The sequence below is a fragment of the Saccharothrix ecbatanensis genome, from assembly GCF_014205015.1.
Classification (GTDB): Bacteria; Actinomycetota; Actinomycetes; order Mycobacteriales; family Pseudonocardiaceae; genus Actinosynnema; species Actinosynnema ecbatanense.
Window position 1 is genome coordinate 5630595 of sequence record NZ_JACHMO010000001.1, and the last position, 57671, is coordinate 5688265.

Here is a 57671-nt window from a genome sequence, read left to right on the forward strand (position 1 = left end):
GCCGCGCCGCAACGCGTCACCCAACGACGTGCAGTGCACGGCGAGCAGGCACATGGTCGGGAACGTCCCGCGCTTGCTCGGCTGCGGCCCCAGGCCCATGAACTCGTCGTCCAGCACTTCCCACAGCGTCTGGATGAGCTTCGTGTACTGGGTGGGGGTGACGCGGGCCCGTTCGTCCGCGAGCAGCGCCTCGCCGATACCGGCCGACGCGAGAAGCCCGGCGATGTCGTGACCACGCCGTGCGGCACCGCGCAGTGCGGCGGTGACGTAGTGGATGGCGATGGTCCTGGTGAGCATCACTCACAGTGTCGCATCAGAGCCGTGAACGGCGGCGCGGTGTGGGGAGAGAACGTACCGCGCCGCCGCCACGGTGGCCCACCCCAGTGAGCCGGCGCCTCGACGGTGGGGCATCCGCCCGCCCATCGTCGAGGGACGTCGTGGTGCCCATAACCTTATGTGGTCTAGACCAGATACGTCAATACGGCGATAACCCCACGCCAATTGAGATTTGTTTCCGCTATGTGTCAGGCCTGTTCCAGGGGAGCTACTCCGAAACCCTCGGAAAACCTTACGCACCAGATCACGACGCTGCGAACGGTCGTCAGGTCGATGTCCGCGGGCACCTCGTAGACCTGGTTTCCGCGATTCGCCTTCAGTTTTCCCAGGTTCGTGAAACCGGAGTCGAACGCCGCCTCGGGCGAGTCCGCGGCCTTGTCCGAGAGGTACACGTGCAGGTCTGGGCCGTCGGTCGTGTCCAGTCCCTCGAACTGGACGGCGAGCTTTCCGTCGGGCGTCCGGACCAGCGTCGCACTACCGCTCGTGGTGTAGTCGAGCGAGCGGAACGGCCCGGTGGCCAACGCGACCGGACCGGTGGGCGCGGCCGACGTCGTGGTGACCGGGGCCGCCGCGCTCGAACCCACCGTCGCGGGCGTCGTGGTCGTCGTGGTGACCGGCACCAGCAACGCCTCGTCCGCAGTCCGGTCGGTGATCAACCGCCACGGCTGGAACAGGTACAGCCCCACCGCCAGGGCGACCACCAGCACACCGGCCACACCGACCACTACAACCCGCTTGGACATCGCACGCCTTCCGAAGTCGTCTTGTACCGACAACTCTGACGAATCGGACGCCGCGCGTGGGGCCAAACCGGGTTACGAAGTTCTGACGCCTCCCCGCCGGCGTTGTTAGGGTCGCCGGGTGGGTGAACGGGCCGGGTTGGCGATCGTGTGCGCGCTCATGGTGGGCTGCGCCGCGTTCGGGCCGTTCCCGCACCCGGTGCCGCTGCTGTTCGCGATCGCCGCCGTCGGCGCGGCCAACGCCGTGTTCCCGTTGATGCGCACGTTCGGGTCCGCCCTGCTCGGAGGGGTCGCCGCGGCGAGCATCGGACTGGCCTCGGTGCCATTCGTGACCTGCTCCTCGGAGAAGTTCACGGAAGTGTTCACCTGCACAGGTGACGCACCTACTTGGCATATGACCGGGGCGGTGTTGGTGGCCGGGCTGTCCGGAGCCGGTTTGGTGCTGGCCCGGGTGCTCGGCACGGCGTTATTGGAACGTCGACTGGCGGCGGTGGAGAGCCGCGGCGAACGCGACTGAGGGACGCCTGTCGGGGTGTACAGATCTCGGGAATGGCCTTTCCTTGTACTCACCGTGCGTGTGATGCTGCCGTGTCCGGTCGCGGCGAGGCTCGGGTCGGCCGGTGACCCGTCACCGTCGAGCCGTTCCGTTCGTTGTCCTCGTGGGCGGTAGTGTTCGGCTCACCGTCGCGCCACGAGTACGTTCTGTTAGGAGGATCGCTGTGCGGGTGCTGTGGGCCACGTGCGGCTTGGCCGTCGCGGCGTCGGCGCTGACCGGTGTCCTCATCGGGGTGGTCCTCGACGGGATGAACGACGGACCGCAGGCCGACACCCCGGCCTCGACCTGGATCACCGGTAGACCGTCGACCAGCGGCAGCGGCAGCCCGATCCCGACGACGACCGTCCCGACCACGGAAGCCGGACCGCCGGCGGCCAGCCCGACCGCCGAGGTCAAGACCACCACCACGACGACGACTCCCCCGCCGCCACCGCCACCGCCGGTGACCACCGAGGCTCCGCCCGTGACGACCACGACGACGGAGACCCGGAACAGCGAGTGGCCGTGCAGCCCGCTCAACCTGTTCCCGCCGCCGCACTGCAACGACTGAGACGCACTGCGACGCGCTGCAACGGCTGAGCTGCGACGACTGAGCTGCGACGGCTTAAACGCACAGGCCCGGACCCCGGTCGGACCGGCCCCCTCAACGGAGCCGAAACCTCAGCGCCCCCGCGCGGCAACGTCGGACGAGCAGCCTGGGCGCATGGACACCACACCGAACACCTGGCGGCTGCGCGTCGAGCTGGACGACAGTCCCGGCGCTCTGGCGCGGGTGACCATCCGGCTGGCGGACCAGGACTGCAACGTGCTGTCGCTGTCCGTGATCCCGGTGCCCGGCGGCGTCATCGACGAACTCGTGGTGCGGGCCGGGCCGGGGCTGCTGCCGGCGGACCTGGTGGCGGCGGTGCGCGCCGAGGGCGGCCGGTGCGTCGGCATCACAGCCGCGGACATGCGTGACCTGGTCGATGCTCCGACGGCGGCGTTGCGCGCGGCCGGGCACGCGATGCGTGATCCCGGCGCGGTGTGCGACGCGTTGCGCGCCGTGCTGGCCGCGGACTCCGTCGTAGTCCTGCCCGACGACGCGCCAGACCACGAGACCTCCGCGCAATCAAACACAGCTCGGCTGGTTACGAAGGGTGGGTTGGTAGTGCTCGCGCGGCGGGGGTGGTCGCCGTTCACCCAGGTCGAGCTGGCCCGCGGGCAGGCGTTGATCGACCTGTTGTCGGACGAGGGCGTGGCGATGCCGCAGTCGACGGCGCTGCTGACCGACGACGGCATGGCGGTCGTGCTGCGGCCGGGCCGTGCGGGCGACGAGGAAGCCGTGGCCGAGCTGCACTCCCGGTGCTCGATGGGCACCCTGTTCAACCGCTACCACTCGGGCATGCGCACGGTGCCGCGGCGGTGGCTGCACCGGCTGCTCAGCCCGCCGCGCGGCACGACGGTGGTGGCCCAGTGCGCGGACCGCGTGGTGGCGATGGGGCAGCTCATCCCGATGTCCGACCCGCACAGCGCCGAGGTGTCGTTGCTGGTGGAGGACGGGTGGCAGGGTCGCGGCGTCGGCACCGGGCTGCTCGCCGCGCTGGCCGGCGCGGCACGGGCGGACGGGCGGCTCGAACTGGTCGGCTGGTGCCTGCCGGTCGAGACCGGTCTGCTCCGCACGGCGGCCAGGGCCGGGCTGCCGACAGCGGTCCGCCGGGAGGACGGGTTGCTCCGGGTGTCGATCACCACGGGCCGCCAGGAGATCGCCGGTCCGGGTCGACGTGAGAGCGCTTCCCGACAGATCGCCTCCAGCTAAGCTGGTTACGTATGGCGATCGTCGAGGAGTGGTGCTCGTGTCCGTTTCATCGCACTCAAGCGCCCGGCCCACGCTGGAGGACGTAGCGGCGAAGGCTGGCGTTTCCCGTGCGACGGCGTCGCGGGTGCTCAACGCGTCCCCCAGGGTGAGCCCGGAGGCACACGAAGCGGTGACGGCGGCGGTGATGGAGCTGGGCTACCAGCCGAACCAGGCGGCGCGGGCGCTGGTGACCCGGCGTTCCGGCGCGGTGGCGGTGGTGTTCTCCGAGCCCGAGCCGAAGATCTTCGACGACCCGCACTTCGCGTGGCTGATCCGTTCCGCGGCACGCTCGCTCGCCGACGCGGACGTGCAGATGGTGCTGATGCTGGTGCACTCGCCGCAGGACCAGGCGCGGGCCGAGCGGTTCATGGCCGGCGGGCACGTGGACGGCGCGCTGATGTTCGCGCCGCACAAGGGCGATCAACTGCCGACGGTGGCCCGCAAGCTGCCGCTGCCCGTCGTGTACGCGGGGCGGCCGTGGGGCTCGCTGCGCGGCCTGCACACCGTGGACCACGACAACGAGGGCGGCGGGCTGCTGGCCACCGAGCACCTGATGTCGTTGGGGCGCAAGAAGATCGTCTCGGTGACGGGCCCGCTGGACGAGCACTCGGCGATGGACCGGCTGGCCGGGTGGCGGTCGGCGGTCGGCGCGGACGACGAGACGACCGCGTTCCTGACCGAGGACGGCGGCTTCTCCCGTGAGGGCGGCCGGCGGGCGATGGAGAAGCTGCTCGCCCGCGTGCCGGACCTGGACGCGGCGTTCGTGGCGTCCGACCACATGGCGGCGGGCGCGCTGGACGCGTTGCGCGAAGCCGGCAAGCGGGTGCCGGAGGACGTCGCCGTGGTCGGTTTCGACGACCACCCGATGATCGCGCCGCACACCACGCCGACGTTGACGAGCGTGCAGCAGGACACGAGCGCGCAGGTCCGCCACATGGTGACCCACCTGCTCCGACTCCTGCGCGGCGAGAACATCCGGGCCCGGCGCGAGGTGCTGCCGACGGTCCTGATCCGCCGCGAGTCCGCCTGACGCGGTAGTCCCGTCACGCCGGAATACGCGGCGGGCGGTCGGGGGTTGTCCGTGGCATGACAGACGTGTCTTTCGATCCGCACGACCTGCTGGAGCGGAGCCGGCTCGGCGTGCTGGCGACGATCAAGTCCGACGGACGCCCGCAGCTCTCCCCCGTGCAGCCGTCGTACGACCGGGCGGCCGGGGTGGTCCGGGTGTCGACGACCGACCGGACCGCCAAGGTGGCCAACCTGCGCCGTGACCCGCGGGCCGCGTTGGAGGTGACCAGCGAGGACGGCTGGAAGTGGGCGACCGCCGAGGGCGGCGTCACGCTGATCGGGCCGGGGACGGACCCGCACGGTCCCGAGGTCGAGGCGCTGGTGGAGTACTACCGCGCCGCGGCCGGCGAGCACCCCGACTGGGACGAATACCGGTCCGTCATGGTGTCCGACCGCCGGGTCCTGATCACGCTGGCGGTCGAGCACGTGTACGGCAGCAAGGTCGGGTGAAGGTCGGGGGCTGCCCCAGCGGCACCAGGCAGCCCCCGAGTTCGGGTCAGGTCACGTCGTAGCCGGTCGCGGGGACGGCGTTGACGCCGATCACCCCGGCCAGCGTGTGACCGCTCCGCTTCACCGTGCGCACCTGCGTGTCGTAGTCGACGTGCACGATGCCGAACCGCTGGCTGTAGCCCGCCGCCCACTCGAAGTTGTCCAGCAGCGACCACGCGAAGTACCCGCGCACGTCAACCCCGGCCGCGATGGCCCGGTGCACCGCGCGCAGGTGGTCGACCAGGTACCTGGTCCGCGCCTCGTCCACCACCTCCCCGCCCTCGACCACGTCGGGGAACGCGGAGCCGTTCTCGGTGATCACCAGCGGCAGGTCGACCTCGCGCCCGAGCCGTTCCAGCAGCTCGGTCAGGCCCCGTGCGTCGATCTCCCAGCCGAACCCGGTCACGTCACCGCGCGCGGGCAGGAACTCGACACCGCGCAAGCCGGGGAACGGCCCGCCGGTCACCACCTCGGGATCGGCGGCGACCGCGACGCGCGTCGGGCTGTAGTAGTTCACGCCCATCCAGTCGATCGGCGTCGCGATCACGTCCAGGTCGCCGTCCCGCACGACCTCCGTCCAGTCACCCAGCCACGCGGTGTCGTCGATGACGTCCTGCGGGTAGCCGCGACCGGCCAACGGGTCGAGGAAGAGCCGGTTCTGGAGGCCGTCGACCTTGCGCACCGCCTCCCCTTCGGACGCGTAGTCCTCCGCCAACATCGCGCAGAAGTTCAGCACGATGGAGAACCGGTGGTCGGCCGGCGCCTGCACGCTCATCGCCCGCACCGCCAGGCCGTGCCCGAGCAGCAGGTGGTGGGCCGCCTCCAGCGACCCCTTCGGATCGACGATCCCCGGCGCGTGGATGCCGTTCGCGTACCCGAGGAACGCCGAGCACCACGGCTCGTTCAACGTGGTCCACAGCTGCACGCGGTCGCCCAGGTGCTCGTGCGTCAACGCCGCGTACTCGGCGAACCGGTACGCCGTGTCGCGGTTGCGCCACCCGCCTTCGTCCTCCAGCGCCTGGGGCAGGTCCCAGTGGTACAGCGTGGCCACCGGCTGGATCCCCCGCCCCAGCAGCTCGTCCACCAGCCGGTCGTAGAACGCCAGTCCCCTGGGCTCCACCCGGCCCGAGCCGAGCGGCTGGATCCGCGGCCACGCCAGCGAGAACCGGTACGCGCCCAGCCCCAGCTCGGCCATCAGGCCGACGTCCGAGGCGTAACGGCGGTAGTGGTCGCACGCCGGGTCGCCGGTGTCGTCACCCGCGATCGCGCCCGGCTTCGCCGCGAATGTGTCCCAAATGGACGGTCCACGGCCGTCGACCGTGGTAGAACCCTCGATCTGGAAGGACGCTGTCGCGGCTCCCCACAGGAAATCCGGTGGGAAGCGCAGCAGGTCCCGCCCGACCTCGGTGTCCGGGTCGGTTGTCGTCATCCGAAAGTTCACCCCTTCACAGCGCCCTGCATGATCCCACCGACGATCTGTCGTGCCAGCAGGATGAAGATCCCCACCACCGGCAGCACCGCGAGCGACGCGCCGGAGAGCATGAGCGAGTAGTCCGTGTAGTAACCGCTGGCCAGCGTCGACAATGCCACCTGGACCGTGGGGCTGTCGTTTGGATCCAGCACGATCAGCGGCCAGAAGAAGTCGTTCCACGCCGTCATGAACGTGAACATGCCCATCACCGCCGCCTGTGGCCGCACGGCCGGGAACGCCACGTGCCAGAACGTCTTGAGCACCGAGCAGCCGTCCACCCGAGCCGCCTCGATCAGCTCGTACGGCACGGACTCCTCGCACGCCTGCCGCATCCAGAACACCGAGAACGCGCCGATCAGCGCGGGCACGATCACCGCCTGGAGCGTGCCGTACCAGTCGAGGTCCGACATCAGCATGTAGAGCGGGATGACGCCGAGCTGCGTGGGCACCATGGACGTGCCGACCACGATCAGGAACAACGAGTTGCCGCCGCGGAACCGCAGCCGGGCGAACGCGAACCCGGCCAGCGTGCCGAGCACGACGTTGCTGAACGCCACCGTGCCCGCGACCACCAGCGAGTTCTGCATGGCGAGCCAGAAGTCGACGGTGTCGAACACCCTGGTCAGGTTGTCGATGAGGTTCCCGCCGGGGATCAGCGACGGCACCGCCTCGCCCAGCGCCGAGTTGTCCTTGCTCGCGATCAGGAACGAGTAGTACAGCGGGAACACCGACGCGAGCAGGATCACCACCAGCAGCGCGTAGGCGACCGGTCCGGAGCGCGTGAGACGTTTCGCGGTCATCGGCTCACCCCTTCGACGCGATGCGCCGCGCCACCGTGAAGTTCACGACCGCGACCACCAGGATCAGCAGGAACAGCACCCACGCGATGGCCGACGAGTAGCCCGCGTCGAACAGCCGGAAGCCCTTCTCGTACAGGTACATCACCAGGGTCTGGAACTGCCGGTCGTCACCGCCCGTGCCGGTGGCCGTGCCGCCCGGGTCGAACAGCTGCGGCTCGACGAACAGCTGCATGCCGCCGATGGTCGACACGATGACGGTGAACAGGATCGTCGGCCGGATGCTCGGCACGGTGATCGACCAGAAGACGCGCCACCGGGACGCGCCGTCGAGCATCGCCGACTCGTACATGTCCTTGGGCACCGACTGCATCGCGGCCAGGTAGATCAGCGCGTTGTAGCCGGTCCACCGCCACATCACCATCGAGCTGATGGCCAGGTGCGAGGCCCACGTCTCGGCGTGCCAGTCGACCGGGTCGACGCCGATGAAACCGAGCAGGGCGTTGACGATGCCGAAGTCGCGGCCGAACAGCTGCGCGAACACGAGCGCCACGGCGGCCACCGAGATCACGTTCGGGAGCAGCACGCCCGCCCGCCAGAACGCCCGGCCGCGCAGGCCGCGGTCCAGCAGGGCGGCCAGGCCGAGCGCGGCGAACAGCTGCGGCACGGTGGACAGCAGGAACAGGCTGACGGTGTTGCCCAGCGCGTTCCAGAAGTTCTTGTCGGACAGCAGTTCGGCGTAGTTGTCGAGGCCGGTGAAGCCCTGGTCGCCGTCGATGAGCTGCCACTCGTGCAGCGACACCCAGGCGGTGAACAGCAGCGGGTAGAGGCCGAAGATCCCGAACACCACGAAGAACGGCGCGATGATCAGGTACGGCGTGTACCTGGTGTCCAGCCGACCGAGCTTGTCCCGCCACGACAGGCGCTGCGCCGGCGGCGGGACGGGCGTGGTGCCCCGTCCCGCCGCGGCCCGTTCGGGTGCGACCGTCACTTGACGGCGTCCCGCGCTTCCTGGAGGGCCTGGGCGAAGGCCTCCGCGGTGGACTGCTTGCCGGTCTCCACGCGGGACAGGGCGTTGCCGAAGACCGGCGCGACCTTGGAGTCCTTGGTGCCGCGGTAGGTGGGCTTCAGGCTCTCCGCCGAGGTGCCGAAGATCTGGCCGACCGGCGCCTTGTTGAAGTACTCGTTGGTCGTCGCGGTGACCTCGGGGTCCTTGTACGCGGCAGGCTCGCTGGGCAGGTTGCCGGTCTCCTTGAAGATCCGCTTCTGCTGCTCGGGCGCGGTCAGCCACTTGGCCAGCTCGTAGGCTTCCTTGGGGTGCTTGCCCTGCTTGGGCACGGCCAGGAACGAGCCGCCCCAGTTGCCGCCGCCACCGGGCGCCGCGGCCACGTCCCACTTGCCCGCGGCCTCGTCACCCGCACCGGCCTTGATCAGCGCGAGCGCCCATGCCGGGCAGGTGGTGGTGGCGAACGACGCCTGCTTGAGCGCCACGTTCCAGTCCTGGCTGAACGGGGCCAGCGCGCCGGTCTGCTTCCGCTCGCCCAGCGTCGCCGCGAGCGTGAAGGCCTGCTTCACCTTGTCGTTCTTGTCGCCGATGAACGAGTCGTCCGCCTTGGCGAAGTAGCCCTCCTCGGTCTGGTCGAGGATCGCCTTGTAGACGTTCTGGGCGGTGTCGACGAACTTCTTGCCCGGCGTCTTCTGGCTGAAGGTGTCGGCCACCTCCAGGTACTTCTCCCAGGTCGGCCAGAGCTTGCCGACGGACTCGCGGTCAGCGGGCAGGCCGGCGGCCTCGAACAGGTCGCGGCGGTAGCAGAGGGCGAGGCTGCCCATGTCGGTGCCGAGGCCCAGCACGAAGTTCCCGCCGTCGGTGGCGCCCTGGTTCCACTTCCAGGCGGCCCACTGGCTTTCGAGGTCCTTGGCGCCGTAGTCCGCCAGGTTCACGAACTTGTCCTTGGACTGGCGGAACTGCGTGATGTTGCCTTCCTCGATCGCGACGATGTCCGCCGCGCCGCGACCGCCCGCGAGCTGCGTGGCGAGCTGCGTGTGGTGCTGCTCCATCTTGACCGTGCGCTGCTCGATCTCGATGTCCGGGTGGGACGCCTGGTACTCCTTGATCAGGTTGGCGTACCCGAAGTCGGAGAACACACCGATCGACAGCTTCACCTTGCCGTCGCCCGCGTCACTTCCACCGCCGCACGCGGCCACCAGGGTCGCGGCCAGGGCGACCGCGGTGATCGCCGTCGTCCGGCCGACCAGAGTCCTGCTCATCCGTCCTCCTCGACGCACTCGCCGGTTTCCGACCCGGCTTCATGAGAGCGCTCTCACAGTCGTGAGTGACGGTGTGCGCTGTCAACCCGGGAAGTACCGGTCGACACCGTTCCGCAACATTCTGAAGCGCTCTTGTGCGCCGAACGTGACCGCTGCGCTTACAACGCGTGAGCGGTCGTGGTTGCCCGGAAAAGGGCTGGAGGAGGCCGGATGGCCCGGCCCTCGCCCGGGCCATCCCGCACCCTGTTAGAGGGGGTTCAGGCCCGGACGTGACGCGTGCTCGCAAGAAATTCTGTGACCCGCGTCGCACTGGGCAGACCCCGGTGGCCCGTTCCTACCCCAAGTGGAACAGGCCACCGAAGAAGAACGGGCCACCGGCGTCCTTCACGCCTCGGCCATCCCCGCGACGACCGAGGTCCGGGCGGCACGCCGGGCGGGCAGCGCCGCCGCCACGACGGCCGCGACGACGGCGCCGGCGAGCATCACGCCGATCTGCCCGAACGGCACGACCAGGTCGACCGCGATGGTGTCCGTGGTCAACGCCTGCGTGAGCACCCAGCCGAAGCCGATGCCGAGCAGCAGGCCGATCGACGCGCCCATCAACGCCATCAGCACCGACTCGATCACCAGCATCAGTCGCAGCTGACCGCGGGTCAGACCGAGCGCCCGCAGCAACGCGGACTCGCGCGTCCGCTCCAGCACCGACAGCGTCAGCGTGTTGGCGATGCCGAACAACGCGATCAGCACGGCCAGCCCGATCAGCGCCCAGATGAACGCCAGCACCTGGTTGAGCTGCTGGTTCAGCTGCTCCTTCGTCTCCGCGGCGCTGTCCAGCAGGGCCAGCGGCGACGGGTCGGTGACCCGTTCCACCGCCGCGCGCCCGTTCGTGACACCGTCCTTGAGCTTCACCAGGATGCTCTCGTAGCCCTCGGCGGCCTCCGGGAAGCGCCGCGACGTCTCCATCGTCATGATGCCGTCGGACAGCCGCTGCCCTTCGATCACCGCGACGACCTTCAGCTGCTGCGCGTCGCCCTTGCCCGTCTGGATCGTCAAGACGGAGCCGACCGACACGTTGCCGCGCTCGACGTAGTCGGCGTTCACCGCCACCGTGCCGTCGACCAGGTCGGCGAGCGACCCGCTGGTGACCTTCGGCCGGAACAGGTCGCCGATCGCGTCACGCGGGATGCCGGTGAAGTACTCGCGCTCGCCGAAGACCCTGGTGGTCGGCGCGACCTTCGCCACCTCCGGCACGGCGGCCAGCTGCGTGGCCAGCTCCTCGGGCAGCGACCGGTCGTAGACCGAGGACGTCACCGTGTAGTCGGCGGGCATCCGCTCGTCGATCTGGGCGTTGGCGGTCTCCTTGGCGCTGTTCGCGACCACGGTCACCAGCGCCACGATCGTCACGCCGATCATCAGCGCGGCCGTCGTCGCGGCGGTGCGCTTGGGGTTGCGGCCGGCGTTGGCCGAGGCGAGCTTGGCGGGCACGCCGAACAACGCCCGGGGCAGCGCGCCGAGCACCCGGTTGACCGGGCCGACCAGCAGCGGGCCGAGCACCAGCACCGCGGCCAGCAGCGCCATCGTGCCGGAGCCGCTGACCAGCATGGCCGTTTCCTCGTCGTCCGCGCTCATGCCGAACACGATCGCGCCGATGCCGATCACCGCGAACAGCACGGCGGTCAGCACGCGGACGACGCCGGTGCGGGCGACCTCCTCGCCGCTGTCGGGCTGGCTGCGCAGCGCGGCCACCGGCGCGACCCTCGTCGCCTTGCGGGCCGGCAGCACCGCGGCGAGCACGGTCACCAGCGTGCCGACGGCGAACGCGGCGACCACCGTCGTCGCCGACACCGGCAGGTAGACCTCACCCTCGCCCGCGCCACCGAACGAGAAGATCACCCGTTGCAGCAACGCGGACACGCCGATCCCGCCGAACAAACCGATCACCGACGCGGTCAGGCCCATCACCAGCGCCTCGGCGAGCACGCCGCGGAACACCTGGGCGCGGCTCGCGCCGACGCAGCGCATCAGGGCCAGCTCGCGGGTGCGCTGGGCGACCAGGATGGTGAACGTGTTGTAGATGACCATGGCCGCGACGACGAGCGCGATCAGCGCGAACGCCAGCAGCAGCGTGGTGAACTCGCCGGCCTGGGACTCGACCCGGGCCAGCGCCTCCTTCGTCAGCTCCTCGCCGCTCTGGATCGTGAAACCCTTGTCGCCGATGGCTTTGCGGACGTTGTCCACGACCTGCTGCTGGGTGAACCCGGCCGCGGCGGTGGCGACCACCTGGTACGGCGGGCGTTCCGGCTGCAACGCCTGGAACGCCTCAGGCGTGAGTCCGACGTGGTCGTAGCCGGACAGCGACATCGTGTTCGTGCCCTGCTGGTACGTGCCGACGAGCGTGTACGTGTGCCGCGTGTCGTCCTTGCCGAGCAACACGACCGGCTGGCCGATGGTGAGCTTGGCGGTGGCGGCGGTGCGCTTGTCGACCGCGATCTCGTCGGCCGACGTCGGGTAACGCCCGTCCTTCAGGTCGAACTCGCGCAGCTTTTCGTTGGAGGCGAGGGAAACGGCCCACGCGGGCTTGGCCTTGCCGTTGGACGTGAGCACCGGGACGGGCTGGGCGTCACGCGCGTCGGCGCCCGCCACTCCCGGCGCCTGCCGGATCGCCGCCAGCGTTTCGGGGCCGATACCGTCCACACCGGACGATTCGCCGGACGCGGTGACCGCGACGTCGACGTTCCTCGTGCCCTTGGCGAGTTCGTCCTGCAGGCTCGCGTTCATGGCGTCGCCCAGGACGAGCGTGCCGGTCACGAAGGCGACGCCGAGGGCGATCGCCACCGAGGACAGCACGAGCCGCGCGGTGCGGGCACGGAGACCCGCGATGATCGTGCGCAGCATCAGGTCACGCCCCCAGGTGCTTGAGCGCGGACAGCACGGAGTCGGTGGTCGGGCTGTCGATCTCGCCGGCCGGGCGGCCGTCGGCGAGCAGCACCACGCGGTCGGCGTAGGAGGCGGCCACGGGGTCGTGCGTCACCATGATCACCGTCTGGCCGAGCTTGCGCACCGACATGCGCAGGAAGTCCAGCACCTCGGCGCCGGAGCGTGAGTCGAGGTTGCCGGTGGGCTCGTCGGCGAACACCACGTCCGGGCGTGCGACGAGGGCGCGGGCGCAGGCCACGCGCTGCTGCTGGCCGCCGGAGAGCTCGCTGGGCTTGTGCTTGAGGCGGTCGCGCAGGCCGAGCACGTCCACGATCGTGTCGAACCACTCGCGGTCGGGCTTGCGGCCGGCGAGTTCGAGGCCGAGCAGGATGTTCGCCTCGGCGGAGAGGGTGGGCAGGAGGTTGAACGCCTGGAAGACGAACCCGACCCGGTCGCGGCGGAGCTTGGTCAGCTCCTTGTCGCCGAGGGTGGTGATCTCGGTGCCGCCGACGTGCACCTTGCCGCCGTCGACGTTGTCCAGCCCGGCGAGGCAGTGCATCAGCGTGGACTTGCCGGACCCGGACGGGCCCATGATGGCCGTGAACCGGCCCGCCGAGAAGGCGACGCTGACCCCGTCCAGCGCCCGGACGGCGGTGTCGCCCTTGCCGTACACCTTCACCAGGTTCTCGGCGGCTACAGCGGTGCGGGTCCCGACGTCGGACACCAGTGCGGACATGCTCCCTCATTCCCTAGCTTCCCTGACTTGGGGAAAGCTAAGCCCCGTCCGCGTCCCCGGTCGTCACGCCAACGGCGGAACCGCGCGTCAACCGCCGGTATGACACCCCTAGTCCCCCGGTCTGACCTTGCACGCGAGTCGAACCCCCAGCGCCCGCGTGTCGAACCCCCAGACCCCGTGAGTCCTACGTTCGCGTCGCGTGAGTCCTACGTTCAGGACCCCTGAATTCAACGCTCAGAACACGGGTCGGCCGGCCCGAGCCGTCCTGAGCGTTGAATTCGGGGTACGCGAACGTAGGACTCACGGGTCCTGAACGTAGGACTCACGGGATCTGGAAGTTCGACACGCGGGACCTGGGGGTTCGACTCGCGCGGAAGGTGGGGTTAGTCGGGGTGGTCCAGGAGGCCGCGGTCGAAGGCGTTGGCGACGGCTTCGGCGCGGCGGCTGGCGCCCAGTTTGGACATGATCCGGCTCAAGTGGACGCTGACGGTCTTCTCCGAGATGTACAGCTCCTCGCCCACCTGACGGTTGGTGCGGCCTTGGGCGACCAACTCCAGCACCGAACGTTCACGCGGCGTGAACGGGTCGACGCGGTCACGTGGCCCCACGTCACGCAAAGCGACCCGCGCCCGCCGCGCCACCAGGTCCAACGCCTCACGCAACGGCGCCGCGCCCAGCTCGTCCGCCACCGCACTGGCCGGCCGCAACTGCGCCGCCGCCTCGTCCCGCCGGTCCGCCGCCAGCAACGCCTCCGCCAACCGCCACCGGCACACGGCCTGCTCGAACACCGACCCGTAGCCGAACCCGTCCACCGCACGCCGCCACAGCTCCACGTCACCGGCGCCGGTCAACCGCGACTCCTCAGCCGCCGCCCGCGCCAGCCACGCAACCCCCTCCGGCCCCAACACCCCCGTGCGCGGCACACCCATCTCCGCCGTCGTACACGCGTAAGCGGCCATCTCCCGACCGGCCCGCACGGCTTCCGCCTCACCCGCCGTATCCCGCCGACGACGTGCCCGCGCGGCCAGCTCCACGTACCCCGCCACGCCCAACGCCGCCAGCCGGATACCGGCGAGCATCCACTCGCCCTCCCGACGCGACCAGCTGATCGCGTCCGCGACCCGGTCCACCGCCAGCTCCGGCTGCCCCCGCCACAACGCCAGCTCCGCGCCCGTGCCACCGGTGATCAACGCGATCTGCAAGTCACGGTGCCAGTCCGCGCGCAGCTCCCGGATCATCCGCTCGGCCTGCTCGAACTCGCCCCGGCTCACCGCCACGTGCGTCCCCGCCGCCGCCAACCGCGCCGACACCGTGCTCGACACCCGCAGGCCGGGCGGCTCGGCAGCCGTCGCCGCGCCCTCCCACTCACCCCGGTAATACCTGGTCAGCACCTGGAGGATGCGCAGCTCCAAGCCGAACGAACTCCACGTCAGCCCGGTCGCCTTCGCCCGCACCACGCCCTCGTCGAACACCCGACCGGCCTCGTCCAGCTCACCGAGGTCGTAGTGGTGCACGCCGAGGAAGTACCGGGCGCGCAACTCGGTGCTGACCGCCTTCGCCTCCATCGCGCACGCCACCGAAGCCAGCAGGTGCTCACGCGCCCGCGGCACCTCGCCCTCGGGCTCGTCCAGCAGCCCCAACGTGGTCAACGCGTCCGCCACCGCCGACTCCGCACCCGACACACGCCCGTCCGCCACGGCCATCTCGGCGCGTTCACGGGCCTCGACGTACTTGCGGTCGTGCCGCAACGCCGCCGCCCACACCGCCAGCACCCACGCGCGGGCCGGGCTCGCGGACCGGTCCCGGACCAGCCGCCACGCCTCCTCCACCGCGTGGTACTTCTCGTCGTCCGTGCCGTCGAGCACCTGCAACGCCTGCGCGAAACGCCGCCACATCACGGCCGCGCCCTCGGGATCCGACTCGTCCACCACGGTCGTGCCGGTCCGGGCGAACGCGATGGCCCGCTCCGGCTGACCGGCCGTCCCCGCCGCCCACGACGCGCTCCGCAGCAGCTCCAGCTCGGTCAGCCCGGACGGCCGGTCACCGACGGGCACCGCTGGCCACAGCTTCAACGCCTGCTCCAGGTGCCGCAGCGACTCGGCGGGCGCGCCGGCGGCCTGAGCCTCGTTCGACGCGTCCACCGACGCACGCAGCGCACGGGCCAGGTCGTGCGATTCCAGGCTGTGGTGGGCCAGCGCGGCGGCGGCGCCCCTGCCACCCGACGAGGCGAGCCGGTCGGCGTACGCGGAGTGCATCCGCGCGCGTTCTCCGGGCAGCAGGTCGAGGTAGACGGTCTCGCGCAGCAACGCGTGCCGGAACGTGTACACCTCGTCGTCGTTGATCAGCAGCACGTGGTGTTGCACCGCCTCACGCAGCGCCCCGTCCAGCACCACGTCGTCCATGCCGGCCACGTCACGCAGCAGGTCGTGCCGCACCGAACGGCCGCCGACCGACGCGACCCGCACCACGCGCTGGGCGTCCGGGGACAGGCGTTCGATCCGGGCCAGCAGCACCTCGGCGAGCGTCCACGGCACGCGGCCGTCACTGCAGCTGGCGACCGCGATCAGCTCTTCGGCGAAGAACGGGTTGCCGTCCGAGCGCTCGGCGACCTCCAGCAGCACGTCGTCGGGCAGGTCGTCGGCCAGCGCGGCGACGAACGACCGGGCGTCGATCGCGCTCAACGGGGCCAGGTCGAGCCGTTGCACGGCGGGCAGCCGGACCAGCTCGTTGAGCAGGGGACGCAGCGGGTGGCTCCGGTGCAGGTCGTCGGAGCGGTAGGTGCCGATGATCAGCAGTCGCTGCGAGCGCAGCCGGGAAAGCAGGAAGGAGAGCAGGTAACGGGTGGAGGCGTCGGCCCAGTGCAGGTCCTCCAGCACCAGCAGCACCGGCCGCCGCTCGGCCAGTTCGCACAGCAGCCCGTACACCGCGTCGAACAGCTGGAGCTGGCCGACGTCCTGCTCGGGACGGCGGCCGACCAGGTGCGACGGGAGGCCGGACACGCCGGGGTTGACGTCGTGGCCGGGCGGCAGCGCCAGCTCCGGCAGCAGCAGGCCGAGGGCGGGCCGGGCGGCCACGTCGAGCAGACCGGCGGCCCGCACCTGCCCCAACGCCTCGGTGAAGGGTAGGTACGGGAGGCCGGTCTCGCCGATGTCCAGGCAGCGGCCGGTGAGCACGAGCGCGTCACCCGCCGCCGCGGTCAGTTCGTCCACCACCCGCGTCTTGCCGACGCCCGCGTCACCGGAGAGCAGGATCGCGCCCGCCGTGCCGCTTGCGGCTTCGTCGAGTGCGGCACGCAGCCTGGTCATCTCCCTGCTACGCGCCACCAACGGAATTCCGGAACCCAGGCGTGCCACACCAGGCATGCTGTCACACCTCAGGCGGCGTCGCGGTGGCCGTTGTCGCGGTGGCCGTTCGGCTCCCCCTGCAGATCAGGGCCGGGACGGTGACCCAGCCGCCGCCACCAGGACGGCCTGGCCGGCAGCGACTGCCTGCTGACCCGGTAGTGCGCGGCGTCGCGGCGCAGCGAGGCCTGCCGGTAGTCGATCTCCGCCTGGAGGCCCTCGGTCGTCCAGTCCATGACTTGCTCCTCGTGTCGTCCTGCTTCTCTGATGACACGAAGATTCGTCCTGAGGGACCGGCGCGGGCATCCGTCGTTCACGTGGGTTAGCGCGTTGGTCCCCTTACCCGCCGCCGTAAGGGGCAGCAGACGGCGGGTAAGGGATGCCTCAGGTGTGCGTCAGCGCACTTCAGAGACCCTCAGCAGGCCCCGAGGTCCCGCCAGACGCCCCACTCGCCGGTCGTGCCGGGCTCCTCGCCCTGCGTCCACCACTTGGCCTGCCAGCGCTTGGCGCCGTGGGAGACCTCGTTGCCTCCGTTGTAGACCTTGGCGCGGTCCCACGCGGGCACGGTGCAGCTCGGCTGGCTGGTCGTAGTAGTTGTAGGAGTGGTCGTGGTCGGATCCGTGCCGCCGCCACCGCGCGGGTGGTCGGAGGCGATGGCGTAGGACTGGCCGCCGAAGGTGAGCTTGAAGTTCGACGGTGACGCGATCGGCAGCTGGTAGCTCAGCGCCACGTCCACCGACGCGCCGGGCGCAAGCGCTTGCCACGTCGGCAGCGTGAGCTCGACGTGCTGGAAGTCGCCCTTCAGCCCGCCGACGTTGCCGCCCGAGTGGCCCTTGGCGGTGACCTTGAGCCCGAACCCGGACTGGTCGGACATGCTGCCCGGCGCGCTCGTGCCGTAGTCGAACTCGATCTTCGTGCCGCCCGGCAGGGTGGTGGTCGAGTTGTTGGTGATCTTCAGCTTCGGCGTGATCGGGTAGTTGCTGTCGCCGAGCGCGAACCCGGAGACGGTGGCGCTGACGTCCAGCACCCGGGTCGGCGTCGTCCCGGCGGCCTTGCGCGCACCGTACGGGGCCGCGCCGCGCAGGCCGTCGTTGATCTTGGTGAGCAGGGTGTCGCCGACGGTGTACTGGCCCTTGGCGGCGTCGAAGCGGTAGTCGCCGGCCAGCTCCCAGATCATGATGCCGCCGATGCCCTTGTCCGCCACGTACTTCGCCTTGGCCGCGATGGACTGCTCGTCCTCAGTGGACAGGAACACCTTCTTGTCCGCGTTCCACAGCCACGGCGAGGTGAGCGTGCTGTCGTAGAAGCGGTTGTACGCGCCGGTGACGCGGTCGGTCGGGTCGTTCGCCGGGTCCAGGCCGTGCTGCGCCAGGTAGTCCGGCGTGATCTCGTTCTCCAGGTTCTTGGCGTGCCACATGGGGTTCACGCCGGACGGGACTTCCGCGCCACCGGCGGTGGAGTCGTGCCACAGGTTGTCGATGCCGACCGCGCCGTTGCCGCACGGGGTGGTCGAGCCGACGGTCGAGCCGGTGCCGGCGGGGCACTTCGTCTGGTCGGGCAGCGCGGCCCGGCCCCACAGCCCGTTCGTGCCGCCGGTGACGCCCTGCCAGCCGCGGCTGTAGAACGGCACGCCGATGTTGATCCGGCCGGCCTGCATCGCGCCGCGGTAGTAGTGGTACGCCCAGTCGGTGTTCAGGTACCCCATGCCCTCGTACTGCGGCGCGGTGTAGACGCCGCCGGCGGCCAGTTCGCCGTCCTTGCCGTCGTCGTAGAGCGCGGCGTTCGGGCCGACGAAGTGGTTCCACGAGCCGTGCAGGTCGTAGCTCATCACGTTCAGGTAGTCGAGGTAGCGGGTGACCTGGTAGGCCTCCTGGCCGCGCAGCAACCAGCCCGAGGCGGGCACGGCGGCGGTGAGCAGGTAGTGCTTGCCGTCCTGCTGCGAGGCGCGGTCCAGCTTCTCCCGCAGCGTCTTCATGATCTTCTCGTAGCCGGCCCACAGCGTGCCGCGGTTGGCGTTGGAGATCCAGAAGTCGTCCGGGTTGCCCGCGTGGTTGTTCGACGTGGCGTACTCGTAATCGATGTCCACGCCGTTGAAGCCGTAGGTGCGGATGAACTGCACCGCGGAGTCGGCGAACGCGTCCACAGTGGACTGCGGCTGCGCGCCGAGCTTGTAGAACCCGCCGGACGCGTTGCGCGAGCCGTCCGCGTTGAGGAAGCCGCCGGTCTCCGCCCAGCCGCCGACCGAGATCAGCGTCTTAACGTCCGGGTACTGCTTCTTGTACTTGTTGAGCAGGTTGAAGTGGCCCTTGTACGGCAGGGACGGGTCGAGCTCGACGCCCGGCCACGTCATGCCGGTGGACGCGTTGTCCGGGCCGTCGGGGCCGACCGAGACCCGGTTCTGCGCGTCGAGGTGCGCGAACGCGTAGTTGAGGTGGGTGACCTTGGTCCACGGGATGTCGGACGCCAGGTAGGCGGGCGAGCCGTTGCGGCCCGTGCGCCAGCTGGTGAAGTAGCCGATCACGCGGCGGGAGTGGGCGGCGCCCATCGACTCCCGGCCTTCGGTGTCGTAGACGGAGCAGTACGGCACGGCGACGCCGGGCGTCTGGTAGAGGCCGTCCGGTCGACACTCCTCGCCGGCGGCGGCACTGGACGTGGACGGGGACACGACGGCGACTACGAGGCCGGCCACCGTGGCGAGCAACGCCATCAACGGCAACAACCTGGATCTTTGGGACACGACCGACTCCTCCTGCACGAGGCGGCGGCCACGACGCAGCTGAACGAAACGTAAATAGGTCTAGACCTCAATGTCAATAGGTCCAGACCACTCGACCGATCAGGGAGATCGGGCTTCACCCGCGGGATGTCGGACTGCGGGGTGTGAGACGGGGGTGTGAGACGGCGGGGTGTCAGACGGCGGGGTGTCAGACGGCGGGGTGTCAGACGGCGGGGTGTCAGACGGCGGTGGTGGCGCGGGCGCGGGCCAGGCGTTCGCGCACCTGGTCCGACTCCTGGGCGTTCAGCTCGGTGAACAGCGCGAGCGCGCGCTGCCAGTGCGCCACCGCGCCGGGCAGCCCCAGCCGGTCGAACACGGTCGCCAGCCGGTCGTGCGCCATCGCCTGGTGGTACGGGCTCGCGGCGGCCGAGGCGACCGACAGCGCGGTGCGCGCCGACGCCAGCGCCTCGCCCTCCTCACCCGACTCCAGCAGCACCACCGCGAGGTCCGTGTGGCAGGTCGACTCACCGCACTGCTCGCCGACCTCCCGGTACATCGTCACCGCCGCCCGCAGCCACGTCTTGGCGTCGTCGTACCGCTTGGAGGACAGGTGCAGCAGCCCGAGGTTGTGGTGGGCGTTCGCCTCGGCCCACCGCGACCCGGCGGACCGGCTGACGTCCAGCGCCTCCCGGTACGACGCCTCCGACTCGTCCAGCCGGCCCAGGAACGCCAGCATGTCGGCGACCGTCGTCAACGCCCTGGCCTGCGCGTTCAGGTCACCCGACGCGCGCGCCACGTCCAGCGCCTCGCGGTGCCGGACCAGCGACTCGTCCATCCGCTGGAACTGGGCCAGCACGATGCCCAGGTTGAACAGCATCACGAACTTCGCCTCGGGGTCACCCAGCGTGGTGGCCGCCTCCAGCGCGGCCTCCGTCGTCCGCAGCCACGTCGTCCGGTCCGCCCGCAGCCACAGGAACCGCGACAGCGTGTACGGCAGCTGCCACGCGTGCACCGGCCATTCCGGGGCCGCGGCGGGTGCGGCGGCCAACTCCGCGGCGGCGATGATGTTGCCCTGCTCGGCGTCCAGCCAGGCGGTCGCGGCGGCCGGACCGGACAGCTTCGGCAGCTCCACCGGCACGTGCTCGGGCGCCACCCGCACGCTCCCGCGCCCCACCGGCAGCTGACCGTCGGCGAGGTCCGCGCAGTGCAGGTAGAAGTCCAGCATCCGGCCGGTCGCCTCGCGCCGGACGTCAGCCGGCAGTTCGGCGGCCAACGTCCGGGTGTAGACGCGCACCAGGTCGTGCGCCCCGTACCGGCCGGGCTCGTTCACCGACAGCAGGTTCGCCGCCGTCAACGCGTCCAGCGCGCGCTGCGCCTCGCCGACCCGCACCCGTGCCATGGCGGCCACCACGAACGCCGTCACGTCCGGGCCGGGGTGCAGGCCCAGCAACGCCAACAGCCGTGCGGGCAACGGCGACAGCGCCCGGCGTGACGCGTCCAGCGCCGCGCGGACCGTCGAGTCCTCGTCCTCCAGGCCCAGAGCCGCCAACCGGCCGTGCTCGTCGTCCAGCTCGGCCACGAGTTCGGCGACCCGCAACGTCGGCGCGACCGCCAGCCGGGCCGCCGCGATCCGCAGCGCCAGCGGCAGGCCGTCGCACAGCACGGCCAACCGGCGCAGCGCGGCGGCCTCCGTCCCGTCCCGACCGGCGATCCGGCCCACCACGGCCACCGACGCGTCCACGTCCAGCATGTCCAGCTCGACCAGCCGTGCCTCGGCGTGCGCGACCAGGCCGACCAACCGCCGGCGGGACGTCACCACGACGCACGACGGCGGGCCGGGCAGCAGCGGCAGCAGTTCGGTCGAGCCGCGGGCGTTGTCCAGCATCACCACCATGCGGCGGTCCGCGATGAGGGTCCGGAACAGCGCCGAACGCTCCTCCGCGGTGACCGGGATGTCCGGTGACGGCACGCCCAGCGTGCGCAGGAACCGGCTCAGCACCTCGCCCGCGCCCAGCGGCTCCTGGTTCGGGTCGTAGCCGTGCAGGTCGACGTACAGCTGGCCGTCCGGGAAGTCCTCGCGGACGGTCTGCGCCCAGTGCAGGGCGAGCGCCGTCTTGCCCACGCCCGCCGGGCCGGTGACCACGAGCACCAGGCCGCCGTCTTGGTGCGCGGCCAGCAGTCCGTCCAGCTTCTTCAGCTCGTCGTCGCGGCCGATCAGGGTCGCCGAGGCGCGCGGCAGCTGTGCGGGCGTGATGGCGGGCGCCGACTCCCCCACGGGGCGCAGCGTCATCGGCCGGGTCGGGCGCTCGGGTTCGGGGTTCTCGCCGGACAGCACGGCCTGCTGGAGTTTGCGCAACTCCGGGCCGGGCTCGACGCCCAGCTCGTCGATCAGCACCCGGCGTGCCTCGCGGTAGACGCCCAACGCCTCGGCCTGCCGTCCCGCTTGGCACAGGGCCCGCATCAGCAGGCCGTGGCCGCGTTCGCGGAGCGGGTGTTCGCCGACGAGCGTGGTCAGGGACGGCACCAGCTCCGCGCCGCGGCCGATCAACAGCAGCAGCTCGGCCCGTTCCTCCAGCACCGCGAGCCTGCGTTCCGCCAGCCGGCCGCGCTCGACCTCGGCGAACAGTCCGGCGACGCCGCCCAGCGGTTCACCGCGCCAGAGGCTCAGGGCGTCGTCCAGCGTGGTGGCCGCCGCGACCAGGTCACCGGTGGAGCGGAGCCGTGCGGCCGTCGCCACACCGCGTTCGAACTCGTCCAGGTCGACCGCGTTCGGGTCGACGCGCAGGAGGTAGCCGTCACCGACGGAGGTCAGCAGCTCGGCCGGTGCGCGCCGTGCCCGCCGTGGCTCCAGCGCGCGTCTGAGTCCGGCGACGTAGGTCTGGACGAGGTTGACCGCGCTGCTGGGCGTGTTGTCGCCCCAGACCGCCTCGATGATCTGGCCCCGGTTGACGGGGGTGTTGCGGGCGAGCAGCAGCACCGCCAGGACGGCACGCTGCTTGGCGGCGCCGAGGTCGACCTCCCCGCCGCCGCGCACCGCCCGGAGAAGGCCGAGCACCTCGAACCGCAAGCGCTCTCCGCCGCCGTCTGCCACCGACCGTTCCTTCGCCGAAAGTCGAAGCCCACGAAGGAGCCCAGGAGATCACTTCAGTGGGGCTCCAGTCGTCCTGTAGCCGCATTCTTACGCTAAGCGTGTCCGATCAACCACACAGGGCGAACCCAGGTGCGGCAGGTTGGGCCAGACAGCGGAACATCCGCTGCTCTCCATGAACGACGAGGGCAGGCCGGCGTGCAAGGGGCATCCAGCCCGCGGCGGCGGAACGCCGGCCCGCCCTCGTCCCCTTCTCCACCCGGAGACGGGCCGTCCGGTAGGGGACGACCCACCTCCTTGCCCTCCCCCAGTTGAAGGGGCCGCGTCCGGGATCCGAACCCCCGCACACGGCCCCTTCAGCCTTTCCCCGCGCGCGAGTCGAACACTCAGGTCCCGCGTGTCGAACCTCCAGACCCCGTGAGTCCTACGTTCAGGACCCGTGAGTCCTACGTTCGGAACCCCCGAGTTCAACGCTCAGTACAAGATCGACTGTTCTGAGCGTTGAATTCGGGGGTCCTGAACGTAGGACACGGTGGTCCTGAACGTACGACTCGCGCGTTCTGAACGTAGGACTCACGCGGAGGGTTAGGCGACTTCTTCGAGTTCGCGGGGCTCGGTGGCCTTGGACGCGGCGCGACGACGGCGCAGCACCACCACGACGCCGACCACGATCGCGACGGCCATCAGGACCCACATCACACCGTTGAACACGGACTCGATGTACTTCGCCGACGCGCCCGCCGCCGACCCGATCCCGATGTGCAACGCCGACCAGCTCACCGCACCCGCGATCGAAGCGGGCAGGAACCGGCGGTACTCCAGCTTCGACGCACCCGCCGACGCCGGCACCAACGTCCGCACCACCGGCATGAACCGGGCGAAGAACACCGCCCACGCACCACGCCGGCGCAGCAACGCCCCCGCTTTGTCCCAGTGCTCCTGACCGATCTTGCGCACGATCTTGCTCTCACGCAGCCGGTCGCCGTACTTGCGCCCCAGGAAGTAGCCGATGCTGTCACCGGCCACCGCGCACACCGACACCACGAGCCACATCACCAGGAACCGCGGCACGGTCGTCACCGTGGTGGCCGCCAACAGCAGCGCGCTCTCCCCCGGTGCGATGAACCCCACGCCCAGCGTGCACTCGGCCAACGTCAACGCGCCCGTCACCGCCAGCACGGCGGGTTGGGGCAGACCGGCGAGCCCTTCCAAGGCGTCGGTCAGCAATGCCATGGTTCATCCCCCTGTGGATCATGACGTGTGGATCATGAGCGAGCACCGGAGTGCAGGCTAAGGGGAGTCCACCGCGAAGTCACCGCCGGGCACATCCGACCGAGGACTGACCGGCCACCAGACCACGGTCGTACAGATCCGTGACAGAAGTCGGGGACGTGCCCTAGGGAAACCCTGGGGAACGTCCCCGAACAGCAGACCGCAGAACGATTTCCTCAGCGCGGGTCGATCACACCGTTCTTCGCCGTGCCGACGAATCGGACCCACGGCGTGGCGCCGAAGTCCAACTCGCCGCCGGTCGGGTTCTTCGAATCACGCACACCGGCGCCGGTCGGGTCGAGCGCTATTTCCACGCACTCCGGACCACCCGCCGACGACCGCGTGCTCTTGCGCCATTCCCGTTGCATGGCAATTCACCCCGGTTCTCAACCGAGCTCGCGCGCCACCCTCCCGATCAGCGCGGACGACGCGGCCGGGTCGAGCGATTCCGCGCAGAGCCGCGCGAACATGTCGGCATACCTGACGACGTCCGACTGCTGCTCCAAATAGACGTCGCCATGCGTGCTTTCGATGTATACCACGTCCGGATCAAGGTGCTCGGGAAACGTCAGGATCACGAACGGGCCGTCCATCGCGGCATGTCCGCCGGACTCGAAAGAGACAACCTGAAGGGTGATATTCGGCAGTTCCCCGACTTCACCGAGTCGCCGCAACTGCTCGGCCATCACCTCCCTGCCGCCGACCAGCCGACGCAAGGCGGCTTCGTCGATCACCACGTGCAAGCGCAGCGGGTCGTCCTCCACCAGCAACGCCTGCCGCGCCTTGCGCAACTCCACCCGCCGGTCCACCTCGGCGGGCGCGGCGTCGGGCAGCACCTCGCGGATCAACGCCCTCGTGTACGCCTCGCACTGGAGCAGGCCGGGCACCATCAACCCCTGATAGGTGCGCGCCGACTCGGCGTCCGCCTCGAACCCGACGTAACGGCCGGGCGCGATATCGCCGAACTCATCCCACCAAGCCTTGCGCCGCGCCTCACGGGCCAATTGCACGAGCTCCTCCAGCGTCACCGGATCGGCCCCGTAGACCGCGAGCAGGTCACGGGCGTCGCGCGGCGTGACGCCGACCCGCCCGGTCTCGATACGGCTGATCTTGGAGGCCGAGCACTCCAACCGCTCGCCGACCTCATCGATCGTCAGGCCGGCCGCTTCACGCAATCTGCGCAATTCGCTGACCAGTCGACGCTTGCGCAGCGTCGGGCTGCTGCCCCGTGCCATCCGTTTGCCTTCCCATTCGGTGACCTCCAGCCCTTGCGGCAAAGCACAGTCTGTGGCCCGGCGACAACGGCGCAAAGCGACGTCATCCATTCGTGTAGTGCAACTTGCAGTCGGCCGGATGCGGTAAGAGGCTGCGTGGAGCACGGCCCATCCAGTCAGGGAAGGAGCGCCGAAGGTGTCCGTCACCGTCTTCAGCCAGCTCGACAGGTCCCTCCACGAGCACCTGGCCACGCTGGTACGCCTGGCGTCGACCGGTGACGACGAGACCGCGGTCGAACTGGCCCGCTGCGAACTGCCCCGCGTGGTCGCGGCCGTCAAGGCGTTGCTGGACGAGCACACCCCGGACGAGCATGGCCGCTGCCCCACCTGCCGGACCCGCAGGTGGAGCCGCCGACTGCCGTCACCGTGCCGCGCCTACCTCGGGGCGCAGTTGTGTTTGATGGCCGTGTTGGATGGCCGCTGCTCCGCAGACGGCGGGCTCGGTCGCTGACTGAGTTCGATTTGCCGCTCCGCGGCGGCAGACCGCTCGTGGTCCGGATTCGATCTCGTGGGCGGCGGTTATACGCAGACTGGTTCCAGGCCGTCGCGTTCCGGGTCCACCAGGTAGACGCGGGCGGCTGAGATGTCGAAGTACATGCCCACCAGTCGCAGGGACCGCGTCGTCACGGCCTCGCGCACGCTTGGGTAGGTCAGCAGGTTGTCCAGCTGTTGCGCGACGTTCGCCACCGCCAGTCGGTCCACCACCGGCAGGTCCGACTCGGTCGCGTGGAACCGGACGAGGCTCGGCTCGACGCCCTTCAGCCACGCGTGCAGCCGCGTGCCGGGCCGGGTCGAACCGTGCACCACGGCCTTCATCGCGCCGCAGTCCGAGTGCCCGCACACCGCGATCGTCCCGACGTTCAGCACCTCCACCGCGTACTCGATCGCCGCGCCGACCGAGTCCTCGCCGTCCATCGGCACCAGGTTGCCGATGTTGCGCACGCAGAACAGGTCACCCGGCCCGCTGGTGGTGATCAGGTTGGGCACCACGCGGGAGTCGGCACACGTGATGAACAGCTGCCGCGGGCGTTGGCCCCGCGCGGCGAGCTCCGACAGGAACGGGCGGACCAGCGGCGCGGTGGTGCGCTCGAACTCGCGCATCCCGCGGATCATGGGGTCGACGTCCATGCGCTGCCGGGGCAGGGTCACGGCGTGCCGGCGCTGCCAGTGCGACCACGGCGCGAACCACCTCGGCAACGGCGACAGCGGAGTCTTGCGCAGCGCCGGGATCCCCTTGGTGGCCTTGCTGAACCACGTGTCGTGCACCTCGTCCACCTCGACGTGCCCGCCCAGCCGCTCGTAACCGACGCGCCAGTCGTCGATCGCCTCGTACGCGCCGTGGTCGAGGAAGTCGATGTGCAGCTCCAGCACCACGCGCTGCCCCAACGGGATGGCACGCAGCCCGCGCACCAGCCGTCCGGCGCCGAGGAACACCAGCGAGCCGCGGATCACCACGCGCCACCCGTCCGCCTCGGGCTCGATGCGCACCGAGCTGCGGGTCAGCCGGTGCAGCGACCGCAGCGCCGCCACCGCGACACCGAGCAGGACGCCTTCCACCAGCCCGAGCGCCACGACACCGACCACGGTGACCGCGTACGCCGCGAACTCACCGTGCCGCCACAGCGCACGCATCCGCCGGACGCTCACCAGCCGCGCGCCCACCACCAACAGCACACCCGCCAAGGCTGCCAACGGGATCAGCTCCAGCACCGACCCCAGTGCGAGCACGAACACCGCGATCCACACGCCGTGCAGCACGGTCGACGCACGGGTGCGGGCGCCCGCCGCGACGTTGGTCGAGCTGCGCGCGATCACCCCGGTCACCGGGAGTCCGCCGAGCGCGCCGGCGACCGCGTTGGCGGCGCCCTGGGCGATCAGCTCCCGGTCGAGGTCCGCGCGCGGCCCGTCGTGCAGCTTGTCCACGGCGACGGCCGACAGCAACGACTCGACGCTCGCCACCACGGCCACCGTGAGCACCGCGAACACGATCCCGGCGAAGCTGCCGGACGGCATCTGCGGCAGCACGACCTGGCCCAGCGGATCACCGGGCAGGTCGACCCGTGCCACGTCGAGGCCCAGCGCGGCCAGCGTCGCGATCAGCACCGCGACCAGCGGCGCGGGAACGAACGCGGCACGCGGCACGCGTGGCCAGAGCAGCAGCGCCGCCACGGTCAGCATGCCGACGAGCAGCGCGGACCACCGCACGTCGGTGGTGAACAGCCTGGCGAGGTTGTCGAACACGGACGTGGCCGCCGTGCCTCCGAGGACGACGGCGACCTGGCCCAGCGCGATGCTCAGCCCGATGCCGGCGAGCATCCCGTGCACCACCGCGGGCGACAGGGACAGCGCGGCCCGACCGATCCGGCTCAGCCCGAACACGATCTGCACGAGGCCGGCGGCGAGCGTGATGGCCGCCGTGGCCGCCCAGCCGTACTCGGCGATGATGCCCGCGGTGATCACCACCATGCCCGCCGCCGGCCCGCTGACCTGCAACGGCGCACCGGCCAACGCCCCCGCCACGACGCCGCCGACGACCGCGGAGATCAGCCCTGCCATCAGTGGAGCACCGGTCGCGGCGGCGATGCCGAGCGACAGCGGCACGGCGATCAGGAACACCACGACGGAGGCCGGCAGGTCGTGTCGGAGCACGGCGGCCAAGCCGCCCGGAGGACCGGCCGTGGTGTGCTCGCCGGCGTGGGACTTGTTGGGGCGTGGGCGGTTCATGTCAGGTCCTTTCGAGCGCAACGGGTCATCGCCCCGCACGAGGGCGCGGGGTGTCGTCGTTCGGGGAGGTGCCTACGGCCGCGCTAAGGGCGGCAGCGGCGGACGAGGCCAGCAGGCATCGAGTCCGGCGGATCGGCACTCGGCTCCGGCGCGGTGGTGAAGGTTTGCCACGGTGGCACCTCCGTGTCGGCACAGGGGACGTGTCGGCACAGCCCGCGTCGCACAGGTCGCGTCCACACCATAATGACGAGGATTTGGCCGATCTGACAGGCGTTCCACCCGGACGTGTTGATCAACGCCCGCTTCGTCACCCGAGGTGACGGCATTTACCCCCGACAGCGGGAAACCCCGCCACAGCCGACAGTCGGCCGTGACGGGGTCTCCGTGAAAATTCGCTCAGGCGTCTACTTGCGACCGGTCGCCCGACCAGAGGGTGTGGAAGCTGCCCTCGCGGTCGGTGCGGCGGTAGGTGTGCGCGCCGAAGAAGTCGCGCAGGCCCTGGATCAGGGACGCGGGCAGGCGCTCGGACCGCAGCCCGTCGTAGTACGCCAGCGCGGACACGAAACCGGGCGCGGGCACGCCGGCGGTCACGGCCTTCACCACGACCCGCCGCCACGCCGCCTCGGCCGACCGCACGGCGTCCCGGAAGTAGTCGTCCACCAACAGCGACGGCAACTCCGGCGCCTTGTCGTACGCCTCACGGATCCGGTCCAGGAACCGGGCCCGGATGATGCAGCCGCCACGCCAGATGGTGGCCATCGCGCCCAGGTCGAGGTCCCAGCCGTACTCGGCGCTCGCCGCCCGCATCTGGTCGAAGCCCTGCGCGTACGCGACGACCTTGGACGCGTACAGCGCCTGCCGCACGTCCTCGACCAGCGACTCGTCCGCCCCGCCCGCGACCTCGGCCGGCCCGAACGCCTCGCGCACCGCCTGCCGCTGCCCCGCCCGCCCGGACAGGGACCGCGCGAACACCGCCTCCGCGATACCCGTCACCGGCACGCCCAGCTCCAGCGCCTCCTGCACGGTCCAGCGGCCGGTGCCCTTCTGCTCGGCCTCGTCCGCGATCACGTCGACCAGCGCGGCGCCGGTCTCCGCGTCCACGTGGCCCAGCACCTCGGCGGTGATCTCAACCAGGTACGACTCCAGGTCGCCGCTGTTCCAGCCGCGGAACACCTCGGCCACGTCGGCGGGCGTCATGCCGCCGACCCGGTGCAGCAGGTCGTACGCCTCGGCGATGAGCTGCATGTCGGCGTACTCGATGCCGTTGTGCACCATCTTCACGAAGTGCCCGGCGCCGTCCGGCCCGACGTGCACGCAGCACGGCACGCCGTCGACCTTGGCCGCGATGTCCTCCAGCACCGGCCCGAGGTGCTCATAGGACTCCTTGGGCCCGCCCGGCATGATCGACGGGCCGTTCAGCGCGCCTTCCTCGCCGCCGGAGATGCCCGCGCCGACGAAGAGCAGCCCGACCTCCTTCAACGCGGCCTCGCGGCGGCGGGTGTCGGCGTAATGCGCGTTGCCGCCGTCGATCACCATGTCGCCCGGCTCCAGCAGGGGCACGAGCTCGTCGATGACGGCGTCGGTCGGCCCGCCCGCCTTGACCATGATGATGATCTGGCGCGGCGTCTGGAGGCTCCCCACGAGCTCTTCCAGCGTCTCCGCGGGCACGAAGTCGCCCTCGTGGCCGTGTTCGGAGATGAGCGCCTTGGTGCGGGCGTGGCTGCGGTTGTGCACGGCGACGCGGTAGCCGTGTCGGGCGAGGTTGCGCGCCAGGTTGCTGCCCATGACGGCGAGCCCGGTGACGGCGATCCGCGCGGATGCCTCGGAGGTGGTCATCTGCACAGCCTGCCTAAATCCGCGCCCGCGCGCACCTGTGTGACACCCCTGAATGCCCGTTGCGCAGTGCGGCGTCGATCACTCCTGTAACGTCCTGAAACAGGAGTGGAACAGGGGGCGTGGATGGCCAGGGCGACGGTGCGGGACGTGGCGAAGGCGACCGGCCTGTCCATCGCGACCGTCTCCAGGGTGCTGAACGGCCAGGCCAACGTCGCCGCGCACACCCGTGAGCTGGTGCTGAAGGCCGTTGCCGGCTTGGGTGCGGAGGCGCCGAGGCCGCGTGGCGCGAAGCCGGCCGGGCCGATCTACGTGCGCTGCCCGTACCTGCTCACCGACTACTTCGGACTGATCGTGTCCACGGTCGCCGAGACGTTGTCGCTGCACCACCGGCAGGTCCTGCTGAACGCCGGCACGTCGGCGCAGCGCGCGTCCGTCCTGCCCGGCCTGGCCGCCCGGTCCGACATCGGCGGCGCGATCCTGATACTGCCGCCGGAGCCGGTCGAGGAGCTGGTCCGGTTGCGGGACCGGCGGTTCCCGTTCGTGGTGGTCGACCCGCGCACCGAGCTGCCGCGCGACGTGGCCTCGGTGTCCGCGGCGCACTTCGCGGGCGCGCGGCGGCTGATGGCGCACCTGGTGGAGCTGGGCCACCGGCGGATCGGGATCATCGGCGGACCGGGTGACTGGCTGGCGAGCGACGGCAGGCTCGCGGGGTACGCGGCGGCGTTGTCAGACGTCGGCGTGCTGCCGTCGGCGGAGCTGTTGCGGCACGTGGACGAGCCGACCACGGAGAACGGTTACCTGGTCGCGCGCGACCTGCTCGACCTGCCCGACCGGCCCACCGCGTTGGTCGCGTTCAACGACAAGATGGCGGTCGGGGCGTTGCGGGCGGCCCGCGAACACGGGCTGGACGTGCCGCGCGACCTGTCCGTCGCCGGTTTCGACGACCTCGACCTCAGCCGTGCCACGCGACCGGAACTGACCACCGTGCGGCAGCCGTTGCAGGAGATGGGCCGGATGGCCGTGACGCTGCTGATGCGGCTCCTGGACCGGCACGAGCTGGAAGCGCTGCACGTCGAGCTGGCCACGGAACTGGTGGTCAGGGCGTCCACAGGCCCTGCGCCGCGCGTCTGACGCACCCTCTTTTCACGGTCTTTACCGGGTTTCACCGGGCCCGATCGGCGGCCTTGACACGGGTTGCGCGCCATTGTTTCCTTCAGGTGCGCAGATGTTCCAGAAATGTTCCATTCTGTTTCAGTCGCCGATGACCCTGTGCACAACGTCGTGAAAGGAGTCCGAGGTGCCCTCTCCCCACCGTCGGGCGTTCATCAGCACCGGTATAGCCGTGATCACACTCGCGGCCGCCGTCACCGCCTCGTCACCCGCCTCCGCCGCGGGCGAGACGGTCAACGTCTACCTGACCACCACGTCCGACTCGGGCGGCCGGACCGTCACCCGCGGCCTCGCCCAGCAGCCGTCCGTCGCGTTCGGCACGAACGGCGGCAGCGCGAACCACACCATCACCGTCAACGAGGGCACCACCTACCAGCAGTTCGAGGGCGGCGGCGCGTCGATCACCGACACCACCGCGTACCTGCTGCGCGGAGGTCCCGTCTCGGCCGCCACGCGGGACGCGGTGATGCGCAAGCTGTTCCACCCGGTCGACGGCATCGGCCTGTCGTTCGTGCGCAACCCGATCGGCGCGTCCGACCTGTCCCGTCCGGGCCACGTCTCGCTCGACGACACGTGCTGCGACCTGAACGACTTCGGCGCCAACGGCTACGACACGAACGTCCGCCTCCTCACCCAGCAGGCACGCCAGCTCAACCCCGCCCTCACGGTGAAGGGCGTGCCGTGGAGCGCGCCGGGCTGGATGAAGGACAACGGGCGCATGGACCAGATGGGCTGGCTGAAGTGGGAGCACTACCCCACGTACGCCCAGTACCTGGTCAAGTACGTGCAGAGCTACCAGGCGGCCGGCGTGCCGCTCAAGTACATCTCGGTGCAGAACGAACCCAACTGCTGCCAGGCCTCCAACCCGACCGCGATGAACTACCCCGGCATGGCCTGGAACCCGGCCGGGCTGGTCGAGTTCACCAAGAACTTCGTCTACCCGGCGTTCCGCGCGGCGGGCATCACCACCAAGGTGCTGGTGCACGACTGGAACTACGGCGACTACGCCAACTTCGGCGCGGCCATCCTCGGTGACGCGGGCGTTCGCAACGACCCGCTGTTCGGCGGCATCGCGTGGCACGACTACTTCGGCGAGCCGGCCGTGGGCACGCAGGTGCACAACCAGTACCCGAACGTGAAGCAGTTCAGCACCGAGCACTCCGGCGGCACGTGGGTCTCGAACCAGCACAACGAGGACATGGGCGACATCGTCGAACACGCCCGCAACTGGAGCTCCAGCATCGTGAAGTGGAGCCTGGCGCTGAACCAGAACATGGGGCCGCACAACGGCGGCTGCGGCACGTGCACCGGGCTGATCACCGTCCAGGAGGGCGGTTCGCGGGCCGGTCAGGTGGACTACACGATCGAGTACTACACCACCGGTCACCTGACGAAGTTCGTCAAGCCGGGCGCGCACCGGATCGACTCCACCGCGAACGGCACGGTGCAGAACGTCGCCTACCGCAACCCGGACGGCTCGAAGGCCCTGATCGCGCACAACGGCGGCACGTCGTCCCAGTCGATCCGGGTGAACTGGGGCAACCAGTCCTTCACCTACACGCTGCCGGCCCGCACGTCGGCGACGTTCACCTGGCAGGGCACGCCGGGCAGTGGCGGCGGCACGGGCGGTGGCGCGATCACCGGTCTGGCCGGCAAGTGCGTCGACATCGCGGGCGGCAGCAGCGTGGACGGCACGGCCGTGCAGCTGTACACGTGCAACGGCACCTCGGCGCAGCAGTGGTCGCGGCCCGGTGACGGCACGCTGCGGGCGCTGGGCAAGTGCCTCGACATCAAGGACCACGGCACCGCCGACGGCGCTCAACTCCAGCTGTGGAGCTGTGCGGGCGGGGCGAACCAGCAGTGGACCTACACGGCGGGCCGCGACCTGGTGAACCCGGCGACCGGCAAGTGCGTGGACGTCACCGGCAACACCAGCGCCGACGGCACCAGGCTCCAGATCTGGACCTGCACCGGCGGGGCGAACCAGAAGTGGAACGTGGCCTGACCGCTGTCGTCTGACCGGTCTGACCCCTGTGGTCCAACGCAACTGCCACGTGCGGCCCGGCCCGTCACCGCACGACCGGCGACGGGCCGGGTACCGCGGAGCGCCCGCCACCGCACCACCGGTGGCGGGCGCTCACCTAACCGGTGGCGCGATAGGCCTCGCCGGCCCGGTTCGGCGCACCGCCGGGCAGGTACAGCCCCGTGCCCGGCTTGTCCGCGGGGAGCGCGAACCACGCATAGCGCTCCACATAGGACAGATCCTCCAACATCCGTGACGACGCGCCCGCGAAGTCCGCCAGCTCCTGCTCGCCCGGATAGCGCACACCGCCGCCGGAGAAGTCCATCAACGAGTACTCGGTGAGCCAGATCGGCAAGTCGTAGCGCGCTCGGACGGCGTCGAGGTAGTTCTTCAGGTGACCGACGGCGGCCGGGCCGAAGTCCGAGCCGTACCAGTGCAGCGTGATGAAGTCGACCCGCAGCCCGCGTTCCCGCGCGCCGGCCATGAACCGGTCGAGCCAGCCGCCGGCCTTGTCACCGCTGTGCGCGACGGCCGGGCTGCCCAGCCGCATCCCCGTCGCCTGGAGTCGCGGCCACAGGTCCAGCGCCTGCTCCACCGTCATGTCCGACTGCTCGGCGAGGTCCGGTTCGTTGAAGCCGAGCAGCGTGGTGCCCTGGCCCTTGACCGCTTCGAGGTTCTCGGGCGTCATGGTCTTCGCGCCCCAGATCATCGGCACGTACTCCACACCGGGCGCCTGCACGTTCTCCCTGGTGGTGGCCCAGTTGTAGAACCAGCCCGCGCCGACGTCCGACAGCGCCCGCGTCACGCCGTCGAAGTGCCAGGTGCTGACGCCCTTCTTGATCGACTTGGTGACCGGTGCGGGTGCCGGAGCGGGAGCCGGTGTCGGGGTTGGTGTGGACGCGGGCGGCTGAGGAGTGGTCGTTCCGGCGGTCGTGGGCGCGAGGGTGGTGGTCGTCGTCGTCACGCTGACCGGCGCGGCGACCGACACCTGCTGCCGCTCTACGGGCAGCAGCACGACGGCGCCCGCCACCGCGGCCACGGCCGCCGCCGCGATCAACGGCTTGGTGGCGGCGTTCGCCCAGAACCCCTTCTTCGCCACGGCGACCACAGACTCCACGCCCACCGGCTCCACACCCTGCGCCGGGAGCAGGTCGAACCCGGCCGGCAGCGGCACGAGCGGAATCCTGGCCAGCAGCCCGTCCACCGCCGCCAAGTCGTCGAACCCGCGCGCACACCGGTCACACTCCCGCGCGTGTCGCACGATCCGCTTGCGCCACAACGCACTCGGCTGCCCGTCCCAATCCCCGATCACCACGGCCAGCTCACCGCACCGCGGCAGGGCGAGCACCCGCACGACCACCCGTGCCGAGTCGAGCTGCGCCTTCATCCGCTGCACCCGCACGGCCGCGTGCTGCGGCGTGAGGTCGAGCGCGGATGCCAGCTCCGCCCGCGTGATCCGGCCGACCTGCTCCATCCACCACAGGGACAGAAGCTCGCGGTCGTCGTCGCCGATCCACCGGGTGGCCGCCACGACCTCCCGGCGCTGCCCGGTGAGCTGGAGCCGGGTGACGGTCAGGTCGGCGAAGTCCGCGCCCGGATCGGCGATGTCCACGGGTTCCGCGTCGGCGAGGGGCAGCCGGGTCCGGTGGTGGTCGCGCACCTGGTTCAGGGCGATGGCCAGCAGCCACGACCGGAACGACTCGGGCTCACGCAGCTTCGGCAGCCCGTTCAGCGCGCGGAGCATGGTCTCCTGGACAACGTCGTCCGTGTCCGGGTGCCCGGCCAGGGCGTGCCCCACCACGTTGTAGACCAGCGGCAGGTAGGCCGCCACCAGCGCGTCCAACGCGCCCGGCTCGCCCCGCTGCGCGGCCGTCACCGCCGCGGCGTCCCCTGGTGTGCGCATACCGTTCCCCTCGTCCGAGTCGGGCTCTTACCCACCGGAGACGGTCGGACGGCGACACGATAACGAGAATCACGCGGCGAGGACCGAGGCGGCCATGCCGAGGAGCGCCGCGCCGCACAGCCGCTCGAACACCGGCCGCACCTTCGGCCGTGACAGCAGCACGGCCAGTCGGCCCGCCAACGGCACCACCACGGCCCAGAAGCACGCGAACACGCCCACCGCGACGGCCGACAGCAGCGCCGCCTGGGGCAGTGGCGGCGAGGCCGGGTCCATCGCCTGCGGGACGAGGCTGAGGAACGTCAGCATCACCTTCGGGTTGAGCAGGTCGCACAGCACACCGCGCAGGAACAGCGACCGGTCCGACTTCGGCGCCCTGGTGATCGGCCCACCGGCCCGCGCCGCCCGCAACGTCATCACGCCGAGGTACGCCAGGTACAGCGCGCCCACCGCCTTGACCGCGAGCAACGCCGCCGGCACCGCCGCGACCAGCGCGGACAGCCCCACCGTGGCCAGCCCGGCGTGCACCAGGAGCCCGGTGACCACGCCCGCCGCCGTCACCGCGCCGTACCGCAGGCCGCGCACCGCGTTCCCGGTGACCAGCACGAAATCAGGGCCGGGCACGACGGTGACGACGACGAGCGCGAGCAGGAAGGAGGTCCAGGCGATGTGCACGCCGGCATCCTCGGTCACACGTTCGGGTGTATTCCACCTGACGGTTACAGTATTCGGTTGTGAACGAGACAGCCGAACTGGATTCGGTCGACTGGCTGATCCTGGAGGCGTTGCAGAACGACGCGACGCTGCCGAACCGGAGCCTCGCGGAGCGCGTGGGCATCGCGCCGTCCACGTGCCTGCAACGGGTGCGCAGGCTGCGGGACCTCGGCGTGATCACCGGCTTCCACGCCGTGGTCGACCCGCGCACCACCGGCCTGCCGCTGGAGGCGGTGATCTCGGTGAACGTCCGGCCGCACACGAGGCCGGTGGTGGCCGGGTTCCGGCGGTTCGTGATGGCGCAGCCGGAGACGCGGTCGCTGTTCCACGTCAGCGGGCAGGCGGACTTCCTGGTGCACATCGCGGTGGCGGACAGCACGCACTTGCAGGCGTTCCTGATGGACAAGATCGCGTCGCGCACGGAGGTGCGGAACCTGACCAGCTCGGTGGTGCTGGAACGGGTCGAGACGCGTGCCCTCACGCCGCCGAACGACCTGCGCCCCACCCACCGCAGGCGGCGCGTCTAGATTTCTTGGTATGGACCCTGACGAGTTCCGGCGGATCGGCCACGAGGTGGTCGACTGGATCGCCGACTACCGTGCGCGGATCGAGGACTTCCCGGTCAAGTCGCAGGTCGAGCCGGGTTGGGTGCGGGGGCAGTTGGGCGCGCTGCCCGAACAGGGCGAGGGCTTCGACGCCCTGCTCGCCGACCTGGACCGGGTCGTGCTGCCCGGCACCACGCACTGGCAGCACCCGGGGTTCTACGCCTATTTCCCGGCGAACGCGTCCCTGCCGTCGGTGCTGGGCGACCTGCTGTCGTCGGGCCTGGGCGTGCAGGGCATGTTGTGGTCCACCTCGCCCGCCGCCACCGAGGTCGAGCAGCACCTGATGGACGAACTCGTCGGCGCGATGGGCCTGCCCGCCCGGTTCCTCGGTGGTGGCGTCATCCAGGACACCGCGTCGTCGGCCGCGTTGGTCGCGCTCCTGGCCGCGCTGCACCGGACGTCAGGTGGGAAGTGGCGGCAGACCGGCGTGGACGGCAGCGAGACGGTGTACGTGTCGTCGCAGACCCACTCGTCCGTCGAGCGCGCCGCACGCATGGCCGGACTGGGTGAACAGGCCGTCCGGTCGATCGAGGTGGACGCGGCGCTGGCCATGCGCGTGGACGACCTGGCATCGCGGATCAGGTCCGATGTCGAGGCGGGCCGCAAGCCGGTCATGGTGTGCGCGACGATCGGCACCACCGGCACGGGCGCGGTGGACCCGGTGCGCGAGATCGCTTCGCTGTGCGCCGAGCACGGCATCTGGCTCCACGTGGACGCCGCGTGGGCCGGTCCGGCGGCGCTGTGCCCGGAGTTCCGGGGCTTGTTCGACGGTCTGGACCAGGCCGACTCGTTCACCGCGAACGCGCACAAGTGGATGCTGACGGCGTTCGACCTGACCCTGTTCTGGACGGCGCACCCGGACGTGCTGGTGGACGCGCTCACGATCCTCCCGGAATACCTCCGCAACACCGCGACGGAGTCGGGCGCGGTGGTCGACTACCGGGACTGGCAGATCCCGCTGGGTCGGCGGTTCCGGGCGTTGAAGCTGTGGTCGGTGCTGCGCTGGTACGGCTTGGAGGGCGTGCGCGCGCACCTGCGTGGTCACGTCGAACTGGCGGCGCTGCTCGAATCGTGGGTCACGGCGGACGACAACTGGACCCTCGTCGCCCCGCGCTCCCTCTCCCTGCTCACCATCGCCCACCGCGACGGCGACGAACCCACCAAGGCCGCGATGGACCGCGTCAACGCGGCCGGCGAAGCGTTCATCACCCACACCACCGTCAACGGCCGCTTTGCGATCCGCATCGCCATCGGCGCCGAGTCCACCCGACAACACCACGTCCGCGCGCTATGGGACGCGCTGAGCGCTTAGCGGCGGAGCAGCGCGTCGAGGTCGAAGACAACCGGGAAGGGGCTCGGGATCTCGACCTTCCCGGTGCCGCCGCCAACGTGCTCGTACTCGCCGTCCACCAGGGTGAACGCGGTGAGCGTGATCGGCTCGTCGAGTTCGACCAGCCAGTAGTGCGGAATGCCGGCGTCGGCGTACTCCATCGGCTTCACCACGCGGTCCACTCGCCCCGTCCCCGGCGACACGATCTCGACCGTGAGCAGGACGTCATCGGGATCGAATCGCTTCGGATACTCCTCGGCACGCTCTGTCGGGACGATCACCATGTCCGGTGCACGCATCGTTATCGGAGGCGTCGGGTCGATCAGGACGTCGACATCCGGGACCGCCACCACGTCGGGAGGCAGTTGCTCATCGAGCCAAGTTCCCAATCGCTTCATCGCCAATTGGTGCTTGGGCGCCGGCTTCGGGGCCGCTACCAAGACTCCTTCGACCAGCTCGACGTGGTGCGACTCGTCCTCCGGTAGCGCGTCCCACTCTTCAAGTGTGAGCAAGTGGTCAGGCCAGGGCATGGCGCTCATCGCGACCCCACCTCTCATTGCGCGCTCCATTGACTGCACAACGTAGCTGATCGACTACAGGACCCGGAGCAAGCCCTCTTGCACCACGGTAGCCACCAAGTGGCCGTCCTGGCTGTAGAAGCGGCCCGTCGCCAGCCCGCGCGCGCCCGACGCCGACGGTGAGGCGCAGTCGTACAGGAACCACTCGTCCGCACGGAAACGGCGGTGGAACCACATGGCGTGGTCGAGGCTGGCGCCCAGGACCTTGTCGGTGCCCCAGTACACGCCGTGGCGGACCAGCACCGAGTCGAGCAAAGTCATGTCCGACGCGTACGCCAGCACGCACACGTGCAGCAGGTCGTCGTCCGGCAGCTTGCCGTCCGCCCGCATCCACACCTGGCTGCGCGCCTCACCCGGCCCCACCTCACGCGCCCGCCACGGCGGCTCCGTCACGTACCGGATGTCGATGGGCCGGGGCAACCGCGCCATGCCGATCTTCTCCAGGTACCCGGCCGCCGATTCGGCGTACGTGGGCAGGGAGGACGGCGGCGCGACGTCGGGCATCGGCTCCTGGTGGTCCAGGCCGGGCTCGTCCAACTGGAACGACGCCGAGAGGGCGAAGATCGCCTTGCCGTGCTGGACGGCCACCACGCGGCGGGTGGTGAAGGACCGTCCGTCCCGGATGCGGTCCACTTCGTACACGATCGGGACGGTCGGATCGCCGCCGCGGATGAAGTACGAGTGCAGCGAGTGCACCCGGCGTTCCGGCGGGACGGTCCTCCCGGCGGCCACCAGGGCCTGACCGGCGACCTGCCCGCCGAACACCCGCACGGGCGATTCGGCGGGCGACACCCCGCGGAAGATGTTCTCCTCGATGCGCTCCAGGTCGAGCAGCGCCACGAGGCGGTCGAGCACGGGCTGCCCGTGCGGCACGCCGTCGGTGTCCAGTGGAACGTCCGAGAACTCGGCGGAAGCCGCGGCGCGGGCAGCCTCGGTCACGTCAACTCCTAAGCGTGGTCGTCCTCTCCCAGGCGGTGGACCCGGATGAGGTTCGTCGAGCCGATGGTGCCAGGCGGCGAGCCTGCCACGACCACGACGAGGTCGCCGGGCTGGTACCGGCCGATGTCGATCATCGACAGGTCCACCTGGCGGACCATCTCGTCCGTCGAGTCCACCTTAGGCACGATGAACGTCTCGGTGCCCCAGGTGAGAGAAAGCTGACTGCGCACGCTGGGCTCCGGCGTGAACGCCAGCAGCGGCAGCGGCGTGTGCAGGCGGGCGAGCCGCCGCACCGTGTCACCGGACTGGGTGAAGGCGACCAGCGCCTTCGCGTTCAGCCGCTCGCCGATGTCCCGCGCCGCGTACGAGATCACGCCGCGCTTGGTGCGCGGGACGTGCGTCAGCGGCGGGACCACGGTGGACTCGGTCTCGACGGCCTCGATGATGCGGCCCATCGTCTTGACCGTCTCGATGGCGTACCGGCCGACCGACGTCTCACCGGACAGCATCAGCGCGTCCGCTCCGTCGAGCACCGCGTTCGCGACGTCCGACGTCTCGGCGCGGGTCGGCCGGGAGTTGGTGATCATCGATTCGAGCATCTGGGTGGCCACGATGACCGGCTTGGCGTTCTCGCGGGCGATCTGGATGGCCCGCTTCTGCACCAGCGGCACGTGCTCCAGCGGCAGCTCGACGCCCAGGTCGCCACGGGCGACCATGACGCCGTCGAAGGCGAGGACGATCGCTTCGAGGTTGTCGACCGCCTCCGGCTTCTCGATCTTGGCGATGACCGGCTTGCGGCCGTGGCCCACGCGGTCCATGACCTGGTGGACCAGGTCGATGTCCGCGGGCGAGCGCACGAACGACAGGGCGATGAAGTCCACGCCCAGGTTGAGGGCGAACTCGAGGTCCTCGATGTCCTTCTCGGACATGGCGGGCACGGACACGTCCATGCCGGGCAGCGAGAGGCCCTTGTTGTTGCTGACCGGGCCACCCTCGGTGACCTCGCAGACCACGTCCGGGCCGTCGACCTCGGTGACCACGAGGCCCACCTTGCCGTCGTCCACCAGCAGCCGGTCGCCGACCTTGGCGTCCTGCGCCAGCTGCTTGTAGGTGGTGGAGACGCGGTCGTGGGTGCCCTCGACCTCCTCCACCGTCACCCGGACGATGTCACCGTTGCGCCACTCGACCGGGCCGTTGGCGAACCGGCCCAGGCGGATCTTGGGTCCTTGCAGGTCGGCCAGGATGCCCACCGCACGGCCCGAGGCGTCGGCCGCGGCGCGGACGAGCTCGTAGACCTGCTTGTGGTCGGCATGACTGCCGTGACTGAAGTTCATCCGGGCAACGTCCATACCGGCCGCCACCAACTCGTTGACCTTGTCCTCGGTCGCGGTGGCAGGGCCCATCGTACAGACGATCTTCGCGCGTCGACTCACGTCTCAGGAGAGTAGTCGCTGTCACTGGACCGATCAGGATGTACCGGGGGGTAACGTCCGCGAAACCGGCAGAATCTGCCCGGTGGGCGTCAGAATCCTTCCGTTCGTGGTCGCTGCGTTGCTCAGCGTCATCGTGTTGTTCACCCCCGCGTCAGGTGTGCCGACCGCGCCGCCGGGCACCGACAAGGTGGTGCACTTCCTGCTGTTCGCCCTGCTCACGGCCACCGGGCGGTACGGCAGGCTGCCGCTCACGCCACTGGTCGCGGGCCTGATCGGTTACGCCGCGGTCTCGGAAGTGTTGCAGTGGCTCATCACCGCGCTGGGTCGCGGCGGCGACGTCCTGGACGGACTGGTGGATGTGGCCGGAATCGCATTCGGCTACCTGATCGCGAGGCGGAGACCGGTCAGCGGAAGCCGACCTCGGTGAGCCCGATGTGGTCGGCGCACCAGTCCACGAACGGGGTCGCCTCGCGCCACGCGTCGCGCACGCGGTCCAGGCATTCCGGCTCGTGCAGCACGTCGTCCGGCGGCCACACCTTCGCCACGTAGAGGCGCTTGTGCTTGAGCAGCTCGATCCGGGGGTGGTCGGGGTCGAAGCCGCGCGGTGCCCGCTTGAGCTTGTCGCCGCGCAGCTCCCAGCCGGTGCGGGCGAGCTTGGCGAGCAGCTTCTCCAGCGCACGTCCGCGCACGTCGTCCGTCACGGATTCGCGGAAGCGTGCGAGCTGGTCGGACGCCATGGCGAACGACCCACCGGCCACGAACAGCCCTTCGGTGCCGATCTGGACGTAGTGCGCCCCGCCGCCGCGGCCCAGCTCGACCACACCGCCACAGTGGTCCTTATAGGGGGTCTTGTCCTTGCTGAACCGCACGTCACGGTAGGGCCGGAAGACTTTTCCCTTGCCGAATTCCGGCTCCAAGGCGGCGAGCAGCGCCTCCATGGGCGCGCGGACGTCCTCCAGGTAGACGTTCTTGTGGTCCTCCCAGTACGCCTTCGAGTTGTCGACCTGGAGGCCGTCGTAGAAGTCGATGGCGTGTTCGCCGAAGCCGGTGAATTCCACGGCGCCCAGCTTACGTTCGTCCATAGGTGGCTCATTCGAACGCCCTATCGCACAGCATGACCGACCTGTCACGTTCTGTGCATAATCGCCGGGTGGGTAGGAAAGCGGCGCTGGCCGGCTGGTTGCGGGGGCTCGACGCACAGGACATCCGGGACATATTGGCGCTGCGCAAGGACGCCGCGGAAGGTCGGCCGCAATCGCTGCGCGCGCTGGCGGACGAGATGGCCACGGCGGCGTCGTTGCGGACGGCCGTCGAAGGGTTGGACCAGGCCTGCCGTGACGTGTTGGACACCGCCCTGCGGCTCGGTGACGAGGTCGGTGTGGACGTGCTGGCGGACCAGTTGCGCTGCAACGGGAAGGCGTCGCGGGCGGAGTTGAAGCGGACGTTGGGCGAGTTGCGCGCGCGGGCGCTGCTGTGGTCGGTGGGCGGGAAGCTGGTCAGTTCGCCGGGTCTGCGGCTGTTGGAGGAAGAGCCGCCGCGCCGGATCACGCCCGCGCCGCGCACGCCACGCCGTGCGGCCCAGCACCGCGGTTTCGCCGACCGGGCCGCGATCGCGCCTGCGACGTCCACTGTGGATGGTGTGACGCGGCTGGTGGAGCTGTGCGACGTCGAGCAGGTGACGTGCCGGACCGGGGTGGGGCTGCGGGAGCTGCGGCGGATCGCCGGCCTGCTGAGGACCGAGGAGTGCCGGGCGCGGCTGTGGCTGGACCTGGCGTTGGAGGCGCGGTTGCTCGCGGCGGACGACGGTCGGTTGGCGCCGACGAGCGGGTCGGACGCGTGGCGGGACGAGTCGCCCGCCAGTCGGCTGACGGCGCTGGCCGACGCTTGGCCGCGGATGGCGTGGACGCCGGGCAAGCAGCGGGCGGCGTCGGCGGAGCCGGCTTCGAACGAGTTCGGCGACCGGACGCGGCGGGGCGTGCTGGAGCGGTACGCGCTGTTGGGCGAGGACGAGGCGTACGAGCACCGGCACGAGGTGGTGGCGGACCTGGTGTGGACGCGGCCCGCGGTGCACGGGCGGACGGCGACCGAGGCGGCGCTGGTGGAGGCCGAGTCGGTGGGCCTGGTGGCGTTGGGCGCGTCGACCGCGCTGGGCCGGGCGGTGTTGGCGGGCGTCACGGCGGAGGTGGCCGACCGGTTCGTGCCGCCCGCCGCCACGACCGCGCACCTGCGGCCGGACCTGACCGCGGTGGTGGCCGGGTTGCCGTCGCGCGAGCTGAGCGGGGTGCTGGACCTGGCGGCGGACTGCGCCACGGGCGGGTGGCGGTTCAGCGGGGCGAGCGTGCGGCGGGCGTTGGACGCGGGGCACGAGCCGGACGCGTTGCTGGCGCGGTTGGCGTCGGTGGCCGAGCACGGCGTGCCGCCGACGTTGGAGCACCTGGTGCGGGAGGTGGCGCGGCAGCACGGGCGGATCACGGTGACGCCGGTGGCGTGCTGCGTGCGGACGGAGGACCCGGCGCTGTTGCGGGAGATCGCCGGGCACCGGCTGCTGACGCCGTTGTCGTTGCAGCACCTGGGGCCGACGGTGTTGGCGTCGTCGCAGCCGGTCGCCGAGACGTTGGCGTTGCTGCGGGCGGCCGGTTACGCGCCGACGACGTCGACGGCGGACGGGATCGCGATGGTGGAGCGGGTGTCCCGGCGCCGGGTCGAGCCCCCGCCTCCGCGCGTGGCCGAGGGCGCGTGGCGGATGCCGTTGACGGGGCAGGAGCTGGCGAAACTGGCGACGGCGCTGGTGGAGCGGGAGCGGCCGAGGCCCAGGTTCGTGGTGCCCACGGCGGACTCGCAGCGGATCGGGACGGTGCGGCTGCTGCGGGACCAGTCGCTGGTGCTGCGGGATTCGGAGGTCGTGCTGCTGGCGGAGGCGTTGGCCGGCCGGACGTCGGTGGAGATCGCCGTGGCGAACGGGCCGAGGAGCACGGTGAAGCACGTGATCACGCCGGTGGACCACGCGGCGGGCAACCTGAAGGCCAGCCGCGCGCCTCGCGGTGAGCACTGCGAGTTCCTGGTCAGCCACATCCGTTCGGTGCGCGCGGTGACCGGGGTCTGACCGCGCTACCACGAGGTGAGCCCCGACGCGGTTCGCGCGTCGGGGCTCTCGTCGGCGGGCGAGGTCAGGGCAGGTGGAGTTCCACCTGCGCCGTCGCGCCCGCCCCCGCGGTGACCTCGGACGGTGGTCCGGTCCGGTCGTCCTTGGTGGCGGTGAACTCGTAGCGGCCCGCGGCCAGGTGCCATTCGTAACGGCCGTCCGGTCCGGAGAAGACCGCCAGTTCCGGCACGGGCAGCGGTGGTGAGTCGAGCGACTTCGGTTGCACCAGGGCGCCGTCGACGGGACGGCCACCCTGGTCCACGACCACGCCGGTGACGGTGGCCTGGGTGTTCGTCAGGGGCGGCTGGGGGTCCTGGTCCGACGTGCCGGATTCCCGACCGCACGCCCCGAGCACCAGCATGCCGATCAGCAGGACCGCTCGCATGCGGAGTGGACGTCGCACGATCTGCTCCTCTCGGTCATCTGCAGGACGGAACGGCCGGGCTTCGCGGTTGCGTCAACGCCGATTCTCGACGCCAATTCCCAGTGCCGATTCGCGGCGCCTGTCCTCAGCGTCTGTTCGCGGCGCCTGTCCTCAGCGTCTGTTCGCGGCGTCTGTCCTCAGCGCCAGCCGAGGACCAGGTTGAACCGGCTCTCGGTGATGCGCGGCCCGCTGTTGTGCGCGCCCGAGCCGACACCGTAAGCGTGGAACGCGAGGGAGCACCGGCCGGAGCACCCGGACGACCCTGCCGCGCGCACGGTGTGCACCGAGCTGCCGCTGTTGCCGCCCACGGTGTCGTTGTCGTAGTACAGGCGCAGCGAGTTGCTCACGCGGACCTGGTCGGAGTGGATCCACTGCTGCTGGGACTTGTCGCCGGGGTAGCCCTGGATCGTGGTGGAGGTGCCGTTGAGCGACGCGGTGGTCCAGTACGCGCCGTACCAGCCGGTCGTGTTGCCGATGGAGCAGTTCAGGCTCGCGCCGCCGTAGTCGGCGTCGGCGCTGCCGTCCACGGTCCAGCCGGTGTTGGACCGCAAGGTCGCGGCGGTGCAGGAGCCGTACGGGTAGGTGGTCCCGTTGGCGCCGGGGTAGAACCTGAGCTGGCCGGTGTACCAGCCGGTGCTCTGGTTGAACACGCAGTGCCCGGCGGTGAGCACGAGGCTCGCGCCGAACATCCAGCCGGTGCAGTGCAGCCGCTCGACACCGCTCACGGTGCGGGTGATGAGCACCGTGGCGCGGGCCGGGAAGCTCGTCGTCGGGTTGACCCGCACGCGGCCGTCCGCGCCGATGATCGACTGGGTGCCGAAGTCGTCGCCGGTGGGCGAGGAGTAGCCCTCGATCCGGTGCCCGGCGGGCACGCGCTGCGCCCCGTACGCGGTCACGTCGCTCGGCACGCCGGTGCCCTCGTAGCTGGACACGCCGCGCAGCCCGCGCGCCGACGCGGCCGACATGGTCACGCCTTCGGTGTCGCTCGCGCCCAGTTCCACGCCCTTCGACGCCCCCGCTGACGCCGTCGACACCAGCCCGAGCGTCGCCAGCAACGCGCTCGCGAGCACCACGCCGACACGTCTCGAAGATCTACGCATATTCACCGCGATATCCTTTCGTCGGGGAAAGGTTCTTCAATCGCTTAGGTCGCCGGAAACGTCGATCCGATACAGAAAAGGCGGAACTTCGCCCACTCGCCGACTCGAATGGTGCCACCGGCCCATTACCCGGCCATCCGATGGCGGCACAAGACCTATTCAGCCCAAGTGACGTGGAAATTATCGAAGGGACGATGTTGTCCAGCGACAGCGCTCTCGCCGCAGTGCTGGATGTGGAGTCGCCGGATCGGCGCGCGCACATCCGAAGCTTGATCGACAGCACCGAGGAGGGCTTGGACGACAAGATCCTGGCCCTGCTCGAAGACCATTCGGCGGTGAGGGCGGAACTCTGCCGCATCCTCGCGGAGCGGGACCGGGACCGGGACCCGTCTTACGTGCTCGCCTACTTCGCGCAGCAGCCGAAGCCCGGGAGAAAACCGGGCCGGATCGACGCCTGGATGCGCAGTCAGGCCTATCGCAGCCCTCTGGGGATCGTGCACGGGATTCCCCGTCTCCGTCGCGCGTCGGCGATCGAGCACTATCGACGGGACGTGACGAGTTGGCGGACGACCCGCCGGTTCAGCGCGGTGTTGTCCCTCGGTGACACGGCGGACCCGGCCGCGTTGCCGCTCGTCGTGAAGGCGTTGCGGGACCGGAAGTGGTACATCCGCGCGGAGGCCGCCGTGGCGCTCCGCCGGCTCATCAGGGACGGTGCCGTCGCACCGGAGGCGGTGGAGTCGGTGGCCGACGCTCTGGTGGCGTGCCTGTCCCACCGCAGACCGAAGGTCGTGGAGCATGCGGCGGCGGCGCTGTCGGCGCCTTTGCTGCGCGACCGGTTGGTGGAGGCACGGCGCTCGTCCCGGCTGAAACCGGCGAGCGCCGCGCTAGTGGACGCGGCACTCGAAGGCAAGGTGCCCGCACTGCCACCCATCTGGGTGGGTGACGTCGAAGGAGAATGACCAAGAAGGCCGCCCCGACGACGCTGTCGGGGCGGCCCAGGGGCGATCCGGCGGATCACACCACGGCGAGCGGAAGCATGTTGGGGATCACCGGGGACGGCAGGTCGGACGAGCCGGTCAGGTAGCGGTCCACCGCGTTGGCCACCGAACGGCCCTCGGCGATCGCCCACACGACCAGGGACGCGCCGCGGTGGGCGTCACCGCAGACGAACACGCCCGGCGACTGCGTCTGCCAGTCCGAGCCGCACGAGATGGTGCCGCGCGAGGTGAGCTGGATGCCGAGCCCGTCCAGCAACGGCATGTGCTCGACGCCCTCGAAGCCGATGGCCAGCAGCACCAGGTCCGCCGGCAGCACCTCGACCTCCTCGGACGTCGGCACCACCTGACGTCGGCCGGTGGCGTCCTTCTCCACCCGCACCTTGCGCAGCTGGATCTGCCGCACGTGCCCGTCCTCATCGCCGACGAACTTCTCGACCGCGACCGCGAACTTCCGCTCCCCCGCCTCCTCGTGCGCGGCGTAGGTGCGGAGGATCCAGGGCCACAGGGGCCAAGGCGACCGTGAATCGTCCCGAGTGGACGGTGGCATCGGGTACTGGTCGAGCTGCAACACCGAGGCCGCGCCCTGCCGGGACGCCGTGCCGTAGCAGTCCGCGCCGGTGTCGCCGCCGCCGATGATCACGACGTGCTTGCCCGCCGCGTCGATCGCCGGCGGACCGTCGCCCTCGCACGCGCGGTTCGCGGGCACCAGGTGTTCCATCGCCAGGTGGATGCCTTGCAGCTCACGGCCCGGCGTCGTCGTGTCGTCACGGCCGCGCAGAGCACCGACCGCGAGCACGACCGCGTCGAACTTCGACCGCAGCTCGTCCACCGTCAGGTCCACCCCGACCTCGCAACTGGTGACGAACTTCGTGCCCTCCTTGCGGAGCTGCGCGAGCCGCCGGTCCAGGACCTTCTTCTCCATCTTGAACTCGGGGATGCCGTACCGGAGCAGCCCGCCGAGCCGGTCGTCCCGCTCGAACACGGTGACCTCGTGCCCGGCGCGCGTCAGCTGCTGAGCCGCCGCCAGCCCGGCCGGACCGGAGCCGACGACCGCCACCCGCTTGCCCGACACCACCTGTGCCTGCACGGGCCGCGCGTAGCCCTGCTCCCAGGACACGTCGGCGATGGTCTCCTCGACCCGCTTGATGGCGACCGCGCCGCCCGCGTCGTGGCTGATCGCCAGCACGCACGCCGCCTCGCACGGCGCGGGGCACAGCTTGCCGGTGAACTCAGGGAAGTTGTTCGTCGCGTGCAACCGGTCCGACGCCAGCTCCCAGTCGCCGGTGCGGACCAGGTCGTTCCACTCCGGGATCAGGTTGCCCAGCGGGCAGCCGGCCGACCCTGAGTGGCAGAACGGGATGCCGCAGTCCATGCACCGCGTCGCCTGCGCGCGCACGTCCGCGTCACGCTGCTCCGCCGGGACGTCGAGGTAGACCTCGCTCCAGTCGGACAGCCGTTCCGCGGCGGGCCGCTTCTTCGGCTCGGCACGGGAGTGCTTGAGGAAACCGTACGGGTCAGCCACGGGAGGCCTCCATGATCGCCTGGTCGACGTCCCTGCCTTCCGCGCGGGCGAGCCTCATCGCTTCGAGCACGCGCTGGTAGTCACCGGGCATGACCTTGGTGAACGACGCGGAACGCCGGGGCCAGTCGCCGAGCAGCGAGGCGGCCACCGCCGATCCGGTGAGCTGGTGGTGGCGTTCCACCACTTCGCGCAGCCAGCGCAGGTCGTCCGCGCCGGGCCGCTGCAACTCGACCATGGCGGTGTTGACCGCCGCCGGGTCGAGGTCGAGCACGTACGCCACGCCGCCGGACATGCCCGCGGCGAGGTTGCGGCCGGTCGGCCCGAGCACCACGGCCCGGCCACCGGTCATGTACTCGAACGCGTGGTCGCCGACGCCCTCGGCGACGGCCAGCGCACCCGAGTTCCGCACGCAGAACCGCTCACCGACGCGTCCGCGCAGGAAGATCTCGCCGGACGTGGCGCCGTAGCCGATCACGTTGCCCGCGATGACCTGCTGCTCGGCCGCGAACGGCGCGTCCGGGTGCGGTCGGACGACGATCCGCCCGCCGGACAGGCCCTTGCCGACGTAGTCGTTGGCGTCGCCGACCATCTCCAGCGTGATGCCGCGCGGCACGAACGCGCCGAGCGACTGGCCGGCCGACCCGGTGAACGTCACGTGGATCGTGTCGTCGGGCAGGCCGTCGCCGCCGAACCGGCGCGTCACCTCGGCGCCGAGGAGCGTGCCGACGGTGCGGTTGACGTTGCGCAGCGGCAGTTCCAGCCGCACCGGCCGGGCGTCCTCCAACGCGGCGTCGGCGAGCTGGATCAGCGTGCGGTCCAACGCCTGCGCCAGCCCGTGGTCCTGTTCGCGGACCTTGCGCTTGGCCGTGTGGTACGGCGTCTCGGGCACCTCGAACACCGGCGACAGGTCCAGCCCGGCCGCCTTCCAGTGCTCGACGGCCTCGTCGGTCTTCAGCAGCTCGGCGTGGCCGACGGCCTCGTCGATGGTGCGGAAACCCAAGGACGCCAGCAGTTCCCGGGTTTCCTGGGCGACGAACTCGAAGAACGCCACCACGTGGTCGGCCTGCCCGGTGTACCGCTTGCGCAGCTCCGGGTTCTGCGTGGCCACGCCCACCGGGCACGTGTCCAGGTGGCAGACGCGCATCATGATGCAGCCCGCGACGATCAGCGGCGCGGTGGCGAAACCGAACTCCTCCGCGCCGAGCAGCGCGGCCACCACGACGTCACGGCCGGTGCGCAGCGCGCCGTCGACCTGCACCGTGATCCGGTCGCGCAAACCGTTGAGCAGCAACGTCTGCTGGGTCTCGGCGAGGCCGATCTCCCACGGCGTGCCCGCGTGCTTGAGCGAGTTCAGCGGGGACGCGCCGGTGCCGCCGTCGTGGCCGGAGATCAGCACCACGTCCGCGTGCGCCTTCGCCACGCCCGCCGCGACCGTGCCGACGCCGACCTCGCTGACCAGCTTCACGTGCACGCGGGCCTGCTCGTTGGCGTTCTTCAGGTCGTGGATCAGCTGCGCCAGGTCTTCGATCGAGTAGATGTCGTGGTGCGGCGGCGGGGAGATGAGGCCCACGCCCGGCGTCGAGTGCCGGGTCCGCGCGATCCACGGGTACACCTTGTAGCCGGGCAGCTGGCCGCCCTCGCCGGGCTTCGCGCCCTGCGCCATCTTGATCTGGATGTCGCTGGCGTTGACCAGGTACTCGCTGGTGACGCCGAACCGGCCGGACGCGACCTGCTTGACCGCGCTGCGCCGCTCCGGGTCGTACAACCGCTCCGGGTCCTCGCCGCCCTCACCGCTGTTGGACCGGCCGCCCAGCCGGTTCATCGCGATGGCCAGCGTCTCGTGCGCCTCCGCCGAGATCGACCCGTACGACATGGCGCCGGTGTTGAACCGCTTGACGATCGAGGAGACCGGCTCCACCTCGTCGATCGGGATCGGCGTGCGGCCCTCGGTCTGGAACCCGAACAGCCCGCGCAGCGTGCCGCCCATCCGGGACAGCCGCTCGACCTCGTCGGTGTAGCGGCGGTAGACGTCCTGCTTGCCGGTCTTGGTGGCGTGCTGGAGCAGGAACACCGTCTCCGGCGTGAACAGGTGCAGCTCGCCCTCGCGGCGGTAGGCGTACTCGCCGCCCACCTCCAGCCGCCGGTGCGCGCGGTCGGTCGGGTTGTCCGGGTGGGCGCGGCGGTGGCGCAGCGCCACCTCCTCCGCCAGCACGTCCAGGCCCGCGCCGCCGAGCTTCGACACCGTGCCGGTGAAGTACTCGTCCAGCATGTCCTTGGACAGGCCCACTGCCTCGAACACCTGCGCCGCCGTGTACGCGCCGACGGTCGAGACGCCCATCTTGGACATGATCTTCAACGTGCCCTTGACCAGCGCAGTCACGTAGTTCCGGACGGCCTTGCGCGCCTCGATCCCGGTGACCGCGCCGGTGCTGATCATGTCTTCGATCGTCTCGAACGCGAGGTACGGGTTCACCGCGGCGGCGCCGTAGCTCAGCAGCGCGGCGATGTGGTGCACCTCGCGGGCGTCACCGGTCTCCACGACCAGCGCCACGCGCAGCCGTTCCTTGGTGCGCACCAGGTGGTGGTGCACCGCGGAGACCAGCAGCAGCGACGGGATCGGCGCCATCCGGTGGTCCGAGTCGCGGTCCGACAGCACCAGCGTGCGGGCGCCGTTCGCGATCGCCTCGGACGCCTCGCGGCGCACCCGTTCGACGGCCGCCGCCAGCGCCTCGCCGCCGCCGTCCACTTCGAACAGTCCACTGAGGACCGTGCAGGCGAAGCCCGGCAGGTCGCCGTCGTCGTTGATGTGGATGAGCTTGGCCAGCTCGTCGTTGTCGATCACCGGGTAGGTCAGCTTGATGTGCCGGCAGCTGACCGGGCCCGGCTCCAGCAGGTTCTGCTCCGGGCCCATCACCCGGGACACGCTGGTGACGATCTCCTCGCGGATCGCGTCCAGCGGCGGGTTCGTCACCTGGGCGAAGTTCTGCACGAAGTAGTCGTAGAGCAGCCGGGAACGCTGCGACAGCGCGGCCACCGGGGTGTCCGTGCCCATCGAGCCCAGCGGCTCCGCGCCGGCGGTGGACATCGGGCCGAGCAGGACGCGCAGCTCCTCCTCGGTGTAGCCGAACGTCAGCTGGCGCCGCACCACGGACTCGTGGCTCTGCACCACGTGCTCGCGGTCGGCCAGGTCGGCCAGCTCCAGCAGGCCCGCGTGCAGCCACTCGTCGTACGGCTTCTCCTCGGCCAGCGCGGTCTTGACCTCGTCGTCGTCGACCAGGCGACCGGCGACCGTGTCGACCAGGAACATCTTCCCCGGCTGGAGGCGGCCCTTGGCCACGACCTGGTCCGGCGGGACGTCCAGCACACCGGTCTCGGAGGCCAGCACCACGCGGCCGTCGGCGGTCTGCCACCAGCGGGCCGGGCGCAGACCGTTGCGGTCGAGCACCGCGCCGACCAGCGAGCCGTCGGTGAACGTGACGCAGGCCGGGCCGTCCCACGGCTCCATCAGGCTGGCGTGGAACTCGTAGAACGCGCGGCGCTTCGGGTCCATCGACGTGTGGTTCTCCCACGCCTCCGGGATCATCATCAGCACCGCGTGCGGCAGGCTCCGGCCGCCCAGGTGCAGCAGCTCCAGCACCTCGTCGAAGCTCGCCGAGTCGGAGCCCTCCGGGTGGCAGATCGGGAACAGCCGGGCCAGGTCGCCGGGGATGAGGTCGGAGTCGAGCAGCGCCTCACGGGCCCGCATCCGGTTCCGGTTGCCCCGGACGGTGTTGATCTCACCGTTGTGCGCGACGTACCGGAACGGGTGCGCCAGCGGCCACGACGGGAACGTGTTCGTGGAGAACCGGGAGTGGACCAGGGCGATGGCGCTGGCCAGCCGCTCGTCGCGCAGGTCGGGGAAGAACGCGGGCAGCTGGCCCGTGGTCAGCATGCCCTTGTAGACGATCGTCCGGGACGACAGCGACGGGAAGTACGTGCCGACGTCCGCCGCCGCGGTCTCGTGCTCCACCCGCTTGCGCACGGCGAACGTGAGGCGGTCCAGGTCGACGCCGTGGCCGCCGGTCTCGCTCTTGAGCAGCAGCATCCCGAAGTGCGGCATCACCGACCGGGCGGTCGGGCCGACACCCGCGTGGTCCGGGGCGGTCGGCACGTCGCGCCAGCCGAGGACCTCCAGGCCCTCTTCGCCGGCGATCCGCTCGGCCAGCTCGACCGCCTTCGCGCGGTCGCCCTCGTCGGCGGGCAGGAACGCGATGCCGGCCGCGTACGCGCCGGGCTCGGGCAGCTCGAAGTCCAGCACGTCCCGCAGGAACGCGTCCGGCAGTTGCAGCAGGATCCCGGCGCCGTCGCCGCTGGTGGGCTCGGCCCCCGCCGCGCCTCGGTGCTCCAGGTTGGCCAGCGCGGTGAGCGCGTCGACGACGATGTCGTGCGAGCGCCGGCCCTTGATGTCGGCGACCATCGCCACACCGCAAGCGTCTCGTTCCGCGGCGGGGTCGTAGAGCCCCTGCGGGGACGGGATGGCGGAGAAGATCACTGCGCAGACCTCCTTCGTCGTCCTTGGTGAAAGAACGAGTCCTCGTGTCCAGGTCCTGGAATCCGGGTAACTGGGCACGGGACGACGATGGCCCGCGTGTTGACGCGACTTTAACAGTCGCGAAACCGGACCACACCATCCATCGGGTGATCTCGGTCGACGTGCCGTAACGATTCGGCCCGAAAGAGCGATACCGGGGCCGACTTGTTACGCGTTGTTAAGCATAACCGAGCGGTGGCCTCCGCGCGCGTCGGTGAGAGCTTGCCTACAGCACCCTGACGCCGCGTAAGCCCAGGTGAGCCCCCGGGTGCCGCCGCCTGCCTGTGGGAGAGGACGGCGACATCCGGGGGCTCACGGCCGGGTAGCTCTTATCGGGCCGCGCCGGCGCCCACCGGTTCACGGACGCCAGGCCCGTCGTCGTCACTGTGCTGACGTTCCATCAGGGCGTCCACGTCGACCTGCGTCGGGTTGTCCAGGACCTCCCGCAGCCGGTCCCGGTCCAACTGGCCCTGCCAGCGGGCCACCACGAGCGTGCCCACGCCGTTGCCGATCATGTTGGTGATCGCCCGCGCCTCGGACATGAACCGGTCGATGCCCACGATCAGCGCGATGCCGACCGCCGGGATGGCGCTGTTCGCCTCGAACGCGCTCAGCGAGGCCGCCAGCGTGACCAGGCCCGCGCCCGTCACGCCCGCCGCGCCCTTGCTGGCCAGCAGCATGAACAGCAGCAGCCCGATCTGGGTGCCCAGGCCGACCTCGACCCCCGTCGCCTGGGCGATGAAGATCGCGCCCATGGTCAGGTAGATGCAGGTGCCGTCCAGGTTGAACGAGTAGCCGGTCGGGATGGTGAGGCCGACCACCGACTTGTCCGCGCCCGCCGCCTCCAGCTTCACCAGCATCCGCGGCAGCACCGTCTCGGACGACGACGTGCCGAGCACGATCAGCAGCTCGTCCTTGATGTACCGGAGGAACTTGAAGATCGAGAAGCCCGCGTACAGGGACACACCGCCCAGCACCACCAGGATGAACAGCAGGCACGTCGCGTAGAACGAGCCCATCAACCAGGCCAGCTTGCCCAGGATCGAGCCGCCGAACTTGCCGATCGTGTAGGCGATGCCGCCGAAAGCGCCGATCGGCGCCGCGTACATGACGATCTTGATGACGCCGAACATGACCTTGGAGACGGTGTCGAGCGCCGCGACCACCTTCTCGCCGCGCTTGCCCATGCCGGCCACGGCGACCGCCACCAGGACCGCGATGACCAGCACCTGGATGAGCTGGCCGTCGGTGAAGGCGCTGAGGAACGACTTGGGCACCAGGCTGAGGACGAAGCCGGTCACGCCCGTCTCGGCGGTCGCGGCGTCGGCGAGCGTCTTCTCCGCCGCGGCGTCGTTCAGCGGGACGGACGCGCCGTGGTGGCCGGGCTGCACGAGGTTGACCACGATGAGCCCGATGGCCAGCGCCGCCGTCGTCATCGCGGTGAAGTAGAGGATCGTCCGCAGCGCCAGGCCGCCCGCCTTGGCGAGGTTCCCCAGGCCCGCGATGCCGACCACGATGGTGCAGAAGATGGTCGGGGCGATGACGATCTTGACGAGGGCGATGAAGAAGTCGGCCAACCACTTCATGCCGGACGCCTGGGCCGGGAACGCGTAGCCGACGATCACGCCGAGCACGATCGAGACCAGGACCCAGAAGTAGAGGTGCTTGTAGATCGGTTTGCGCTCACGTGTCGGCGCGCTGACCACGTCTCCTCCAAGGGGACCATTTGCCTGCGGTGGGGTTGGTTGGTGATCCTGAGCACAGGGCGGGGCCGCGACAAGGAGTGCGCCGGAAACTTCAGGTCCCTCTGACGTAACACTCTGTTCACGCGTCCGACGGGGCTAGTCTGCGGTCGTGCTCTCCCGGCGCTCGGTGCTGCTGGCCGCTCTGGCGGCGGGCGTGCCGTGCTCTGCGTGCACGTCGGGTGGCGCGCCGGTCCTGGAGGAGCTGGTCCTCGCGACCGGTCCGGACGGCGCGGTGTTCCGCGAGATCGGCGGGGCGCTGGCGTCGGCGTTGGCGGACGAGCTGCCGGAGACGCGGGTGGTGTCCCGCTCGACCGGGGCGTCGGTGGAGAACGTGCGGCTGTTGCAGGAAGGCGCGGTCCAGTTGGGACTGTCCTCTCTGGACCCCCTGGTGGGCGGCGCGCTGTTGAGCGCGGACGATCCGGCCGGCATCAGCGCGGTGGGGCGGCTGTACGACAGCTTCATGCAGGTGGTCGTGCCCGCGGACTCGCCGGTGCGCCGGCTGTCCGACCTGGCCGGCCGACCGGTGTCGTTCGGGCCGACCGAGTCCGGGACGGAGTTCACCGCGACCCGCTTGTTGTCCTTGTTGGGCATCCCGGTGGATGCCCGGCGGATGGCGCACGCCGAGGCGTCACGTCAGCTGGTGGCGGGCACGCTGGACGCGTTCCTCGCGCTGACCGGCATCCCGACGCCCGCGATCACGGACATCCTCGACACCTTTCCGTTGCGGTTGCTGGACCTTCCCGACGAGGCGGTCCGCCTGGCCGCCGTCTACTCCGGTCCCTACGTGCCCGCGACCATCCCGGCCACGACGTACGGGACGCTCGGACCTTGCCGCACGTTCGCCGTGCCGAACCTGTTGCTGGCGCGCACGGCTTTGGACGCGGATGTGGTGGAGGTGGTGACGCGGACGGTGTTCACGCAGTCCGAGCGGATCGCGGCGGGGCATCCTGAGGCGAGCCGGATCAACGTCCGGACCGGCATAGCCACCGGCCGCGTGCCGCTGCACAAGGGCGCCGAACGCTGGTTCCGGGCCACCAAGCGCTGAGCGGTGCCCGGTGCGCCCGCCGGCGGTCACGCGATGAGCCGGACCACAAGCGCCGGACCCTGCCCCAGTGCGCCCGCCGGAGGTCACGCGATGAGCCGGACCACAAGCGCCGGACCCTGCCCCAGTGCGCCCGCCGGAGGTCACGCGATGAGGCGGACCACCGCGTTCAGCCCGTGCGGCTCGGCGGGCAGCAGCTCCAGCTCGCCGCCGGCGGACCCGATCAGCTCGGCGCAGATCGCCAACCCCAGCCCCGTGCCCGCGATGTTCTGGTGACGCGGCGCGCGCCAGAACCGCCTCAACGCGTCGGCCCGCTCCTGGTCGGTCAGCCCCGTGCCGTCATCGGTCACGTGCAGCTCCACCCGCCCGTCGGCAGCCCTCCCCCACACCCGGACGCGGGTGCCGCCGGAGAGTCGGATCGCGTTGCCCACCAGTTCGTCCAGCACGCTCCCCAGACCACCGGGCGGCTCCAGCGCGCGTAGGCCGGGTGGGACGGCGATGTCCAGGCTCATGTCACCCGCCAGCGCGCGCCAGCCGGGGACGTGGGTGGCCAGGAGGCTGTCCACCTCGACGGGCTCGGCGGCGGAGGCGCTGTCCAGCCGGGTGGCGGCCAGGAGGGTGTCCAGGACGCGGCCCATTTCCTCCGCCTCGTCCACCGCGATGCGTTGCGCCTCACGGCCCGCGTCGTCGGTCACGTGCGGGGCGAGGTTGTCCACCGCCAGGCGGAGGCTGGCCAGCGGGTTGCGGAGTTGGTGGGAGGCGTCCGAGACGAACACGCGTTGTCTGCGCAGGGCTTTCCCGACCACGTCGACCATCACGTTGAAGCTGGTGGCGAGTCTGCGCAGTTCGGGTGGACCGCCGAGTTCGTCCGCGCGGGCGTCCAGTTGGCCACCGGCGACCGCGGCCGTGGCCTCGTCCAGTCGGCGGACCGGCCGGAGGACCCAGCGGGACATCGGCCAGGCGACGGCGACCACGCCCAGCATGGGCACCAGACCGGCGAGGGCCAGCAGGCCCCACTGGCGGAGGATCGCGGATCTCAGGCTGTCGGTCGGGGAGATGGTCACCACCGCCGCCACCACTTCGCTGTCCCGTCCCACCGGCTCGACCACGACCAGGTTCACCTGTTCCCACGGCCACACCGACTGGTCCGCCTCACCCCGGTACCCGCCGAACGCCGCCTTCAGCCCGACCTCCACGTGCGGGTCGGTCAGCGGGAACGGTTGGCGGGAGGCCTCGACCACCGTGCCGTCGGTGCGGACCAGACCGACCGAGATGCCGTAGAGCTGGTCGTACCGGATCAGTTCCTCGCGCAGCGCGGTCAGCCTGCCCGACGCCAACGCGTTCTCCGCCAGCGACGCGAAACGTCCCGCATCGCCCAACCGGTCGAGGTAGGTCACCTGGCTCTCCCGCTGCACGACGGCGAACGCGAGCGGCACGCCGAGGGCCGCCACCAGCGCGATGAGCAGCGGCACGATGAGGACCAGCAGACGGCGCAGCAACGCGGAGACAACCTCCCCAGGGTGATGTGCGTCATATCACAGTGGGCCAATCCGGCCCGCGAGAGTAGGGAGAACGGGGGAATCAGCATGCTACGCAAGGTTGCGCTAGTGCTGGCCGCGGTCACCGCGATCGTCATGGTGGCGCCGCTGACGGCGTCCGCCGCGACGACCGCCTGCCCGACGGTCTACTGGGGTTCCGGCCCCAAGGTGGCGTCGCAGACGACCACCGGCGCGTTGACGAACATCCGGGCCGGCAGACACGAGTGCTACGACCGGCTGGTGTTCGACTTCATCGGGACGAACGACGGCTACAACGTGCAGTACGTGTCCGAAGTGGTCCAGGAAGGGTCCGGCTTCCCGGTTCCGCTGCGCGGTGGCGCGAAGTTGCGGATCACCGTCAACTCGCCGGCCTACGACCACTACGGCAACCCGACCTACCGCTTCGCCAACCCGTCGGAGTTGGTGAACGTCACCGGGTTCTCGACGTTCCGCCAGGTCGCGTGGGCCGGGTCGTTCGAGGGTCAGACGACGGTCGGGCTCGGTGTGCGGGCACGGCTGCCGTTCCGGGTCTTCACCCTTCCCGGACGGGTCGTGGTGGACGTCGCCCACGTGTGGTGACCGATCGCCGTTGACGAGCTGATGTGAGGTCAGGTGTGGGCTGCCACCCGGTAGCCCACACCTCTGATCGTCTCGATGCGGAGGGCGTCGCCCAGCTTGCCGCGCAGGGCGGCGATGTGGGTGTCGAGCGTGCGTGACGGCGCCTCCCAGTGCGCCTGCCACACCTGGTCCACGATCAGGTCACGGCTGACGACCGTGCCCGCCCGCCCCACGAGGAGGGCGAGCAGGTCGAACTCCTTGCGGGTCAGGGTCACCGGTTCGCCGTTGATGGTGGCCTGCCTGCTGCCCGGGTCCAGGGTGAGCGGGCCGAGGGTCACCTGGTGTTCCCGTTCGGCGGCACGTGCGGCGCGGGTGCGCCTTAGCACCGCCTCTATCCGGGCCAGGAGCTCGGCCGTGCCGAACGGTTTCACCACGTAGTCGTCCGCGCCGAGGCGCAGCCCCTGGACGCGTTCCCGCTCCTCGCCGCGCGCGGTGACGGTGATGACGGCGGTGCCGGTGCGGTGGCGGAGTTCGCGCAGCACGTCGAGGCCGTCGCCGTCGGGCAGACCGAGGTCGAGCAGCACGACGTCCGCCGGTGGTGCGGTCAGCGCCGCGGCGGCCGTGCCCACCCGGTGGACTTCGTAGCCCGCGTGCCGGAGTGCGGTGAGCAGGCCCCGCGCCACCCGGTCGTCATCTTCGACGACGAGGATGCGCATCCGCGCCTACTGGCCGGGCTTGTCGCCGGTGTCCGGGGACTTGTCGGACGCGGTGTTCGTGTCGGGGACGGTCGCCTCTTCGGGTGCCTCGGGCTCTTCTGACTCCGACTTCTCGGACACAGCCTTCTCGGACCCCGGCTGCCCCTTCGAGGAGGCATCGTC

General features: G+C 70.6%; 46 protein-coding genes (2 of these 46 cut by a window edge). 15 read left to right on the top strand and 31 right to left on the bottom strand.

Features of this window, described 5'->3' with window-relative positions:
- Together F4560_RS23640 and F4560_RS23645 are read right to left on the bottom strand one after the other, a co-directional pair.
- Positions 1-297: the beginning of an AraC family transcriptional regulator gene (locus F4560_RS23640; RefSeq protein ID WP_184923276.1), read on the bottom strand. The gene continues 696 nt to the left of window position 1, outside the view; only the first 297 of its 993 coding nucleotides appear in the window; its start codon is at positions 295-297; its stop codon lies off the left edge, out of view.
- 227 nt (positions 298-524) lie between these two features.
- Positions 525-1079, bottom strand: a complete 555-nt coding sequence (locus F4560_RS23645) for a DM13 domain-containing protein (protein WP_184923278.1) — start codon at positions 1077-1079, stop codon at positions 525-527.
- Between the two features lie 118 nt (positions 1080-1197).
- Here F4560_RS23645 and F4560_RS23650 point away from each other — a divergent pair, with 118 nt between their 5' ends.
- The 5 genes from F4560_RS23650 (at position 1198) to F4560_RS23670 (ending at position 4984) form a co-directional block, all read left to right on the top strand.
- The gene (locus F4560_RS23650; RefSeq protein ID WP_184923280.1) at positions 1198-1593 is read left to right on the top strand and encodes a hypothetical protein; all 396 of its coding nucleotides are present in this window, start codon (positions 1198-1200) and stop codon (positions 1591-1593) included.
- 202 nt (positions 1594-1795) lie between these two features.
- Positions 1796-2182, top strand: coding sequence for a hypothetical protein (locus tag F4560_RS23655; protein ID WP_184923282.1), 387 nt, complete (start codon positions 1796-1798; stop codon positions 2180-2182).
- Positions 2183-2335: 153 nt separating this feature from the next.
- Positions 2336-3427 (top strand): GNAT family N-acetyltransferase, encoded by a 1092-nt coding sequence (locus F4560_RS23660; RefSeq protein WP_184923284.1) that lies wholly within the window; start codon positions 2336-2338, stop codon positions 3425-3427.
- A gap of 37 nt (positions 3428-3464) precedes the next feature.
- The gene (locus F4560_RS23665; RefSeq protein ID WP_184923286.1) at positions 3465-4496 is read left to right on the top strand and encodes a LacI family DNA-binding transcriptional regulator; all 1032 of its coding nucleotides are present in this window, start codon (positions 3465-3467) and stop codon (positions 4494-4496) included.
- Between the two features lie 56 nt (positions 4497-4552).
- Positions 4553-4984: a PPOX class F420-dependent oxidoreductase gene (locus F4560_RS23670; RefSeq protein WP_184923289.1), complete on the top strand. Its 432-nt coding sequence runs from the start codon at positions 4553-4555 to the stop codon at positions 4982-4984.
- Between the two features lie 46 nt (positions 4985-5030).
- On the opposite strand, the gene F4560_RS23675 is transcribed toward F4560_RS23670, so the two are convergent.
- The 13 genes from F4560_RS23675 to F4560_RS23735 all read right to left on the bottom strand — a co-directional run bounded on the left by F4560_RS23675 (position 5031) and on the right by F4560_RS23735 (position 24863).
- A complete protein-coding gene (locus F4560_RS23675; protein ID WP_184923291.1) occupies positions 5031-6452 on the bottom strand; it encodes a GH1 family beta-glucosidase in 1422 nt (473 codons plus the stop codon).
- 8 nt (positions 6453-6460) lie between these two features.
- The gene (locus tag F4560_RS23680; RefSeq protein ID WP_184923293.1) at positions 6461-7294 is read right to left on the bottom strand and encodes a carbohydrate ABC transporter permease; all 834 of its coding nucleotides are present in this window, start codon (positions 7292-7294) and stop codon (positions 6461-6463) included.
- 4 nt (positions 7295-7298) lie between these two features.
- Positions 7299-8213, bottom strand: coding sequence for a carbohydrate ABC transporter permease (locus tag F4560_RS23685; protein WP_246478701.1), 915 nt, complete (start codon positions 8211-8213; stop codon positions 7299-7301).
- 65 nt (positions 8214-8278) lie between these two features.
- A complete protein-coding gene (locus tag F4560_RS23690) occupies positions 8279-9559 on the bottom strand; it encodes an extracellular solute-binding protein (protein WP_184923297.1) in 1281 nt (426 codons plus the stop codon).
- Between the two features lie 384 nt (positions 9560-9943).
- Positions 9944-12454 (bottom strand): ABC transporter permease, encoded by a 2511-nt coding sequence (locus tag F4560_RS23695; protein WP_184923299.1) that lies wholly within the window; start codon positions 12452-12454, stop codon positions 9944-9946.
- A 4-nt stretch (positions 12455-12458) separates the two neighbouring features.
- Positions 12459-13211, bottom strand: a complete 753-nt coding sequence (locus F4560_RS23700; RefSeq protein ID WP_184923300.1) for an ABC transporter ATP-binding protein — start codon at positions 13209-13211, stop codon at positions 12459-12461.
- A 383-nt stretch (positions 13212-13594) separates the two neighbouring features.
- A complete protein-coding gene (locus tag F4560_RS23705; RefSeq protein WP_184923301.1) occupies positions 13595-16573 on the bottom strand; it encodes a helix-turn-helix transcriptional regulator in 2979 nt (992 codons plus the stop codon).
- 11 nt (positions 16574-16584) lie between these two features.
- Entirely contained in the window at positions 16585-16788 is a 204-nt protein-coding gene (locus tag F4560_RS23710; protein WP_184923302.1) for a hypothetical protein, read from the bottom strand.
- Between the two features lie 179 nt (positions 16789-16967).
- Positions 16968-19259 (bottom strand): chitinase C-terminal domain-containing protein, encoded by a 2292-nt coding sequence (locus F4560_RS23715; protein ID WP_184929348.1) that lies wholly within the window; start codon positions 19257-19259, stop codon positions 16968-16970.
- Between the two features lie 247 nt (positions 19260-19506).
- Positions 19507-22359, bottom strand: coding sequence for an AfsR/SARP family transcriptional regulator (locus tag F4560_RS23720; protein WP_184923303.1), 2853 nt, complete (start codon positions 22357-22359; stop codon positions 19507-19509).
- 582 nt (positions 22360-22941) lie between these two features.
- Positions 22942-23589: a DedA family protein gene (locus F4560_RS23725; RefSeq protein ID WP_184923304.1), complete on the bottom strand. Its 648-nt coding sequence runs from the start codon at positions 23587-23589 to the stop codon at positions 22942-22944.
- Positions 23590-23804: 215 nt separating this feature from the next.
- A complete protein-coding gene (locus F4560_RS23730; RefSeq protein ID WP_184923305.1) occupies positions 23805-23996 on the bottom strand; it encodes a DUF397 domain-containing protein in 192 nt (63 codons plus the stop codon).
- A gap of 18 nt (positions 23997-24014) precedes the next feature.
- Complete coding sequence (locus F4560_RS23735; RefSeq protein WP_184929349.1) at positions 24015-24863, bottom strand: helix-turn-helix domain-containing protein; 849 nt, start codon at positions 24861-24863, stop codon at positions 24015-24017.
- A gap of 175 nt (positions 24864-25038) precedes the next feature.
- On the opposite strand from F4560_RS23735, the gene F4560_RS23740 reads away from it, so the two are divergent.
- Positions 25039-25353, top strand: coding sequence for a hypothetical protein (locus F4560_RS23740; protein ID WP_184923307.1), 315 nt, complete (start codon positions 25039-25041; stop codon positions 25351-25353).
- Between the two features lie 68 nt (positions 25354-25421).
- Here F4560_RS23740 and F4560_RS23745 read toward each other — a convergent pair whose 3' ends face one another.
- Positions 25422-27626: a SulP family inorganic anion transporter gene (locus tag F4560_RS23745; protein ID WP_184923309.1), complete on the bottom strand. Its 2205-nt coding sequence runs from the start codon at positions 27624-27626 to the stop codon at positions 25422-25424.
- A 396-nt stretch (positions 27627-28022) separates the two neighbouring features.
- Positions 28023-29462 (bottom strand): NADP-dependent phosphogluconate dehydrogenase, encoded by a 1440-nt coding sequence (gnd, locus tag F4560_RS23750; protein ID WP_184923311.1) that lies wholly within the window; start codon positions 29460-29462, stop codon positions 28023-28025.
- A 123-nt stretch (positions 29463-29585) separates the two neighbouring features.
- Here gnd and F4560_RS23755 point away from each other — a divergent pair, with 123 nt between their 5' ends.
- Both F4560_RS23755 and F4560_RS23760 read left to right on the top strand, forming a co-directional pair.
- Positions 29586-30593, top strand: coding sequence for a LacI family DNA-binding transcriptional regulator (locus F4560_RS23755; protein WP_184923313.1), 1008 nt, complete (start codon positions 29586-29588; stop codon positions 30591-30593).
- Positions 30594-30759: 166 nt separating this feature from the next.
- Positions 30760-32637: a ricin-type beta-trefoil lectin domain protein gene (locus F4560_RS23760; RefSeq protein WP_184923315.1), complete on the top strand. Its 1878-nt coding sequence runs from the start codon at positions 30760-30762 to the stop codon at positions 32635-32637.
- Between the two features lie 136 nt (positions 32638-32773).
- Here F4560_RS23760 and F4560_RS23765 read toward each other — a convergent pair whose 3' ends face one another.
- The gene (locus F4560_RS23765; RefSeq protein WP_184923317.1) at positions 32774-34558 is read right to left on the bottom strand and encodes a sigma-70 family RNA polymerase sigma factor; all 1785 of its coding nucleotides are present in this window, start codon (positions 34556-34558) and stop codon (positions 32774-32776) included.
- Positions 34559-34627: 69 nt separating this feature from the next.
- Positions 34628-35248, bottom strand: coding sequence for a LysE family translocator (locus tag F4560_RS23770; RefSeq protein WP_312869445.1), 621 nt, complete (start codon positions 35246-35248; stop codon positions 34628-34630).
- A gap of 41 nt (positions 35249-35289) precedes the next feature.
- Here F4560_RS23770 and F4560_RS23775 point away from each other — a divergent pair, with 41 nt between their 5' ends.
- Entirely contained in the window at positions 35290-35796 is a 507-nt protein-coding gene (locus F4560_RS23775; RefSeq protein ID WP_184923319.1) for an Lrp/AsnC family transcriptional regulator, read from the top strand.
- A gap of 10 nt (positions 35797-35806) precedes the next feature.
- Positions 35807-37186, top strand: coding sequence for a pyridoxal phosphate-dependent decarboxylase family protein (locus F4560_RS23780; RefSeq protein ID WP_184923321.1), 1380 nt, complete (start codon positions 35807-35809; stop codon positions 37184-37186).
- On the opposite strand, the gene F4560_RS23785 is transcribed toward F4560_RS23780, so the two are convergent.
- From F4560_RS23785 to pyk, 3 genes are read right to left on the bottom strand one after another with little or no spacing between them, the layout of a single operon-like run.
- Positions 37183-37743, bottom strand: a complete 561-nt coding sequence (locus F4560_RS23785; protein ID WP_184923323.1) for a Uma2 family endonuclease — start codon at positions 37741-37743, stop codon at positions 37183-37185. The two genes, F4560_RS23780 and F4560_RS23785, sit on opposite strands and share 4 nt — an antisense overlap.
- Positions 37744-37797: 54 nt before the next feature.
- The gene (tesB, locus tag F4560_RS23790) at positions 37798-38721 is read right to left on the bottom strand and encodes an acyl-CoA thioesterase II (protein ID WP_184923325.1); all 924 of its coding nucleotides are present in this window, start codon (positions 38719-38721) and stop codon (positions 37798-37800) included.
- A gap of 8 nt (positions 38722-38729) precedes the next feature.
- Positions 38730-40154, bottom strand: coding sequence for a pyruvate kinase (gene pyk, locus F4560_RS23795; RefSeq protein WP_184923327.1), 1425 nt, complete (start codon positions 40152-40154; stop codon positions 38730-38732).
- Between the two features lie 82 nt (positions 40155-40236).
- On the opposite strand from pyk, the gene F4560_RS23800 reads away from it, so the two are divergent.
- Positions 40237-40581, top strand: coding sequence for a VanZ family protein (locus F4560_RS23800; protein WP_184923329.1), 345 nt, complete (start codon positions 40237-40239; stop codon positions 40579-40581).
- Here the strand turns inward: F4560_RS23800 and F4560_RS23805 are convergent.
- The gene (locus tag F4560_RS23805; RefSeq protein WP_184929351.1) at positions 40559-41212 is read right to left on the bottom strand and encodes a DUF2461 domain-containing protein; all 654 of its coding nucleotides are present in this window, start codon (positions 41210-41212) and stop codon (positions 40559-40561) included. The two genes, F4560_RS23800 and F4560_RS23805, sit on opposite strands and share 23 nt — an antisense overlap.
- A gap of 92 nt (positions 41213-41304) precedes the next feature.
- Here F4560_RS23805 and F4560_RS46265 point away from each other — a divergent pair, with 92 nt between their 5' ends.
- Positions 41305-43257: a helicase-associated domain-containing protein gene (locus tag F4560_RS46265; RefSeq protein ID WP_184923330.1), complete on the top strand. Its 1953-nt coding sequence runs from the start codon at positions 41305-41307 to the stop codon at positions 43255-43257.
- Positions 43258-43321: 64 nt separating this feature from the next.
- Here F4560_RS46265 and F4560_RS23815 read toward each other — a convergent pair whose 3' ends face one another.
- Together F4560_RS23815 and F4560_RS23820 are read right to left on the bottom strand one after the other, a co-directional pair.
- On the bottom strand, positions 43322-43699 hold the full coding sequence (locus F4560_RS23815; protein ID WP_184923332.1) for a carboxypeptidase-like regulatory domain-containing protein: 378 nt from the start codon (positions 43697-43699) through the stop codon (positions 43322-43324).
- A 158-nt stretch (positions 43700-43857) separates the two neighbouring features.
- Positions 43858-44793, bottom strand: coding sequence for a hypothetical protein (locus F4560_RS23820; RefSeq protein ID WP_184923334.1), 936 nt, complete (start codon positions 44791-44793; stop codon positions 43858-43860).
- Between the two features lie 221 nt (positions 44794-45014).
- Between F4560_RS23820 and F4560_RS23825 the strand changes: the two genes are divergently transcribed.
- Positions 45015-45779, top strand: coding sequence for a HEAT repeat domain-containing protein (locus F4560_RS23825; protein WP_184923336.1), 765 nt, complete (start codon positions 45015-45017; stop codon positions 45777-45779).
- A gap of 55 nt (positions 45780-45834) precedes the next feature.
- On the opposite strand, the gene F4560_RS23830 is transcribed toward F4560_RS23825, so the two are convergent.
- From F4560_RS23830 to dctA, 3 genes are all read right to left on the bottom strand, one after another.
- Positions 45835-47340 (bottom strand): glutamate synthase subunit beta, encoded by a 1506-nt coding sequence (locus F4560_RS23830; protein ID WP_184923338.1) that lies wholly within the window; start codon positions 47338-47340, stop codon positions 45835-45837.
- On the bottom strand, positions 47333-51871 hold the full coding sequence (gltB, locus tag F4560_RS23835; RefSeq protein WP_184923340.1) for a glutamate synthase large subunit: 4539 nt from the start codon (positions 51869-51871) through the stop codon (positions 47333-47335). Before gltB ends, F4560_RS23830 begins: the two co-directional genes overlap by 8 nt.
- Before the next feature lie 368 nt (positions 51872-52239).
- Positions 52240-53616 carry a C4-dicarboxylate transporter DctA gene (dctA, locus tag F4560_RS23840; RefSeq protein ID WP_184923342.1) on the bottom strand — a complete coding sequence of 459 codons (1377 nt, stop codon included), beginning with the start codon at positions 53614-53616 and terminating at the stop codon, positions 52240-52242.
- Positions 53617-53764: 148 nt separating this feature from the next.
- Here dctA and F4560_RS23845 point away from each other — a divergent pair, with 148 nt between their 5' ends.
- Positions 53765-54700, top strand: a complete 936-nt coding sequence (locus F4560_RS23845) for a TAXI family TRAP transporter solute-binding subunit (protein WP_184923344.1) — start codon at positions 53765-53767, stop codon at positions 54698-54700.
- Between the two features lie 140 nt (positions 54701-54840).
- Here F4560_RS23845 and F4560_RS23850 read toward each other — a convergent pair whose 3' ends face one another.
- Positions 54841-56196, bottom strand: coding sequence for a HAMP domain-containing sensor histidine kinase (locus F4560_RS23850; RefSeq protein ID WP_184923346.1), 1356 nt, complete (start codon positions 56194-56196; stop codon positions 54841-54843).
- 87 nt (positions 56197-56283) lie between these two features.
- Between F4560_RS23850 and F4560_RS23855 the strand changes: the two genes are divergently transcribed.
- Entirely contained in the window at positions 56284-56814 is a 531-nt protein-coding gene (locus F4560_RS23855; protein ID WP_184923348.1) for an AMIN-like domain-containing (lipo)protein, read from the top strand.
- 29 nt (positions 56815-56843) lie between these two features.
- Here the strand turns inward: F4560_RS23855 and F4560_RS23860 are convergent, their stop codons facing one another.
- Together F4560_RS23860 and lgt are read right to left on the bottom strand one after the other, a co-directional pair.
- The gene (locus tag F4560_RS23860; RefSeq protein WP_184923350.1) at positions 56844-57509 is read right to left on the bottom strand and encodes a response regulator transcription factor; all 666 of its coding nucleotides are present in this window, start codon (positions 57507-57509) and stop codon (positions 56844-56846) included.
- Between the two features lie 6 nt (positions 57510-57515).
- A protein-coding gene (gene lgt / locus F4560_RS23865; RefSeq protein WP_184923352.1) for a prolipoprotein diacylglyceryl transferase crosses the window boundary here: on the bottom strand, positions 57516-57671 show its final stretch. 909 nt of this gene lie beyond the right edge of the window; 156 of the gene's 1065 nt are visible here — the last part of the coding sequence; its start codon lies beyond the right edge, outside the window — the gene reads right to left on this strand; its stop codon occupies positions 57516-57518.

Excerpts from the sequence above, each read along its gene's own strand:
- F4560_RS23725 (WP_184923304.1), bottom strand. The coding sequence starts at position 23,589 with ATGGCATTGCTGACCGACGCCTTGGAAGGGCTCGCCGGTCTGCCCCAA.
- F4560_RS23745 (WP_184923309.1), bottom strand. The coding sequence starts at position 27,626 with ATGAACCGCCCACGCCCCAACAAGTCCCACGCCGGCGAGCACACCACG.
- F4560_RS23730 (WP_184923305.1), bottom strand. The coding sequence starts at position 23,996 with ATGCAACGGGAATGGCGCAAGAGCACGCGGTCGTCGGCGGGTGGTCCG.
- F4560_RS23670 (WP_184923289.1), top strand. The coding sequence starts at position 4,553 with ATGACAGACGTGTCTTTCGATCCGCACGACCTGCTGGAGCGGAGCCGG.
- F4560_RS23715 (WP_184929348.1), bottom strand. The coding sequence starts at position 19,259 with ATGGCGTTGCTCGCCACGGTGGCCGGCCTCGTAGTCGCCGTCGTGTCC.
- F4560_RS23695 (WP_184923299.1), bottom strand. The coding sequence starts at position 12,454 with ATGCTGCGCACGATCATCGCGGGTCTCCGTGCCCGCACCGCGCGGCTC.
- F4560_RS23825 (WP_184923336.1), top strand. The coding sequence starts at position 45,015 with ATGTTGTCCAGCGACAGCGCTCTCGCCGCAGTGCTGGATGTGGAGTCG.
- F4560_RS23855 (WP_184923348.1), top strand. The coding sequence starts at position 56,284 with ATGCTACGCAAGGTTGCGCTAGTGCTGGCCGCGGTCACCGCGATCGTC.
- F4560_RS23675 (WP_184923291.1), bottom strand. The coding sequence starts at position 6,452 with ATGACGACAACCGACCCGGACACCGAGGTCGGGCGGGACCTGCTGCGC.
- gnd (WP_184923311.1), bottom strand. The coding sequence starts at position 29,462 with ATGACCACCTCCGAGGCATCCGCGCGGATCGCCGTCACCGGGCTCGCC.
- F4560_RS23645 (WP_184923278.1), bottom strand. The coding sequence starts at position 1,079 with ATGTCCAAGCGGGTTGTAGTGGTCGGTGTGGCCGGTGTGCTGGTGGTC.
- F4560_RS23860 (WP_184923350.1), bottom strand. The coding sequence starts at position 57,509 with ATGCGCATCCTCGTCGTCGAAGATGACGACCGGGTGGCGCGGGGCCTG.
- F4560_RS23710 (WP_184923302.1), bottom strand. The coding sequence starts at position 16,788 with ATGGACTGGACGACCGAGGGCCTCCAGGCGGAGATCGACTACCGGCAG.
- F4560_RS23680 (WP_184923293.1), bottom strand. The coding sequence starts at position 7,294 with ATGACCGCGAAACGTCTCACGCGCTCCGGACCGGTCGCCTACGCGCTG.
- F4560_RS23735 (WP_184929349.1), bottom strand. The coding sequence starts at position 24,863 with ATGGCACGGGGCAGCAGCCCGACGCTGCGCAAGCGTCGACTGGTCAGC.
- F4560_RS23755 (WP_184923313.1), top strand. The coding sequence starts at position 29,586 with ATGGCCAGGGCGACGGTGCGGGACGTGGCGAAGGCGACCGGCCTGTCC.
- F4560_RS23780 (WP_184923321.1), top strand. The coding sequence starts at position 35,807 with ATGGACCCTGACGAGTTCCGGCGGATCGGCCACGAGGTGGTCGACTGG.
- F4560_RS23765 (WP_184923317.1), bottom strand. The coding sequence starts at position 34,558 with ATGCGCACACCAGGGGACGCCGCGGCGGTGACGGCCGCGCAGCGGGGC.
- F4560_RS23690 (WP_184923297.1), bottom strand. The coding sequence starts at position 9,559 with ATGAGCAGGACTCTGGTCGGCCGGACGACGGCGATCACCGCGGTCGCC.
- F4560_RS23660 (WP_184923284.1), top strand. The coding sequence starts at position 2,336 with ATGGACACCACACCGAACACCTGGCGGCTGCGCGTCGAGCTGGACGAC.
- F4560_RS23785 (WP_184923323.1), bottom strand. The coding sequence starts at position 37,743 with ATGAGCGCCATGCCCTGGCCTGACCACTTGCTCACACTTGAAGAGTGG.
- F4560_RS23700 (WP_184923300.1), bottom strand. The coding sequence starts at position 13,211 with ATGTCCGCACTGGTGTCCGACGTCGGGACCCGCACCGCTGTAGCCGCC.
- F4560_RS23705 (WP_184923301.1), bottom strand. The coding sequence starts at position 16,573 with ATGCCTGGTGTGGCACGCCTGGGTTCCGGAATTCCGTTGGTGGCGCGT.